The organism is Microbacterium sp. zg.Y909, assembly GCF_024626565.1.
Genome location: NZ_JANJFJ010000014.1, coordinates 1 through 41,309, shown reverse-complemented (window position 1 = coordinate 41,309; position 41,309 = coordinate 1). Strand labels below are relative to the sequence as shown.

At 68.5% G+C, this 41,309-nt stretch carries 35 protein-coding genes and 1 tRNA gene; 18 read left to right on the top strand and 18 right to left on the bottom strand.

What is annotated here, in order from left to right; all coding sequences use genetic code 11:
• Both NQ160_RS02690 and NQ160_RS02685 read left to right on the top strand, forming a co-directional pair.
• The coding region (locus NQ160_RS02690; RefSeq protein WP_257513698.1) for a LuxR family transcriptional regulator at positions 1–1,970 on the top strand (1,970 nt) is incomplete at its 5' end.
• 345 nt (positions 1,971–2,315) lie between these two features.
• Positions 2,316–3,107: a DUF7255 family protein gene (locus NQ160_RS02685; RefSeq protein WP_257513697.1), complete on the top strand. Its 792-nt coding sequence runs from the start codon at positions 2,316–2,318 to the stop codon at positions 3,105–3,107.
• Between the two features lie 156 nt (positions 3,108–3,263).
• Here NQ160_RS02685 and NQ160_RS02680 read toward each other — a convergent pair whose 3' ends face one another.
• The gene (locus NQ160_RS02680) at positions 3,264–4,775 is read right to left on the bottom strand and encodes a hypothetical protein (RefSeq protein ID WP_257513696.1); all 1,512 of its coding nucleotides are present in this window, start codon (positions 4,773–4,775) and stop codon (positions 3,264–3,266) included.
• Positions 4,776–4,871: 96 nt separating this feature from the next.
• Here NQ160_RS02680 and NQ160_RS02675 point away from each other — a divergent pair, with 96 nt between their 5' ends.
• The 4 genes from NQ160_RS02675 (at position 4,872) to NQ160_RS02660 (ending at position 7,948) form a co-directional block, all read left to right on the top strand.
• Complete coding sequence (locus NQ160_RS02675) at positions 4,872–5,543, top strand: NAD(P)H-binding protein (protein ID WP_257513695.1); 672 nt, start codon at positions 4,872–4,874, stop codon at positions 5,541–5,543.
• Positions 5,544–5,716: 173 nt separating this feature from the next.
• Entirely contained in the window at positions 5,717–6,631 is a 915-nt protein-coding gene (locus NQ160_RS02670) for an ABC transporter ATP-binding protein (RefSeq protein WP_257513694.1), read from the top strand.
• Entirely contained in the window at positions 6,628–7,500 is an 873-nt protein-coding gene (locus tag NQ160_RS02665) for an ABC transporter permease (protein WP_257513693.1), read from the top strand. The genes NQ160_RS02670 and NQ160_RS02665 overlap by 4 nt, the downstream gene beginning before the upstream one ends.
• A 49-nt stretch (positions 7,501–7,549) precedes the next feature.
• Positions 7,550–7,948, top strand: coding sequence for a GNAT family N-acetyltransferase (locus tag NQ160_RS02660; protein ID WP_257513692.1), 399 nt, complete (start codon positions 7,550–7,552; stop codon positions 7,946–7,948).
• A gap of 52 nt (positions 7,949–8,000) precedes the next feature.
• On the opposite strand, the gene NQ160_RS02655 is transcribed toward NQ160_RS02660, so the two are convergent.
• Entirely contained in the window at positions 8,001–10,817 is a 2,817-nt protein-coding gene (locus NQ160_RS02655) for a DUF6351 family protein (protein WP_257513691.1), read from the bottom strand.
• A gap of 97 nt (positions 10,818–10,914) precedes the next feature.
• The gene (locus tag NQ160_RS02650; RefSeq protein WP_257513690.1) at positions 10,915–11,799 is read right to left on the bottom strand and encodes a PaaX family transcriptional regulator; all 885 of its coding nucleotides are present in this window, start codon (positions 11,797–11,799) and stop codon (positions 10,915–10,917) included.
• Positions 11,800–11,857: 58 nt separating this feature from the next.
• Between NQ160_RS02650 and NQ160_RS02645 the strand changes: the two genes are divergently transcribed.
• Positions 11,858–12,289 carry a CPBP family intramembrane glutamic endopeptidase gene (locus tag NQ160_RS02645; protein ID WP_257513689.1) on the top strand — a complete coding sequence of 144 codons (432 nt, stop codon included), beginning with the start codon at positions 11,858–11,860 and terminating at the stop codon, positions 12,287–12,289.
• 73 nt (positions 12,290–12,362) lie between these two features.
• Here NQ160_RS02645 and NQ160_RS24945 read toward each other — a convergent pair whose 3' ends face one another.
• Positions 12,363–12,572: a hypothetical protein gene (locus NQ160_RS24945; protein ID WP_374113621.1), complete on the bottom strand. Its 210-nt coding sequence runs from the start codon at positions 12,570–12,572 to the stop codon at positions 12,363–12,365.
• A 156-nt stretch (positions 12,573–12,728) separates the two neighbouring features.
• Positions 12,729–12,932 carry a hypothetical protein gene (locus NQ160_RS02635; protein WP_257513687.1) on the bottom strand — a complete coding sequence of 68 codons (204 nt, stop codon included), beginning with the start codon at positions 12,930–12,932 and terminating at the stop codon, positions 12,729–12,731.
• A gap of 162 nt (positions 12,933–13,094) precedes the next feature.
• Between NQ160_RS02635 and NQ160_RS02630 the strand changes: the two genes are divergently transcribed.
• On the top strand, positions 13,095–13,367 hold the full coding sequence (locus tag NQ160_RS02630; RefSeq protein WP_257495614.1) for a DUF4242 domain-containing protein: 273 nt from the start codon (positions 13,095–13,097) through the stop codon (positions 13,365–13,367).
• A gap of 9 nt (positions 13,368–13,376) precedes the next feature.
• On the opposite strand, the gene NQ160_RS02625 is transcribed toward NQ160_RS02630, so the two are convergent.
• Positions 13,377–16,271 carry a helix-turn-helix transcriptional regulator gene (locus tag NQ160_RS02625; protein WP_257513686.1) on the bottom strand — a complete coding sequence of 965 codons (2,895 nt, stop codon included), beginning with the start codon at positions 16,269–16,271 and terminating at the stop codon, positions 13,377–13,379.
• A 154-nt stretch (positions 16,272–16,425) separates the two neighbouring features.
• Between NQ160_RS02625 and NQ160_RS02620 the strand changes: the two genes are divergently transcribed.
• Entirely contained in the window at positions 16,426–17,190 is a 765-nt protein-coding gene (locus NQ160_RS02620; protein ID WP_257513685.1) for a hypothetical protein, read from the top strand.
• Between the two features lie 34 nt (positions 17,191–17,224).
• Positions 17,225–17,416: a hypothetical protein gene (locus tag NQ160_RS02615; RefSeq protein ID WP_257513684.1), complete on the top strand. Its 192-nt coding sequence runs from the start codon at positions 17,225–17,227 to the stop codon at positions 17,414–17,416.
• 44 nt (positions 17,417–17,460) lie between these two features.
• On the opposite strand, the gene NQ160_RS02610 is transcribed toward NQ160_RS02615, so the two are convergent.
• Positions 17,461–17,928 (bottom strand): VOC family protein, encoded by a 468-nt coding sequence (locus NQ160_RS02610; RefSeq protein WP_257513683.1) that lies wholly within the window; start codon positions 17,926–17,928, stop codon positions 17,461–17,463.
• A 100-nt stretch (positions 17,929–18,028) separates the two neighbouring features.
• Between NQ160_RS02610 and NQ160_RS02605 the strand changes: the two genes are divergently transcribed.
• Positions 18,029–19,033: a helix-turn-helix transcriptional regulator gene (locus NQ160_RS02605; RefSeq protein ID WP_257513682.1), complete on the top strand. Its 1,005-nt coding sequence runs from the start codon at positions 18,029–18,031 to the stop codon at positions 19,031–19,033.
• 54 nt (positions 19,034–19,087) lie between these two features.
• Entirely contained in the window at positions 19,088–19,846 is a 759-nt protein-coding gene (locus NQ160_RS02600; protein ID WP_257513681.1) for a DUF3626 domain-containing protein, read from the top strand.
• On the opposite strand, the gene NQ160_RS02595 is transcribed toward NQ160_RS02600, so the two are convergent.
• A complete protein-coding gene (locus tag NQ160_RS02595) occupies positions 19,785–20,774 on the bottom strand; it encodes an MFS transporter (RefSeq protein WP_257513680.1) in 990 nt (329 codons plus the stop codon). The genes NQ160_RS02600 and NQ160_RS02595 overlap by 62 nt on opposite strands.
• A 667-nt stretch (positions 20,775–21,441) precedes the next feature.
• Here NQ160_RS02595 and NQ160_RS02590 point away from each other — a divergent pair.
• Entirely contained in the window at positions 21,442–22,125 is a 684-nt protein-coding gene (locus NQ160_RS02590) for a GIY-YIG nuclease family protein (RefSeq protein ID WP_257513679.1), read from the top strand.
• Between the two features lie 450 nt (positions 22,126–22,575).
• Here NQ160_RS02590 and NQ160_RS02585 read toward each other — a convergent pair.
• Positions 22,576–22,647 (bottom strand) — tRNA-Arg (locus NQ160_RS02585).
• Between the two features lie 177 nt (positions 22,648–22,824).
• On the opposite strand from NQ160_RS02585, the gene NQ160_RS02580 reads away from it, so the two are divergent.
• Positions 22,825–23,106: an iron-sulfur cluster biosynthesis family protein gene (locus tag NQ160_RS02580; protein WP_257513678.1), complete on the top strand. Its 282-nt coding sequence runs from the start codon at positions 22,825–22,827 to the stop codon at positions 23,104–23,106.
• A 72-nt stretch (positions 23,107–23,178) separates the two neighbouring features.
• Here the strand turns inward: NQ160_RS02580 and NQ160_RS02575 are convergent, their stop codons facing one another.
• The gene (locus NQ160_RS02575) at positions 23,179–23,358 is read right to left on the bottom strand and encodes an IS3 family transposase (protein ID WP_257513677.1); all 180 of its coding nucleotides are present in this window, start codon (positions 23,356–23,358) and stop codon (positions 23,179–23,181) included.
• Entirely contained in the window at positions 23,358–23,657 is a 300-nt protein-coding gene (locus NQ160_RS02570) for a DDE-type integrase/transposase/recombinase (protein WP_257513676.1), read from the bottom strand. The genes NQ160_RS02575 and NQ160_RS02570 overlap by 1 nt, the downstream gene beginning before the upstream one ends.
• A gap of 1,602 nt (positions 23,658–25,259) precedes the next feature.
• Between NQ160_RS02570 and NQ160_RS02565 the strand changes: the two genes are divergently transcribed.
• The 3 genes from NQ160_RS02565 (at position 25,260) to NQ160_RS02555 (ending at position 30,626) form a co-directional block, all read left to right on the top strand.
• Positions 25,260–26,516 (top strand): DUF3883 domain-containing protein, encoded by a 1,257-nt coding sequence (locus NQ160_RS02565; RefSeq protein WP_257513675.1) that lies wholly within the window; start codon positions 25,260–25,262, stop codon positions 26,514–26,516.
• Positions 26,517–27,591: 1,075 nt separating this feature from the next.
• A complete protein-coding gene (locus tag NQ160_RS02560; RefSeq protein ID WP_257513674.1) occupies positions 27,592–29,208 on the top strand; it encodes an N-6 DNA methylase in 1,617 nt (538 codons plus the stop codon).
• Positions 29,205–30,626 (top strand): hypothetical protein, encoded by a 1,422-nt coding sequence (locus NQ160_RS02555; protein ID WP_257513673.1) that lies wholly within the window; start codon positions 29,205–29,207, stop codon positions 30,624–30,626. Before NQ160_RS02560 ends, NQ160_RS02555 begins: the two co-directional genes overlap by 4 nt.
• A 26-nt stretch (positions 30,627–30,652) precedes the next feature.
• On the opposite strand, the gene NQ160_RS02550 is transcribed toward NQ160_RS02555, so the two are convergent.
• The 6 genes from NQ160_RS02550 to NQ160_RS02525 form a co-directional block, all read right to left on the bottom strand.
• Positions 30,653–34,147, bottom strand: coding sequence for an error-prone DNA polymerase (locus NQ160_RS02550; protein ID WP_257513672.1), 3,495 nt, complete (start codon positions 34,145–34,147; stop codon positions 30,653–30,655).
• Between the two features lie 30 nt (positions 34,148–34,177).
• A complete protein-coding gene (locus NQ160_RS02545; protein WP_257513671.1) occupies positions 34,178–35,713 on the bottom strand; it encodes a DNA polymerase Y family protein in 1,536 nt (511 codons plus the stop codon).
• Positions 35,710–36,414, bottom strand: a complete 705-nt coding sequence (locus NQ160_RS02540; protein ID WP_374113620.1) for a hypothetical protein — start codon at positions 36,412–36,414, stop codon at positions 35,710–35,712. The genes NQ160_RS02545 and NQ160_RS02540 overlap by 4 nt, the downstream gene beginning before the upstream one ends.
• 218 nt (positions 36,415–36,632) lie before the next feature.
• Positions 36,633–37,130 carry an HNH endonuclease gene (locus tag NQ160_RS02535; protein WP_257513670.1) on the bottom strand — a complete coding sequence of 166 codons (498 nt, stop codon included), beginning with the start codon at positions 37,128–37,130 and terminating at the stop codon, positions 36,633–36,635.
• Between the two features lie 313 nt (positions 37,131–37,443).
• On the bottom strand, positions 37,444–38,235 hold the full coding sequence (locus NQ160_RS02530; protein ID WP_257513668.1) for a M23 family metallopeptidase: 792 nt from the start codon (positions 38,233–38,235) through the stop codon (positions 37,444–37,446).
• Positions 38,236–38,597: 362 nt separating this feature from the next.
• Complete coding sequence (locus NQ160_RS02525) at positions 38,598–39,299, bottom strand: metal-dependent transcriptional regulator (RefSeq protein WP_257513667.1); 702 nt, start codon at positions 39,297–39,299, stop codon at positions 38,598–38,600.
• Positions 39,300–39,407: 108 nt separating this feature from the next.
• Here NQ160_RS02525 and serC point away from each other — a divergent pair, with 108 nt between their 5' ends.
• Positions 39,408–40,520, top strand: coding sequence for a phosphoserine transaminase (serC, locus tag NQ160_RS02520; protein WP_257513666.1), 1,113 nt, complete (start codon positions 39,408–39,410; stop codon positions 40,518–40,520).
• Between the two features lie 169 nt (positions 40,521–40,689).
• Here serC and NQ160_RS02515 read toward each other — a convergent pair whose 3' ends face one another.
• Positions 40,690–41,307, bottom strand: a complete 618-nt coding sequence (locus NQ160_RS02515; RefSeq protein WP_257513665.1) for a DUF3027 domain-containing protein — start codon at positions 41,305–41,307, stop codon at positions 40,690–40,692.
• Between the last annotated feature and the right edge of the window lie 2 nt (positions 41,308–41,309).

Here is a 41,309-nt window from a genome sequence, read left to right as displayed (position 1 = left end):
GCCGATCCCGCAGCCTGCCCGCCGACACCCAGCTGCTGCTGCTCGCCGCGGCAGCGGACCCCACCGGAGACGCGGCGCTGCTGTGCCGCGTGTCGGCGCAGCTCGGCGTCGCTGAAGACGCCCTCGCACCTGCCGAGGCCGCCGGGCTGCTGGTCGTCGACAATCGGGTCACCTTCCGGCATCCGCTCGTACGCTCGGCCGTCTATCGTGATGCGCCGCCGCCCGACGTGCGTCGCGCGCACGACGCCCTGGCGGCCGCCACCGACCCCGACACCGACCCCGACCGCCGCGCCTGGCACCGCGCCCAGGCAGTGCAGGGCACCGATGAGGATGCCGCCGCCGAGCTGGAGCGGTCGGCGGGTCGCGCACGTGCCCGCGGCGGGCTGGCCGCATCGGCGGCGTTCATGCAGCAGGCGGCGACGCTTACTCCGGAGCCGGGCGCGCGGGCGCGCCGCGCGCTGGAAGCTGCGCACACCAAGCACGAGGCCGGCGCGTCCGAAGCGGCATCTGAACTGCTGGCGATGGCCGCCGCGGGGCCGCTCGACGCGCTGCAGCAGGCCCGCGTCGAGCTGCTGCGCGCTCGGATCGCGTACCACGTCGCACGCGACGGTGAGGGGCCGGTGATGCTGTTGAAGGCGGCCGAGAGCCTTGCCCCCCTGCATCCGGCGCTCTCACGCGAAACCTACCTCGACGCACTCGACGCCGCGATCAGCACCGGCGACCCCGGGATGGGCTCCGCGGTGCGGGACGTGGCTGAGGCCGCCCGCAGGGCACCCGCCCCGCCTGGGTCACCACGACCGGCGGATCTGCTGCTCGACGGGCTGGTGACCACGTTCACCCGGGGGCACGCGGCGGGCGTGCCGGAGTTGCGGCAGGCGCTGGCCGCATTCTGCGACGGCGTAAGCGGTGACCCGGCGACCGACGCAGACATCCGCCGCTGGGGATGGCTCGCGGCGCGGACGGCGATGACGGTCTTCGACGAGGACCTCTTCTTCACGCTCGGCGCGCACCATATGCGGTCGGCCCGTGAAGCCGGCGCGCTGGCCACGCTCCCCGCGGCTCTCCTCGTCCAGTCCGTCATGCTCGTGCTCTCCGGTGAGTTCACCCGGGCGGCCGAGCAGACCGAGGCCGCAGCGGCCACCAAGGCCGGACTCCACCTCCACACGCGCCTCATCCTGGCTGCGTGGCGCGGCCATGCCGAAGAGGCCGCGGAGATCACCTCAATGATCGGCCAGGCGGGCCCCGCCCGCGGGCGCAGCGCCGAGATGACCATTGCCGGGTACGCCTTGGCGGTGTTGCACAACGGTTCGGGCGACTACGCGGCGGCACAGAGCGCCGCGGCACGCGGCATCGAATCCGAAGGCCTGAAGTACAACAACCTCATCTACTCCGAACTCATCGAGGCGGCCAGCCGTTCCGGCCAGCTCGAGAGCGCGACCGAAGCACTCGCAGAGCTCACCGCACGAGCGAACGCCGCCGGCACCCCCTGGGCCCTCGGACTGGCCGCCCGTTCGCAAGCGTTGACCACCCCTGGGCCGGCCGCCGAGGACCACTACCGCGACGCGATCGACCACCTCGCGCGCAGCCGTATGGCGGCCCACCTGGCCCGCACGCACCTCGTCTACGGCGAGTGGCTGCGTCGCGAGGGCCGGCGCCAGGACGCCCGCGAACAGCTGCGCACCGCCCACGACATGCTGACGACCATGGGGGCCGAGGCGTTCGCCCAACGCGCGGCCCGCGAGCTGCGCGCCACCGGCGAGCACCCGCAGAAGCGCACCGCGCAGCCGACCGACGCCCTCACCGCCCAGGAGTTGCACATCGCACGGCTGGTGGCGGCAGGCGCGACGTCGCGCGAGGTCGGCACGCAGCTGTTCCTCAGCCCGCGCACGATCGAGGCGCACCTGCGCAACATCTTCCGCAAGCTCGGCATCACGTCCCGCCGGCAGCTGCGCGACATGCCACTGTCCTGACCCCGTTCACGCCCCCCTCTGACCCTGCCGAAACAGGGGTGGGGTGTCTAGCGAGCTGGCGCCGACGGCCGTCATCTTTGCCCAATTCGGTCGCGTCCATCGCGGTCAAAGGGTGATCAAGCTGGACATTATGGACACCGGAAAACACCCCGGTCAAGGTGAACATTAGAAACACTTCGGACAGCTTCCGACACTGCGCAAACACGTGCGAGAGTCATTCACATGGCTCCACTTAAGCGACAGAACGCTCTCGCACTCGCTCTTCAGAAGCTCGGTCATCAACTTGGGGGTAATGCGCAGGTTCCGCGATTTCCGGGATTACCCGAGCCCACAGCATCGTGGGTAATGGCGGCCTACAAGCACATTGGCGGGGTACTTGATATGCCAACACTTAGGCCGCGGGGGTGGGACATTCCGACGACCAACGGGCTCATCGTCGAGCTCGACGAGGAACAGCATTTCAATCGCTACCGAGCGGCAACCCTCAACATGGGGTGGGCCGCCGATCTGCCCTGGCGAAACGACTACCTGGCGCACTGTTCCGAGTTCGAACGCGTTGCCCTCAAGAGTCACTCCGGAGGAGGGTTCTGGACGACCGACGGGGCGGTCGCCCAGTTTGGCCCAGCAGACCCGACCCGCACTCTCGAACAAGCGGGTTCACCGCGCTGGAAACAGCGTGCCGTGTACGACGCGATGCGCGACGCAGCAGCTGCAGCAGGGTCGGTGACCCTCGCGCGCCTTTCTGTGCACGATCGCGTGGGGGCTGCCCGGCTCGGTGACGCGCTTCTCGGACGTGCCCCGCTCGATCTCACGGCGCTCCATGCACTGATCATCAGCCGCACGTCAGGCGCGGATCGGGCCGACCGCCGTAGTGACGTCGGGCGCAGTGAAGCACAGGATGGCAGCGTCTTGCCGCCTACACCCACCAGCGGGATCGGGCCGGGGAAACAAGGTGCGGAGACGTATGAGCCCTCAGAATTGGCGCGGATGCTGGGATATCACGATGAATCCAGGCCCGGCCTAGTCGTACGCACCTACCTGCGCAAGCGATACCCGAATCACCCAAAGAACGCCCGCTGGGTGCTGGACAAAGGCCAGGCAAACGACGTTCTTATGAATGTCCCGCGGAAGCAGTAGCGAGAACACCGACTATCCCCAATCCGACGAAGGATACTGAGCCCGCGCGGGCGCGAGCTACGCGCCACCGGAAGCGTGGTGCAGGCGAGATCGTCGGCTCGCCCTGCGAACCATCGCGATCGAGCGAAAGGCCGGAGGGCTCCGCGCAGCCCAAGCTCAGATCCAGCCGGGCTTGACCACGTCGAGGATGTTAGCGTCAGCGATCCCCCGCCGCTCGGCCGCATTACGCGCCTGCCCGCCGGTGAGTTGCCGATGCCGCGCCGCCGCGGCGTGCTCCAAGCGCATCGTGTTGTCTTCGGGGGCCGCGAAGAACCGGGCATCCGCGAGGTATGTCTTGGTTGTAGACGAACCCACGCCGAGCCGTATCGAGATCTCGTTGCGAGTCAGCCCAGCGTCCTGCAAGCCCAATGCCTCATTCGCAGCGTCGAGCCGGCGCTTCATCGATGCGCGGTGGAAGTCGCTGAGCCCGCCGCGGGCAGGACCTCGAGAGATACCGTTCTCGCTGAGCACTTTGGCAGCGCGACCCTGGCCAAGTTTCATCTCGCGCTCGATCTGAGCGTTCGACTCGCCGCGCGTTGCGCGTTCAAGAATCTCCCGCTTGCGCTCGTCGCTGATCCGAAAGGGCTGGCGGATCTCAACGTCCGCTGCGATCCCGAGTTCCTTGACGATGCGGTCGACGCGTCCGCGAGGAATCTGCATTCGTTCCGCGATCTCTTGGCGGGTAAGCCGCTCGGTGACGAGCACCTTGATCGTTTCGCGTTCCAGAGCCTTCGCAGCTTCCCTCTCAGCCTCTCTGGCGGCTGCTTCCTCAAGACGCACGGTTTGCATGGCTACATCGAATGCCTTCGGCATGTCGGAGCTCGCTTGCGTCGGCAACGTGAGCTCTGGGAATGCCGACGCGTATCGGATCAGCTTCGGTGCTACCTCCTCGGACAAGTGATACCAGTCGGCGCGAATCTCATCCTGAAGACTCGCATCGAGTGCATCCCAGAGACGGCGGAACCCCAGACTCTGCTCATCCATCGAGGGCATGTAACGGGCCAGTCCGGGCAGCGGCGGCAACGCGACGAATGCCTCCGGGGTGGCCAGCCTGATCTCAGGACGATAGAAGGCGCGGTACACCGCTGCAGTCCTCACGCGGAGTCCGCGATAGTTCAACTGCCGGAAGATCCAATGTGAGTATGCGGCGTAGCCCCGGGAGAGGTTGCCTAGCTTGATGCCTTGATACTCCACAGCAACTGCAGTCGGGTCATGCGGATTGTCGGGCGTGGGGACGAGGTCGACGATGATCGCTCGCGCCTCGCCCGCTGCGATATCCCACTTCGCTGCCGCGACATAGTCCGTGCCGCGCACAGCGTCCCAGGTCGGCGCCAGTCCATTTCGTGCGCCCGCCTCATAAATCGGCGCGCCGCTTGCTTCTTCCTGGGAGACCAGAAGGAGGATGCCACTCGGCTCGGCATACTCGCGGGAGTTGCGCTTATACGCCTCACGACAGGCTTCGCGCCAGTCGTCCCGGTCGGCACCCTCCATGTATCGCCACTCGCGGGAGTCTGCATCTCCGTTCGGCCAGAACCGATTGGGGTCGAACACGTTCATCAACTCACCGTATTGCCAGACGGTGGCACGCTTGGCGAAGTCCATCGGCGTTGCAGGGCGGAAGAAGGACATGCAGCTGTCCTGACCTATTCACACCCCCGCTTGACCCGGTGCCGGGAACAGGGGGTGGAGTGTTCCCACGTCGTCTTCGGCGGAAGGGAGCGGTGCATGAGGGTTTTCATCATCGGGGTCAGCGGCGCGATCGGCGGTCTGCTGGCGCAGGAGCTCATCGACCGCGGCGACCACGTCTCGGGCCTCGTGCGCCGCGAGCAGCAGCGCGCCGCGCTCGCGGCCCGCGGCGTCGACGCGAGCGTCGGGGAGCTGGGCTCTCTGAGCGCGGACGACCTGGCGTCCCTGCTGACGGGAATGGATGCCGTCGTCTACACCGCCGGCTCGAACGCCGGTGCCCGCCCCGATACTGTCGCGATCGACGGCGAAGGAGTGGTGACGGCCCTCGAGGCCGTGTCCCTCGCCGGAGTGCGGCGCTTCGCGCTGGTGTCGGTGCTGCCCGAGGCCGGTCGCGGGCAGCACCTCAGCGCCGACGAGGAGTTCTACTACGCCGTGAAGAAGCTCGTCGACGTCACCGTCAGCATGAGCGACCTCGACTGGCTGATCCTGAGACCGTCGATGCTCGTGGATGATCCCGCGAACGGCACCGTGGCGCTCGGGCCCGCCCAGCCGCACGACGAGATCCCGCGCGAAGACGTCGCAGCCACCCTCGCTGAGCTGCTGCACGAGACCCGGATCTCCCGGCAGATCCTCGAACTCAACCAGGGCGCGACGCCGATCGCGCAGGCGGTTCGGGTGGCTGTGCCGCGTGTCGTCGGGGGCGGGTTCTGACCGGGTGAGTACCCGTCCGCGCGCCGTCTGCAGCGGCTTCTGACGGGTGAGTTCCCGCCCCCGCTTGACCCTGTGCCGACAACACGGTGTCCACTGGGTTCGTCCCGCGGGAGCCGCCTCGACTCCCCCCCTCTCACAGCGTCATCGGACGCAGAAACACCTGGAGCACCTCCGTGATCGAAGCAAACTCCCTGACCAAGCGCTACGGCGCGAAGACCGCCGTCGACGGCATCGACTTCACCGTGCGTTCCGGGGTGGTGACCGGGTTCCTGGGTCCCAATGGGGCCGGAAAGTCCACCACGATGCGCATGATCATGGGCCTGGACCGCCCGTCGTCCGGTTCGGTGACGGTGAACGGCATGCCCTATGCCCGGCATCGCGCCCCGCTTCGTCAGGTGGGCGCACTGCTGGATGCCGACGCCGTGCATCCCGGTCGCAGCGCCCGCAACCATCTGCTCGCGGTGGCAGCCACGCATCGCATCGGGTCGAACCGCGTGGACGAGGTGATCGCGCTCACGGGGCTCGACTCCGTCGCGCGCAAGCGCGTGGGCGGGTTCTCGCTGGGCATGGGTCAGCGGCTCGGGCTCGCCGTCGCGCTGCTGGGAGACCCGGCGACCCTCATCCTCGACGAGCCGGTGAATGGGCTCGACCCCGAGGGCGTCGTGTGGGTGCGCCGGCTCGCGCGAAGCCTCGCGGCCGAGGGGCGCACCGTCTTCCTCTCCTCGCACCTGATGAGCGAGATGGCGCAGACGGCCGATCACCTCATCATCCTCGGCCGTGGACGCATCGTCGCCGACGCTCCCGTGAGCGAGATCCTCGCGGGCACCGAGGGCGAGTCGGTGCAGGTGCGCACGCCGCGGGTCGTCGGGCTCTCCCGCCTGCTCGAAACGGAGGGTGCGACCGTGACGCCCCTGGAACACGACCTGGTGTCGGTGATCGGGCTCACCGCGCCGCGCATCGCCGAGATCGCCGCAGCCGCCGGCATCGTCGTGTACGGACTCACCCCCGTGGCCCGGTCTCTCGAAGATGCCTACCTGGAGCTGACCCGAGACGACGTCGAATACCGCAGCACGGAGGCGACCCGATGAGCACCACCGCCACGCACCCCGCCCTCTCCCCCGTCGGTCACGATCTGCGCTTCACCGGTGTGGTGCGCGCGGAGTGGATCAAGCTCCGCAGCATCCGCTCCACCTGGTGGGCCTACGCGATCCTGGTGGTGCTCACGGTCGGATTCGGGGCGCAGATGTCCGCGTCGCTCAGCTTCCAGGGCGTCGAAGCCGTTCCCACCCAAGACGCGGTGCAGGACATGGCGGTGTACGCCGTGATGGTCAGCACCGACGTCGGCGCACTCATCGTGAGCGTGCTCGGCGTGCTCATCATCGCCGGCGAGTACGGCACCGGCATGATCCGGTCGACCCTCACCTCCGTGCCGAAGCGCATGCCGGCGCTGCTCGCCAAGGCGCTCGTCTTCGCCGCCGTGACCTTCGTCGTGAGCGCCGTTACGTTCGCGATCACGGCTCCGGTCTCGGCGGCGCTGTTCGCAGCCGACGGCCTCTATGTCGCCCTCGACGACCCGCAGTACTGGCTCGCGCTGCTCGGGGGTGTGGGCTACCTCGTGCTGGTGGGTCTCATCGCGTTCGGCATCGGAGCGCTCCTGCGCAATACCGCCGGAGGCATCGCGGTGGCCCTCGGCCTGGTGCTGGCGGCACCGCTCGTGCTGGCCCTCGTGATCGGCTTCGCGTCGCCGGGCTGGGTGGAGAACCTCGCGATGCTGCTGCCCTCGACCGCCGGCAGCCTCCTCTTCAGCTACCCGACCGAGCAGAGCTGGGTGGACCTTCTCGCACCGGAATCCGCCGGCTGGCTCACCGAACCGTGGCAGGGCGGGCTCGTGCTCGTTGCCTGGGCCGTGGTGCTGTTCACCGCCGCAGCGGTGCTGCTCAAGCGCCGGGATGCCTGATCTTCGCCGACCACGATCTCGGAACCTCACCACAGATAAGGAGAAGGACATGACCCAGGAGACAACGACCGGCACGGGCGAAACTGCGACGACGGTGCGCCTCGCAATCGGGGATCGGATCAGCAGCTACATCGCGAGGTCCGCCGACGGGCGCGTCGCCGGGCGCGCGGACTTCATCGACGCGCCGGAGGGACGCGCCGAGCGGATCTTCTTCCACACCGAGGTCGATCCGGCGTACGGCGGCCGTGGCATCGGCGTGCTGCTGCTGCGCGAGGCGCTCGCGGACAGCATCCGCCGGGGCGTCACCGTGGTGCCGGTGTGCCCGCTGTTCGCCCGCCACCTCACGCGGCATGGCGGGGAGTACGTCGCCGAGGGCGGGGCGTACCGCACGCCCCGGCTGGCGGACATCGATCTCGTGAAGCGCACGGTCACAGGTCCTGCACGCTGAGCTTGTGCACATCGCGCTCGACCCAGGGTGGGCACCCGCGGCGGCGTGACACTCACACCCTCCGGCGCCGGCGGAGGACGTACATGAGCCCGCCCGCGCAGAGCAGCGCGGCGCTGAGGAGCGCGATGCCCCACGGCGCCTCGGCGCCGGTGATCCCGAGCGCACCCGCGCGCAGCACGGCGATGGGCGTGCGGATGTCGGACTCCCCTGCCGCGCTGAGGACGAGGGCGTGTGCACCGACCGGGAACGACGCCGGGATCGCCACCCGGAACTCGACCCGCCCGTCCGGGCCCGCCGCAGGCACGTTCCGCACCACCAGCGGATCGCTCTGCACCTCGGCGCCGATCTGCTGTCCCGGGGTGAGCCCGCTGACGCGCACGAGCAGGGTGCCACCCTGCGCGACCCGGCCGTCGCCCACATCCACGATCGCCCAAGCACCGGCATCCGGATCCGTCGGGTCCGGGGCAGGGACGGTCGGAGCCGGCGTCGGTGCGGGCGTCGGGTCGACGGGCGCGTTCGCCACGGCCGCGCTGGGTGCCGAGACCCGGGTCACCGCGATCCGATCGGCCATGCTCGCGCCGACGCGCACGGTGATCGCCGATCCGCGCTGCTCCTCGGTGACGACGAAGGTGGCGCCCTGCGCGCCGGCGATGGGCGAACCGTCCGCCAGCCACTGGTAGGTCAGCGTGGCGGAGTTGTCGGCCGCCACGTCGACCGTCAGTTCACGGCCGATCCATGCGTCGCCGCGCAGCTGCGGCTCGCCCAGCTCCGCACGCTGCGTGGTCCCGAAGTCCAGCCAGGTGCCGCTCAGTTCGGCATACCCCTGGCTGGGCTTGCTCCAGTCGCACACGCCGTCTGCGAAGACGTTCTGCAGCTCCTGCCATTGCTCGTCCGTGAGGACGGGGTAGTCGCCGCGGACAGGAGCGGTGAGCTCGCACTTGAGCACGTCACGCGTGAGCGGCTCCCCTGCCTCGAAGCGCGGGTCGGAGTGGTACGGGTAGAGCTGGTTGCAGGCCTTCGCCGGGTCGGCGTAGTCCAGCGGTTCGGCGATGAACGTACCCGAGGCGTCGAAGCACCCGTCGGTCAGTCCTGCCGGACGTGCCTCGATGGTGCGTTCCCGCGATCCCTGGCCGCCCCGCGCGATGATGTTGTCGAGCCACTGCTCGAGCTGCGTCAGCGCTTGCGCGCGCATCGGCCCGGAGCTGGCCGGACTCGAGCCGCTCGTCCAGCTCACGTGGGTGGCCGCGTCGCCGTGCGCCGCCAGCATGCGCTCCCGGATGATGGCGGACCGGTACCGGTCGTGGAAGTCGCCGGTGAGATCGGCGTAGGGGCGGATCTCGATCACGGGGGTGAAGGCGAGCCCACCCGTCATGGTGTTGACCCGCCCGGTCTCGAACGCGCGCGTGATCGCCTCGATGCTGGCCTCGGAACGGGATGCGGTGCGGGCGCCGTCGATGTCGAAGCCCCCCGCGTTCGCGTTCAGACTCAGGAACTGGTCGACCGAGATGACGCCGTCCTGAAGCGCCGACAGGCCGTACTGCAGACCCACACCGTCAGGGATGGGGCGGAGTGCCCGCCCCTGCTCGTCGACGCCGTAGACGTTCTTGACCATGTCCGAGATCGTGCACCGCAGACCGTCCGGATTCGCCGTGGACCAGCGCTCTTCCGCGGGGATGAGGGCGTTGCAGGCGGCCGGATCGGTGTCGACACCGGTGAACCAGCTGAATCCGACGCAGGTCTGCATCACGGCCTGACCGGTCACCGCCAGCTTCTGCTCGTCGGTCCAGCCGGCACCCTCGGCCGAAGCCCAGTAGCCCAGCAGGTTGCTGCAGTCGTGCCCGGTCACGGTGGTGGTGCGCTCGTCCGGGTACCCGATCTCCCCCAAGACACCGTCGATGATGCCGGGGTAGTTGTTCGACAGCAGCAATTGCTGCATCGTGCCGGCCGAGCCGCCCCATCCGATCGTGTACGTGACGGGGCCGAACTGTTCGATGACGTGCTCCTTGACCATCATCGCCGTCTCCGCGCTGGTGACGTCGTTGCAGTTCTGCGCGTAGACGTTGAACGTGGCGGATGCCACGGCATACCCCCGAGCCAGCAGCTCATCCGTGAGCACCCCGCCCGTGCCGGTGCCCTGCCAGTAGCCGACCCCGCAGGCCCCGCCGAACGTGTAGGCGAGTCTCCCGTTCCACCCGGACGGCGCGGCGCCCGGCGCCGGCGCAGGCTCGCCGGGCTGGTGCAGCACGGCCGTCTCGTACACGGCCCGGTTGATCGTCCCTCGTTCCAGTCGGACGACATACGGGACGGTGCGTCCGTCGATCGTCGCGGTGGCGAGGTCGCCCGGGACGGTCCCGTCGGCGGGATAGGGCAGGAAGCGACCGTCCGTCGTGCGGTACTGGTGGCTCACCGTGGGCTCGGCGACATGGCAGTTCTCATCGACCTCGCCGAGGTTCCACGGGGGCGTCGACGCGGTGCAGTACATCGGATGCTGGGGGCCCGAGAACACCGGGCCGGTGATCGGGTGGTTCTCCAGCTCGACCGACGCGCGGTCACCGCCGGATTCGACCACGACATCGCTCACCCCCAGCGGGAGCTGCTCGACCAGGCCGATCAGCCCGTCGTCGTGGGGTGCGAAGACGCCGGTCACGTCGACGCCCGCAGCGGTTACGCGCACGTCGCCCTGTGCGCCGCTGATGCGCAGGAGCGCATCGCCGCCGGTGACGCTATCGGGCCGGCTCGAGACGACCGAGACGTCCAGCGCGGCATCGCCGACCGCGGCGGTCGCCGGCAACGGAAGTGCCAGCGAGATGATCAGGCCGGCCACCGCAGCAGCGCAGGCCCCCAGGCGTACGAACGGTCGGTGACTCATGTGCGTCCTCCGCTATCGACGTCGTCGTCGTCGGGGCCCCGTCGCCCCGTGGCCCTGATAGTAGAAAGCTGAGTGACGCGCGTCAATGATCCGTGAACTATTGGACGGCGCCCTCCTCACCGAGGCGTTGCGGCGTGACGAAGGCCGCAAGCGCGTCGTCGACGGCACGCACGTGGTCCCGCATCCGCTCCTCCGCACTCTCGCCGAGGGCGTCGTACGTGCGGACGAACACGCCCCGTGCGGTGGCGCGGGGCCAGTCAGCCGGCAGAAGCCGGGCGGGATGACCGGGATCGATGTGACGGAATGCCTGCCAGTCGAGCATCAGGTCGGTGCGCGTCGCGAGGGCCGCTCCCCCGGCTTCGGTGCGCGGCCCGGCGGCGAGGCGGTCTAGGAAGCGCGCGTACTCCTGCCGGACGGCCGCGATGCCCCACGCCCGCAGCGGCCCGTCCGTCGACGTCATGGCCAGCGGTGCACGCAGCGACGTGACGTCCGACACGCCCGCGGCGCGCAACTGAGCGGTCGTGTCCTCGACGGAACCGGTCGGGGAGATCCAGACCCCGTCGTAGAGAGGCGCGTAGCCGGACCACCGCAGGACGGCGCGAGCCCGGTGGCGCAGCGCGCGCTCGGCCTCGGGGATCGAGAACATCAGCACGCTCCAGCATCCATCCCACTCCGGCTCGATCCTGCCGAACCGGCGCAGCCAGCCGGCCTCCTCCCGTACGAGCTCCGCCCCGCGAGAAGCGAGCGCATGGCTCGTGCGGCGGCCTGCGCGGGAGACCTCGAGAATGCCGTCCTGCGTCATCCGCACCAGAGCGGCGCGCGCAGCGGGCTGCTTGACCCCGAGGTCCGCCATCGCCGCCAGGATCGCGCCGGTGGGCAACGGCTTCTCCACGCCCCACCAGTAGTCCCCGAACAGCGTCAGCACCTGCAGGACGGGAGACCGACGTCGCACGGATCGGGCGGGCGGGAGCACTTCTGACACGGCCCCATCCTCACATCTGGCGTTTCTTCGCGGAGTACGCGCCCCGCACGCGGGGCCGATGCCGGTCGCGCTCTTCCGCGTCGCTGGCGGATGGGCGCGTGGCGCCCGGGCGGGACTCGCGCTCGGCATCGTCGTCTCGAGCGTGGTGTTTGCCATCGTCCACCTCTCGAGCGATGTGTGGCTCAACGCCTGGTACCTCGTCTTCGCCGTGGGGCTGTCGCTGATCACCTGGCGCACCGGAGGACTCGAGATCGCGATCGTGCTGCACGCGATGTTCAACACGGTGAACTTCGTGTTCGACATCGCGCTGCGCGTGGACATCGGCACCGCCTACGACCGGTCGGCGGGCGTGGCCTCGGTGGAGACGCTGGCGCCGATGGCCATCATCGTCATCACCGTCGCGGTGGTGTGGGTGCGGACGCGGGGTGCGGGGGCGGCGCGGACGCCGGCGGATGCCGAGGCTCGCGTCGAGGCGCTGCGGGCGGTCTAGGGACGGGGTGCCCGCCGGTCCCCACCGGTGCCGACTCCCGGCTCCAGGTCGGCCAGGCTCCGTCGCGAGCCGTCTACAGTCTCGTCGTGTGCGTGTCGATCCAGTCGACCACTTCGGCGAACTCCAGCCGACCGTCACCCACTGCCCGAACGAATTCGTCACCATCGCGAACATTCTCGGCAGCCAGATGATGCCCGTTAAGGGCAAGGAACGCCTTCGCGACCAGCCAGGGGAGCCTCTTGTTCCCGTCCGAGAGAGGGTGATCGCGATTGATGGCGATCATCAACGCGGCAGCCTTGTCGTGGAGCGCTGGATAGACCTCTTCAACCAAAGACAGGCAGCGGCGCGGCAAGCGCTGAGAGCAGAAGATTTCTGTCGCGAAGGTGGAAACCCACCAACTCGATGAGGTCTTCAACGTCGGCGGGCTCGAGGTAATCCGTCACTGCGAAAGTGCGTCCAGCAGGGCAGCGTCCTCGTCGAGGATCCGCTGGAAGATGGCGCGAGTTCGCGCGCTCTTGTCAGCTCTGGCCGCGCGCTCCTCGATCGCAAGCTTGACGACTTCTGTCTTGGTGCGCCGCTCCTGAGCGGCGAGCGCGTCGAGGAGTTCCTCGTGCGCCGCGTCGAGACGTAGATTCATCGCCATGCGAAAGCCTCTCCCTGAGTACGTGCTTCGACGGTAACACGGAAGGTACCACGCGGTACCACCCGGTACCATCCGGGCACAGTGCCGCTTGTCTCCCGCCGCAGCGTGAGTAGGCTGACCCCACCGAGCACTCCCTGACCCCACATCCAAGGTGGTGATGGCATGCCGTACTTCGTCATCGAGCGAACCTTCGACGAACCGGTGGCCCTACCCGTGGATGCCGCGGACGAGATCAACCTCATCAACGATGAAGAAGATGTGCGGTGGGTGTTCTCCTATCTCTCGCTCGACCGAACCAAGACCTACTGTCTCTACGAGGCGCCCTCGGCAGAGGCGATCCGCGCCGCCGCCGAGCGGGCCGGCCTCCCTGCGGACAGCGTGATCGAAGTCGCCGGCCGCGTCATGCCCAATGGCCACCTCATCGAAGCGGAGTAGTGCGCACCGTCACATCAGGCCCTCATCTCGGGCGTAGCGGACGGCATGGGATCGGTTGGAACTCGAGGTCTTGGTGAAGATGCTGCGCATGTGGTTGGCCACGGTGTGCTCGCTGATGAACAGCCGGGCGGCGATGTCGCGATTGGTCAGGCCCTGATCGATCAGACGGAGGATCTCGATCTCGCGGGGGGTCAGCCCGTCGGCGCGACCGCGCAGTCTCGCATCCCGCTCGACCGCGCGCATCACGCGGGCCCAGCCTGCGGCTGTGGCATCCGCCCACACGCGCTCGGCGAGGACGAGCGCCTCTCGCGACCGGGCATCGCGCGAGACCAGCCAGTGCGCCAAGGCGGTGCGGGTGTGGGCGGCATCCAGCGCCGCGCCGAGCCGATCGTCCAGCGCCAGCGCAGCGTCGAAAGAGGTCTGCGGGTCGCCGGAATCCAGCAGACCATCGAGCTGTCCGAGGTAACGGTCCGCCGAGCCGAAGCACGAGACGAAGTAGCCCGACATGAGGTTCAGACCGGCGTACTCCAGGATCAGAGGGCGCAGCCGCACGGCCGCGTCGCGGTCCTCGAGGAACATCGCAGCCTCGGCGAGCAGTGCCAGCACGGCGGGCCACTCCGCGGACTCATGCGCCATGGCGGTGTCCTGATCCAGCAGCCACGCCAGCATCCTCGCCGCCGGCCGCCTCATCTCGAACTCGGTGTACAGGCCGAGCAGCCCCGGCGCCCAGTGCTCGTGGGGTGATTCGGTTCCGGTGATGATCCCGCGCACCGGCGCGAGCTGTCCGAGTTCTCGCTTGATCATGTACAGCTGCTGTGCGGCGACGCTGGACCGCGCATCCGACAGGAACGTGGCTTCGGCTCGCGCTGCCCGCCGGTATGCGGTTCTTGCCGCCCCCAGCCGGCCGGCGATGAAGTGCCGGCCGTAGTCGACGCAGTCGCGCCAGTACTGCCAGTAGCTTCCCGCGTGTGCCGCCGCCGCGATCAGGGCCGTCTCTGCCTGTTCGAGTCCGCCTTTGTCGCCGAGGACGTACGCTGCGGCGGCCCGATAATTGGGGGCGGCATACAACCACTCGCCGATGTCCGCCGTGCTGGTCGCACGCGCGGTGCCGACTGTCCAGATCTCGCCGGCATGGTCGTACGCCTCTCTGAGGATCTGGGGCCGGAGGCTGTGAAGATATGCCGTCCGCAGCACCCGCAACAGCAGCTGCGCATCACCGAGTGCGCGAGCCTGCCGAGTGGCCTCTGCCGCCCGCACCCGTGCCTCGTCCAGGCGCCCCGAGAACGACGTCGCCCGCGCGAGCGCCGCGAGCGCCTCCACCCGTTCCGCGCGAGAACCGGGCTCGGCGGGAAAGTCCAGCGCGCCCATCAGCAGCTCTACCGCCCGCCCGCCGTGGATGCCCGGCCGCCAGGTCGCTTCTTCGTACTGGATCGCGCCGCGCAGCTGATCGAGCGGGGTACCCAGCGCGCAGACCCGCTCGGCGAGAGCGCGCGCTCGGGCGAAATCTGCCGCGAGTAGCCAGTTGCGCGCTGCCGCCAGGCGCAGCTCGTCGCGCCCGCTCGGCGACTGGGTCAGGTCCGCCGCCTGCTCGAACAGTCGCGCCGCCTCTTCGTACGCGATTCTGGATGCCGCGAGCTCCGCCGCCGCGGCCGTGTACGACACGGCCTCGTCCCGAAAGCCCAGGTCGAGGGCATGCACGTAGTGGTAGGCGAGCCGCTGCGTCAGCCGGGCGGGGGTGGGCGCACGCTGCTCGAGCATCGCGGCCGCGCGTGCGTGCAGTGCCGGCCGGTCTCGCGCGGGAATGCCGTCGAGCACCGCCTGCCGCGCGATCGCGTGCGGAAAGCGCAGGTCGTCGCCTGCGCCATGGGGCGCTTCGAGCAGTCCCGCCGCCAGGGCCCGCTCGAGCGCATCCAGCACGGTCTCGGCCGATTCCCCGGAGATCGCGGCCAACTCGACCACAACAACGTCCATGCCCAGCACCGCTGCCGCCTCGAGAAGATGGCGCTGCGCGGGATCGATCGTGTCCAGCCTTGTGTACAGCAGATCGTTGACCGACTCGGGCAAGGTGATGCCGGCGACATCGGGGCCGGCGATGTCGCCGGCATAGCGCCACGCCTCGCGCAGCAGAAAGGGGTTGCCTCCCGTCAGGAATCGCAGTCGCATCGCCACCTCGAGCAGGTCTGTGGCGGATGCCGTCGACCGGGTGCGCACATAGGTGAGCACCTCGTCCAGCGTCAGCGTCTGCAGCGAGATGCGCCGCACTCCTTCGAAGGACGAGAGGTTCGCCAGGACCCGGTCCACGACCGCTGAGCGGTCCGGATGCGTGGACCGCACCCCGCCGAGCAGCAGCACCGAGCTGTCCTCGAGCCCGGCGAGCATCCTCGGCAGTAGCCGCAGCGCGGCCTCATCGGCCCAGTGCAGATCGTCCAGGACGATCACGATGGGCCGGCTCTCGGCGGCCTCACTCAGCAGACCGACGATCGCCGTCGCCAGCCGGTGCTGATCGCCCGGGTCCCGTGCCTCCGGCCCAGGGTCTGCGCGGTCCGCCGTGATGGCCTGGCGTATCAAGCGGCTGGCGGCATCCGTCGCCGTCGCCCCCCGGACAAGGTCCAGCAGCCTGCGCAATGGGGCGTCGAGCGGCTCGAACGGCGCACCGAACTCGGCGACGCACGAGCCTGCGAAGACGGCGGCACCGTGCGCGCTGAGCCGGGTCGCGGCTTCGGCGATGAGCCTGGTCTTGCCGACTCCCGGCTCTCCCGTGACGAAGACGCAGTGCACCGACCCGCTCACCACGTCGGGCCACACCGAGACCACGGCATCCAGTTCCTCTTCCCGCGCGACGAACGGCGGCTGATCGGAGCTGCGCCATGCGCGGGGCAAGAGCGGTGGTTTCCAGGCCCGCATGCGGCCAACATATGCCCGCCACCGGCTCACGTCGATCCCCGCATCAGCGGTTCGAACGCCACGGCGAAATGGGCATTTCATGTCATGTGGCGGTCAGCCCCTCACGCCTAGCGTCGCCCGTATCAGGTCACGCTCATTCGAGAGGAAGTAGATCGTGTCCATCAACAGCACAACTCCGACTGCACCGCAGCGGAAGAACACACTCGTCATCAGTGCGGGTATCGCCACCGGAATGATCGCCGTCGTCGGCCTCAGCGGGTGCACGAGCCCCGGCCAGGCGCAGGATGCCGCCGGCATCGGGCTCGCCCTCACCGGCGAATCGACACTGCACGAGTTCGACTTTCCGGTGAGAAATGCGTTCGACGGTCCCCGAGAGATCAGGGACGTGCCCCTGCCGGATCCCCTGGCGGCGACGCCGAGCGCGGCGGTGTACGACCAGCGTCTGGAACCGTACCGGCTGACGAAGGAGGAGGCCATGGCGTTGTCGCCCATGCCCACCGCCACCGCTCACGACATCTCCCCCATGGATCCCTTCGACAGGGCGGTAGCCGCCGGCGCGCTGGCAAGTCATCTCGCGGCGGTCCTGCGGGAGGTCGACGCTGTCGAAGTGAACGACTCCGTGGACCCGTTCGGCTACACCGTCACCGTCGATGTCGCCGCCGACGTGCTCGCCGGGGTGCCGCTGCTGGTGACCTGGTCACTCAGCGGTGAGGATGTCAGCGCCCATTGGGATGCCAGTCGACTGGGAGCCCGGCTGCAGCCCACCACCGATGACGGCGCCAGCGTCGACATCTGGATCCCCAACCTCCGCGGCGATGGTGACTACACCCTCGATGTCGATGTCGTCCGCGCGGACGACGGTGTTGCTGTCACCGGCGCCAGCTTGCTCGTGGAAGCCGCCGACGCGTCGGCCGAATGAGCCGACGCGGCGACCCGGCATCGACCTCGTCCGATTGCCGCAGCCGCGCACGGTGGCGGATGCCGTGCGCGAGCGGTCGGCGGCGCCGGTGATCTACGCCGAGCTCCCCGACACGCAGCACAGCTTCGACCTGTTCGCGTCGGTGCGGGCACGGGCTGAGGCGAATGCCATCGAGGCGTTTCTCGGGCGGGTGCGGTCGCAGCGCGCTGCGGCCTCCGGACGCTGACGGCGGGGAGACACGCACACCGCACGCGCGCGCCTCCCGCAGCGTCAGCGACCGGTGTCTGAGGCGGCGACGTCGAGGATCCAGGTCACGCCGAAGCGGTCGGTGAGCATGCCGAAGCCGGGGCTCCAGGCCGACGCGGCGAGCGGCTCGATGATCGAGGCGCCGGCGGAGAGCGCGTCCCAGTAGCCCTGCACCTCGTCGAGCGCGTCGCCGCGCACCGAGACGAAGAACGGCTGGTCGGTGAGGGTCACGCCGTTCTCGCGCCGCGTCGTGCCGGCGTTCGCCGCCGGACCGCCGCCCTCCCCCGGGATGTCGTACGCCATGACCCGGAATCCGTTCTCGCTCTCGAGCTGCCCGAACACGACGTTCGCGGCACCGGGGGCCTCGGGCGGCATCCCGAAGTCGCCGTAGGTGGCGATGGAGAGGTCGCCGCCGAACACGGAGCGGTAGAACTCCAGGGCTGCGCGGGCGTCGCCGCGGAAGTTCAGGTGGGTGGTCGTGGTGATGCTCATGTCTGCTCCTGTAGGGATGTCGCCGGGTCCGTCCCGGCTGCGCCCACTCTCGCAGCAGTAGAGGACTGTTTCGGCCCTCCACTCCCCCTAGAGTCAAGGCGTGACGACGACAACCTCCCGGCTGCTGAAACTGCTGTCGCTGCTGCAGAGCAGACGCGACTGGCCCGGCGCCGTGCTCGCCGACCGGCTGCAGATCAGCCACCGCACCGTGCGGCGCGACATCGACCGGCTGCGCGAGATGGGCTATCGCATCGACGCGACCATGGGTCCCGACGGCGGATACCGACTGGATGCCGGCAGCGAGCTGCCGCCGCTGCTGTTCGACGACGACCAGGTCGTGGCGCTGGCCGTCGCCCTGCAGGCGGCGACCGTCGCCGGCGCCGGCATCGAAGAGGCCGCGCTGCGGGCGCTCACGACCGTGCGGCAGGTCATGCCGTCGCGAGTGCGCCAGCGACTGGATGCCATCGCCTTCACCACCTTGCCTCGCCCGGGCGACGGCCCCGCGGCATCCGTTTCGCCACAGGTGCTCATCGCGCTGTCGAGCGCCGTCCGCGCGCACGAGGTGCTGCGGTTCGACTACGCGAGCCCGGGCGGTTCCGGTGGTAAGGCGCCGGATGCCGAGCCGCCGCGTCCACGCCGGGTGGAGGCGCACCACCTTGTCGCGTCACAGGGCCGCTGGTACCTCGTCGCATGGGACCTGGACGTGGAGGACTGGCGCATCTTCCGCGCCGATCGCATCACGCCGCGCGCCCCGACGCGGCTGGCGTTCGCGCCGCGCGAGGTGCCGGGCGGCGATGCGGCGACATTCGTGGCGGCGCGGTTCAAAGGCTCGACGCAGGGTGACGCGTGGCCGTGCACGGGAACAGTCATCCTTCACCTGCCCGTCGACGCTGTACTGCCGTTCGCCGGCGACGGCGTCGTCGAAGCGCTGGGGCCGGACCGCTGCCGGTACACGGCGGGGTCGTGGTCCTGGATCGCTCTCGCAGCGTCGCTCGGCCGGTTCGATGCCGACATCGAGGTGGTCGAGCCGCCCGAGTTGGCGGAGGCGTTCGCGCGGCTGGCGGAACGGTATGCGGCGGCAGGCGGAACACCGCCGGTCACCTGACGCCTGTCCCCATCTGCCTGCGGCGCGCACACGGGCTCTTGCTAACCTCGCCCCGTGCCCACGCGAGTCCTCCTCCATTTCCATCCGGACTGGCCGTATCGCAGCACAACAGTTCTCGACGCCATGGTGTCGAGCGGTCGGTACCTCTCTCAGTTCGAGACCGGCACGTCCAACGGAGGTCTCACGGCTCATCCCGGCGGCGATCGCTGGCGGTGGGAAAGCCGCCTCTTCAACAGCCGTTACGACACGACACCCGCTGACGCTCGCCCGGTTTACGGCGCGGTCGACCTCGGAGACATGCACGGAGCCGCTCCGCGATTCGGCTCAGCGTTCCTCCGCCTCGGGCCCGAGGCGTCGGAACGAGCGACATTCTGTTACCCCGATTCGGTGTTCGAACCGGACAGGGTTGTGGACGCGGATGAGCTGCCAGCCCTCGTCGAGCGGATGCTGTCCGAAGATCTCGAGCCATTGGATCGCTATGTCGAGGCGCACGTCCACGGGGGCGTCACCTTCGCAAGGGATGTCGAAGCGATCGTTCTCGACCCCTGTTACCGAGGAACGGCGGTTCATGCGGCAGCAGCGCGCCTTTCCGAGGTCGACTTCCATCCCGGCTTCAGCGTCAAGACCGATGCGCTCGACCCCGGGTACCGAGGGCCGCGGTATGCAGCCCTCGCGGCATCCCTCGCAGATGAGTTGACTCCCGACGTCATCGGGGTCGCCGCCCGTTCACGACTTCACCCCGCGCAATCGCTCAAGAAGGTGTGGCACCTGCTCGCGCGGTATGGGCGGCGCGCGGACGACCGAGACAGCTAGCCGTCCGAAGACGATCAGGTAGGCACCCAGCGCTGCACCTACCGCGGCTCGGCATCCACCTCGCGAATGCCGACCGCGCTGCGATCGCCGGACGTGAGTTCGCCCCGCAGCGCGACCGCCGCGAGCAGGCAGCATCCCACGAACACCACCGCCCCCCGGCAACGGGAAGCGTCAGGTCGATCGCCCCGAGCATGCCGCCCAGCGCGGACCCGGCGGCCAGCCCCAGCAGGCCGAGCACGCGCGCGGCGCCGCCGACGCGTCCGAGCAGGGCGTCGGGCACGAGCCGCTGCCGCAGCGAGAGTGCGCAGATGCTCCAGACAACCGCGTGCAGGATGTACAGCGCCAAGAGCACGCCGGCGAGGATCGGATATGTCATGACGGCAAGACCGCCGAGGCTCAGCGCACCCAACAGCAGGCTGGCCACGATCGTCCACCGGTATCCCAGCCACGAGCGCAGCCGTGGCGCGAGGAACGAGCCGAGCAGCCCGCCGAGGGCAGAGAAGGCGAGCAGCAGTCCGTAGCCGATGCCGCTCAGCCCCAGCCGCTCCCCGGCGAACAGGACCAGGATCGAGAAGGGCAGCATGTAGCCGACGCTCGCGAGTGCTCCGATGAGCGCGAGGACGCCGACCACCCGGTGGCGCGCGAGCCAGGCGATCCCCTCTCGCGCCTCGGCATAGACCGAGCGCCGGGCGGGCGGCGCGTCAGCGTGCGGCCGCGGCGAGCGCCGGACGGGCAGCGCGAGGGCGACGAGCCCCGCGGCCGCCCAGAGCCCGCCCATCGCGAAGACGGGCGCGGCCGCCGCCAGCGCGAACAGGAAGCCACCGAGCGGACGACCGGCGAACTCATCGCAGATCAGCTGCGCGGCCGCAACGCGTCCGTTCGCGGAGTCGAGGCGTTTCCGCCGACGACGAGGTGGATGCGGCGCCACCGCCAGTCCGGGAAGGCATGGAGATCCGCGAGATTACTGACCCACGCACTCGAGACAGCCGGAGGCTGCGCGCCTCGCAGCGCCGGGTCGAGGAACGACCGGATCACGTCCGAGTCGTGGCTGTTGCAGGCATCGAGGTAGTCCGCGTACCGCTCGCGCAGTTCCCACGACGGGAGTACCTCGCCGCCGCCTGACTATCGTCGCTACCTTCCAAGGTGCGCCCGTCAGCTCTTGCCCCTACCCGCTAATGGCTCGCCTGTACATCGCGAATAACCCCAAGGGGTCGCCACACTCCGTGCGTGCGCGGCCGACGGCCTCACTTGTTGCGCCGTGTTCTCGCTCCACCGCGCTATGCACAGACTTCTTACGTCTCGTCGCCCACGTGTAGTAAACAGAGCGAGTGAGTCAATGGCAGCCTTCAGACCAGCGGAATCCCGTACCCAATGCTGACGGGTCCGCCGAAACCCGCAGCGCGGAGGGGTCGTCCGTTAGCGACGGTCACCGCCCAGCGTCGCCACAGCTGCCGCAAGAGATAGAGAGTGCTTCGAGTACAGAGGACGCTCCGCTCGCGCCGCTAGAGGAGATCAGACAGCTTCTTTATGAGGACCAGTCGCGGTTGGGGGATGTATATCGCCTTCATGTCGACGCGCAGCTTAGCCCCCAGGAAGTGGCCGACCGGCTGAACATCGAAACGTCGAATTTTGTCTACAGTTACCGGGCCTACATCGAAGCAATTCTTAACGGAAAAATCTCCACCGGGGTCCAGCTTCGCCGCCAGACTGCAAGTGCGCTGAGGTCACTCATCAAACGGAATAGGTCCGCACTGAGTGCTGAGGCTCTAAGGATACTGAATACGCATTTGGCACTCGCCGAACAAGCAACGACGTCGGACGCAGAATCAGACGAAGCGACAACCGAAGCTGAGCAAGACGAAGAAACGCGCGTGGTAACTGGCGCGCTTGATGGGAAGCCTGGCATCTACGCGTTCTCGTATGGCTGGTACCTCGAAAATCCTGTTGACGCCAAGGCCAACACTTTGATCAAGATTGGGAAGTCCGACAACGTCGGTGAGCGCATTCGCCAACACCGAGTCGGAGCCCGGGCTCATATCCCTGAGCCGCTTGTCGTCGTAAGGGTTTATGGGGTCGGAGGGCGCGATCTGGATCAGACCGAAAAAGACTTCCACCGCCTGCTGAGTACCGCGGGGCACGACAATCCGCGACGAGTTGTCGCTCAGCGCAGCGAGGTGGGTAAGGAGTGGTTCCTAACGAACGAAGCCTTCCTCGACGCGATAGCAAGCGCCCTCGGACTGCGCACTGAGTACATCGGGCGCTCCGAATTCATCGAGTAGGAAACAGGTAAGAAGACCCCCGTCTGCCGAGTCAACCGATCGGGCAAGGCAGCAGCGCTAGAGCGTCCCGACGAGGGTGTCACCCAACAACTCTTCATAGGGCCTGCTCGGCGCTGAGGTGCTTGCATCATCGCAAAGGCGTCAGCTAAGCCGCGGCCGCAGCGCTCCCACCACGTCGTGCGCTCGTACTCCGCTCCCCTGACCCAGAGGGCCGCCAAGATCCCGCACGGAGGGGGATCTCACACGACTTCGTGATCAACACGCGAGCGTCGGGCAAAACACCCCCATCGGGTGACGCAACCAGACGGCACGGGAAGGCGTCGGTGAGGAGCATGCATCTGGGATCGCCCCGACTCGACGCCCTAATGCCATTAACGGGCCGATTCGATGCTTGGGGACCGGAACGAAGTTTCAGGCAAGAAGATCCCCGATCAGATCATCAAAACAGGGTGCCCCTGGAGGGACTCGAACCCCCAACCGTTTGCTTAGGACGCAACTGCTCTTCCATTGAGCTACAGAGGCTGGCTGATCGATTCTAGCCGCGACCAGCCCCGCGCTCCGGCCCGCGCGACCGCGACCGCGCCCGTCGGAACCTCCTTATCCGGTGGGAGTCCGGCGCGAAGGTGCGTCGTGGGTTGCGTCCACGGCCCGTTCTCGGAATCGTGGCCGTCTTCGCCGCAATCCACGGAAGGGAGCACCATGCTCACACTCACCGAGAACGCCACCAGCGCCGTCAAGACGCTCACGTCGCAGATCCCGACGGAGGAGGGCGGGCTGCGCATCCGCGGTGCGGACCAGGCCGAGGCCGGCTTCGAGCTCTCGCTCGTGTCGTCGCCCGAGCCCGAGGATGCCGTCATCGAGACCGACGGCGCCCGCGTCTTCGTCGAGCAGGCGGCTGCGCTGCCACTGGACGACCGGGTTCTCGACGCCCGGATCGGCGACGACGGCTCACTCAGCTTCGCCCTCGGCGTGCGCGCCTGACGCGCAGCACGAGACACGACGGGCCCCGGGTTGTGAACTGGTCCCCGTTTGGTGGACTGGCCGGGTAGGAGCCTACGCCGCGAGGGCCTGGGTCCGGTATTGCACCGGGGTCAGGCCCTTGAGCGTTTCTGAGGTGCGGTGGTTGTTGTACCAGTGCACATAGTCGGTGATCCCGGATTTGAGAGCGTCGATGCTGATGAAAGTCGTGTGGTGGAAGGCTTCCTCTTTGAGGTGCCCGAAGAAGTTCTCCATCACCGCGTTGTCGTAGCAGTTCCCTTTCGGGACATCGACTGGACCGCGCCGGCGTCGGCGAGCAGGCGCCGCCACGACAGATGCTGGTATTGGAACCCTTGGTCCGAGTGCACGACCGGGGTCTGTTCCGGTTCCAAGGTCGCGAGCGCGTCGCGCAGCGAGCTGTTCGTCAGCGACAGGTTCGGTGAGCGGCCCATCGAGCGCGCGATGATCTGCCGGTCGAACAGGACCATGATCGGCGAGAGATAGAGCTTGTCCATCCCGACACGGAACTCCGTCAACGAGCGCTCCTCTGCCACGCATCTGCCAACGCTGATGCAGGCGCTTCACCGGCCACCGCGACACGCCCATCAACGTCGCGACGGACCAGCAACCCAAGCCCTGCTCGAACGACGTTACCGCGAGCTCGCGCTGCGCCTCAGACAACGAACTATGACTATCCAAACCACTGCTCCCCGGGAGTCAGAACTGCTTTCTCAGTCCAACTCTCGGGGAGCAGTTCATCCCGGATCGGGGCCCTCTGTCCCCCACCACGCACGCGGCGCGAGCGCGACCGAAACGCGCGCGCGGCGCCACCGTGTTTAGACCCAGCCATTCGCCCAACTCGTCGCTCTCGAGGAGCGCCTCCGCGTTCCCACACCGGAGAAGTGCGCCGGGACGCGTTTTACCGGCTCGGGCGCATCGATGTGAGCAGGCATTCACATACTGTCCTTCCTGCTAGCGCCGTGCCCGCCGGTCGCTGTCTGTTGGATGACGATCAGATTGGCCGGCCGGACGAGTCCCGCGAACTTGAGCAAGCCCCACTGTGGGAGCCGAAGTCGGGCTGATTCGTGCATCTCAACCAGCAGACGGCGATGAGGGGTGCGCCCCTCCTCGGAGGCCGTCGCGATACAGACGCCCCGACCGGACCCGGGGTGGTGTCGGAGCGCAACACCCCACCGGTCACTCCGGAGGACTTACGGGTTCAGCCGCCGGCTCGTCCAGCGTCCCGAGATAGGGGAAGTGATCGCGGGCGTTGCGGAACGCGTTCGGACTCTTCCGCTCACCGCCACAACACAGTCACGCCCTCCTCCCGCGAGGGGGAATCCAGCCGGCGAATCACTATTGGACGAGAGGAGGCGAACCTATGGCACACCGCATGGGAAGGCCATTGCGCCGATGACCACCCCGCTCGCTGCCTAACCCTCCGTGGGTGTTTCGGTCGCACTCACTCGCCTGATGGATGCGCGTACGCGGGGGCGCATCTGAAAGCGCACGTGCGGCATCCCTGCCTCGCTTGCTCTCGACCTCCTGTGGAGCAGGCCAGGCTCCCGCGTCGCGCCCACCGCAGGCCGGCGTAGTCGGTGAACCGCACACGGTCCGTGGCTTCGCTGTATTCGGCAGTGGGACCCGGAGAATCGAATGCCTCGGTTCGGGAATGGCCGTTGGCCCAGACCGGCAGGGTCTCGCAAGACTCGACGATTCGACCGGCATGCTCCGCGGACAACTCCACGTCAAAGACAAGACCGACTCGTGTTCTGGATGCTGAAGTCGCCGCGGCGGGTTGGCGTCCGTGGGGCGGAGATCGAGTGCGCCGTGGATGTGCTGGGCCCGCCGTACGCGACCATTCGCGGCGTCGGAGTGATAGGCGTCCCTGACTGACTTCGCCGGTGGAAACGGTCGCGCAGGCGATGACACTAACGCTCGGAGCGTCATTGGGGGTCTTCCGTCCCCCTGAACGGTAATGTGCGAGTGGTGCTCGCCGGTGAACAATCACGCCCGGGCCGCTCGGTTTCTGATCGCCGGATGTCGGCGTGGGGATCCGGCGCCGGAGTGAAAAGGCGGCACAACACCTCACGTGGACTCGCAGGATCCGGCGCGATTTGTCGCGACCGGTTTCTAGGCTGATCGGAGCCTTGTAAATGGCAATCCCAATTACCGCCGTTGTACGCCCCAGCAAGGAAGCTCTGGCGGAGGCGATAGCCAATCACCTCAACCTGGAGGTGCCGACGGTATCGGCCGGCGGGTCGGTATCGAGCCTCTTCCTTGACGAAATCCACGGCTCGCTTTTCGGCGGTCCCTCAGGGGGCGCTGACACGTATCGGATGACCGATCGCCTACTGTCGCGGCTCGGACTCGTCTACGACCCCTGGTGGGATACAAGCGAGTCTCGCGCGACAGGAGGCGGCACCGTCACGACCCGTGCGTACTCCCGGATCCTGTCCGCGGTCACGGGTGTCCCGAGATGCTTCATCGTGAATTGGCCAGCGATACCAGACGATGAGCAAGCGATTACGCTTCCGTTCTTTAAGCAGGCCGACCTCAATCCCTTTGCCGAGGCCGGACCGGGATCGATGGTGCTCTTTGGTGAGGTGTCGCCGGGTGACCTCGTTTCCGCGTACGCCTGGGCGGAGGTCACTGACATGTCACCAGGTTGGCGCACCGCCCCGTGGTCCGCGACGGTAGGCCCGCGTGTCAGCCTGGACGCAACCATCGGGGTCACGGTCGAGGACCTCCGACCAGGGCCGTTGCGACTCACGGAAATCACCTGGGCCGGATTTCAGACCGTTGTCCGTGCGGGGACCTTTCATGGCGGGAGCGTGCCGCTGCCCCCCAGCGACGGGGGTGCGCGGAAGATCGCAGAGCGTATCGAGCGCGATTACCCCGCCGAGTCAATCCCCATCGGGGTTGCGAAGGTTCCCGCCCCGGAGCCCGCCCTGGCCAACGTGGCCCCCCTCGATCTGCCGGTCTACGAAGAGACTGAGGTGGGAGGCAACGCAGCCGTAACGACGAACGACTCCTTGCCGCAGCAGGGTGAAGTCGATCAGACTGCCCGCCGCCTAGCTGAGATCCGAGGGATCAAGTACGCCATCCGATCTTTGACCGCCGACGGCTGGGTCTTGGAGAGGGACTGCCAACAGGATGGCGTTGGCTACGACCTGCTCTTCAAGCGAGAAGACCGACTGCTCAAGGTGGAGGTCAAGGGAATCCAAGGGCCGGCTCTGATCTTTAACCTGACTCCGAAGGAGTGGTGGAGAGCGACAACGGACCCGGACTGGATTCTTGTCGCTGTCACCGGTGTCCTATCGCCGCTCGAGCCAAAGGTGAATGTGGTGACCAGGCAACAGATCGCCTCCTCTCGGCGAATGGCGCTCGGTTACCGGACCTGGATCGACTAGCCGGGTCCCGGCCCACACGCCAGTCGTCTCTCGGCGTATCAACGGTTCTGGATCCAGCCGCTCTCAAGCGTCTTCCGTTAGCGAGTTCGACCGTCACCCAATAGCCCGACCTGCCGTCGGTGGAGCTGTCGGCGACCAACTGTTCGTAGAACTCCAGGCTAGATTGCGGCTCCAATCGATACGGCATCATCTCGTCGCCCTCGTCTCGGCCCATCAGCACTTCTGTCGAGCGGCACGACGTTGGCGTGACTTCCTCATAGAGCAAGACCTCCATGACCGTCACAGCAGAGCGGCCTCTGTTGCGAATCGCAACGTTGATCCACTGGGTCTGGTCGCTTTGTGGATCGCGAGCGATTCGAGCGTCACCCGCGCGCCTTAATGCCGCCAAGTCCAGACATTCCAGACGAGCGCCGCTACCCCCGCGATAGCCGCGACGATGGAGATGATGAACGCCGGAAGTGCGAGCGGGTCTGAGAGTGGAACGGTGGCGAGGAATCCCTGCCGACAGTACCGCCAGCGCGATTAAGACGGTCGCTGAGGTGGTCCAAGGCTGAACACAGCGGGCGCACGCCCGCGAGAGCACCGGCAGTGTCCGCGCCCCCTGCGAGAATGTAAGAATGATGGACTGCAGATACAGGCTCGAAGAGCCATGGTGCGGGGCCTGTTGCAGACCGCATGTCGCGCTGCGCCTACGCCCAGAAACGCAGGACTGCCGCGTCCGCGAAGCACCGCAGGGCCTCATCGACGACCTTCGCAAGCCGCCAACGATTCAAACGATCGTCGTGTCCGCCGGATCCACGCTCCCGAGCCAGCCGCTCGCACTAGCAGACCCGGACGTCGGCGTTTTCGCTGACCAATCCATCCCAGGGATCGACTTGGGAGTTGTGAGACGTGCTGGGCCCTCTCGGACACGCTCCTACGGCCGGAAGTCGCTCGTTCGGTGGCCGCTTCGCCGGGATCCTCGACGGATCTCAGCGTTGCGTCTCGCGTTGAGGACGTCGCTGGCATGACATCGCCACAAACCTTGCTTCACACCCCGCGGGTAATGGGCGGATCGGACGGGGACAGCAGTCGAATGGACACTGTTGTCAGCGCGCGAGAAGACGATGAAATCGCCTCCGCGTTCTCCGGAGGGGCATCAACATCGAGCCGCCGCATCGCAGAAGCTATCCGCGTCCTGTCGGTCCGAACCGGCGGAAACGAGCGGACTGGGTGGCTGGCGGCCGTGTCTCGACTCGTTGCCGACATGAGGCCCGACATCGCAGACGCGCTGGTCGCGTACCTTGGAACCCCGCCCAGAGATACGTCCAACCCACTCGTCGGTTTGACGATCGGGGAGATCGGCATCGTCTACGAGGCTCTGCTCGCCATTGGCGACCACAGCAGCCGGCGATCACGAGGGCAGTACTTCACGCCCGATGACGTCGCCCGGTTCATGGCACACCAAGCGCGCCGTTTTCCAGCCGGACATTGGATCGACCCCTGTTGCGGCGTCGGCAACCTCGCGTGGCATCTCGCGAGCTCGATGGACGACTCCGCGACCTTCGTGATGGAAAGCCTGACCCTCGTGGACCTCGACGGCACGGCCCTAAAGACTGCTGTCGCGCTCATATCGGCGAGTTTCGCGCCACATGCTTCGACGGAGACACTGGCACGGCTCGCCCAGCGATCCAGGACCCAGGATTACCTCACCGAAAGCCAGCCGCCACACGACTTCGCGATCTTGAATCCCCCCTACGCGGGCACAAGCCGGGACGAACGGTTCAGAACTGCGGATGCGCGTGACCTCTACGCCTACTTCCTCGAGCGCGCCATCACTTCCTCGACGGGCTTCATCTCGATCACGCCAGCCGCTCACCTCACCGGAATCAAGTATTCCGAGCTGCGCGCCCTGCTAAGCGAGAAGAGTGGCGGGGAGGTGCTTGTTTTCGACAATGTGCCAGACACCGTGTTCCGCGGCTACAAATACGGGTCTACCAACACGTCGAAGACCAACTTCGTGAGGGCCGCGATTACAGTCTCTGCGCCTGGTGACCGTGACTGGCGCATCACCCCTATTCTTCGATGGGCTTCTGCCTCACGTTCTCGGCTATGGCAGAGCGCAAGAAAAGACTTGCTGCCTCTTCGTATCGGCCCTGCTGGCGAGTGGGCGAAGCTTATGCGCGGGACCGAAGGCGTCTGGGAACATCTCGCTACTGCGGAGAGGACCCTTGCCGATATAGTCTCGCGAACTCCGACGCCGTTCAGACTCAGCGTCGCCGCGACTCCTCGCTACTACGTCTCCGCATCTCGCCGCGACCTCGACCGCACATCTAAGCACAGTCTCTACTTTCGAAACCAACAGGACGAAGAACTCGCGTATCTTCTACTCAACAGCTCACTGCCCTATTGGTGGTGGCGGACATTGGAAGGCGGCATCACCCTTTCGCTGCGCAACCTTCGTTCACTTCCGATCCCCCCTGACTTGGTCCCGAACGAGGAGCTGGTTTCTCGACTTGACGCCTCGGATACAGTTGACATGGTCACAAAGCTGAACGCAGGACGGCTTAATGAGAATGTCCGGCGCCCACGCGACCTCGTCACCGAGATAGACCATCATGTCTTGCCCAATCTGAAATTCGATTTCTCGCGCACCTTCGCCTCGGACATGTTCACAGGCGAGTTCGACCTCGACGAATTTGGAAGCCATTGATCGAAGACAACCGCTCAGACACCTTCATCCCCGCCCAGACGGTTGCTGAGGCAGCGTCGCGAATCGGCGCGATCACGGGCGCGAGGGTAGAAGCCACGAGGGGGGAGAAGCGAGCGCTCCTGGCGCTCCGAGACGCATTGGGCATCGATGTTGCCGCGGTTCGAACGAACGCCGTTCTCGGAGAATCTCTCGCAGAGGCGTTGGGAGTGCAGTGGGACAGACCCGCATACGTATCGCGTAACACTCTGACAATCGACGGAGTAAACGCCATCCTCCGCGCCGCAACTGCATCGTTCCGCAGCGGTGCGTTGAGCAGGAGCACCGACACAACCACCTTCGGGCTCACAGGAGATCGCTGGGCAGCGTTCCGGCCGGCGCGCACGAAGATCGAGGCCGTAAACCGGATCTCGGCACTAACGAATAGTGGGCCGGAGTGGCTGGGACCGGGCAGCAAAGAACACAAACGAGTCCTCGTCAATCTAGCGGCGAGCGTTCTGCCAGGAGTTGATACGCGCCGGCTCACCAAGACGGGTCTGGGAGCGAAGCTCGCAGCAGCGTTCAACGTTCCGTGGGGGGACGGCGCTATTTCGACCGGCGAGACAATTCGCCTCGAGGGCCTCAACGCGCTGCTCGCAGGCGCCGAAGAGCACTTCGGCGTTCTCGGCACTGATCTGGCTCACTCCTTTCAAACGCCCGAGTCAGAGGGTTCTCTCTTGGCAGCAGCTCTGAAGGACGGCCTGCCGGCGGGCATTTGGGACGGGCGTAGTTGTGTTGAATGGATGACGAAAGAGCGACTTCGGGGCGCTAACGACTCAGAGTGGCAGGGTTTCTTCTTCGAGGGATACGCAAGGCAGGTCCTCGCCAAACTTCCCCCTGCCACGTCCGCTCCGCGAGTGAAGTATGGACAGACGGTTTTCGACTTTTCACTGAACTACGTCTGGGACCTGAAGGCGCACACCGAGACGTACTCGAAGACCACCGGGCAGCCATCCTCGGGCAGAGTGATCCTCAACGATGAGGAAGCAGTTCGTGCCTGTGTCGACGAACAGGGTCTGGGGTTTCTTGTTCTGAGTGGGAGAGCGATCCCCGACACAGATGGTGAATTCCGTGCATGGCAGAATGCGAGAAAGGGAAAGCCCTCAGCGCCGAGCAATAGTGGAAAATCTCGTGTCAGGAAGGCACAGTTTGTTCCACTCAGGATCGAGTCTTACTGGATCGGTAACTCGCAGGAGCTTGACGCAGCGCTCCTCTCTGGGGTGGTCCGCCCTTGGAAGCAACCTCGTCAGGCACCCCGCCTGTCGGGGGAGTCTGGTGCAGAGCGTCGCACAAAGATGGAGATGACGTTGGCGCGAGCACGGACGGAACTCCGGGTGAGCGCGTTCGACTACGAGCCCGCAACGCGCGTCGCTCAGGTGTAGCACGCACCCGAGCCTGAATATGCCGTTCACCGGAAGTCCCGCGACCGGTGCGTCACCCCCACCCGCAGATCTTCGAAGGCATCCGCCACCAGGTTCGTCACGCCCTCCGGCGAGCGCTCCAGCAGCCCGCGCGCGATGAGCGCGGGTGAATCGCGTAGCACCCGGCGATAGCGATTCCACACCCCCACCGAGCAGACCACGTTCACCAGGCCGTGCTCGTCCTCGAGGTTGAGGAACGTCACCCCGGATGCCGTCGCCGGCCGCTGACGGTGCGTCACCAGGCCCGCCACCTCCACCCGGCGGCCGGTCTCGTGCGTGCGCAGCTCGCCCGAGGTGAGCACCCCGCGGGCATCGAGCTTCGCCCGGTAGTGGGCCAGCGGGTGGTCGTCGGTCGAAATGCCGGTGGCCCACAGATCCGCGGCGAGCACCTCGTAGCTGGTGGGGTCGGAGAACAGCGGCGGCTGCACCGACACCAGGGTGCCGGGGAGGAACTCGGCCCGGTCCTGCGCCGCCGACCCGGCGAGCCAGATCGCCTCGCGGCGACTGAGCCCGAAGCATCCGAACACGCCGGCGGTGGCGAGCGCCTCGAGCTGCGCGGCGGTCGCGCCGGTGCGCCGCACCAGGTCGCGCAGGTCGCGATACTCCCCCGACGCCTCGCGCTCGGCCACGATGCGCTGGGCGAGCGGCTGGCCAATGCCTTTGACGGCCGCGAGGCCGAGGCGGACGGCGAAGGCGCCGTCGCGGCGGTGGGCGGCGGACTCGTCGGGGGCGGTGGGGTTGAACTCGGGGACGGGGGGTTGCTTGCGGTCGGTGCAGGCATCCCGCCCCGTCGGCCCCCTCCCGAAGACAGGCGGACTACCGAAGGCAGGACGGTTGCGCCCGGAAACGTCCTGTTCCGGTGATTCCACCTGTGTCGGCGACGACGGCGACCCCGCCGCGATCCCCGCCTCCCCCACCGGCTCCAACACGGCCTCCACCCCCGACAGGTGGAGGTCGGGGCGGAGGACCTCGACGCCGTGGCGGCGGGCATCGGCGGTGAGGGTCGCCGGCGAGTAGAAGCCCATCGGCTGCGCGCGCAGCAGTCCGGCGAGGAACGCCGCCGGGTAGTGCAGCTTCAGCCACGAGCTGGCGTACACCAGCAGCGCGAACGACAGGGAATGGCTCTCGGCGAACCCGAAGTTCGCGAACGCCTGGATCTTGGCGTAAATGTCGTCGGCGAGGTCCCCGGTGATGCCGTTCTCGGCCATGCCGGCGTACAGCTTCTTCTTCAGCGAATCGATCCGCTCGATGCCGCGCTTGGAGCCCATCGCGCGGCGGAGGACATCGGCATCCGCCCCGCTCAGCCCGCCCACGGCCATGCCCATCTGCATGAGCTGCTCCTGGAACACAGGAATACCGAGGGTCCGCTCCAGCACCGGCTTCAGCTTGGGGTGCGGGTAGGTCACGGGCTCGTGCCCGAGCTTGCGCCGCACATACGGGTGCACCGCCCCGCCCTGGATGGGACCGGGCCGGATCAGCGCGATCTCGATCACGAGGTCGTAGAACCTGCGCGGCTGCAGGCGGGGCAAGAGGCCCATCTGCGCGCGCGATTCCACCTGGAACACCCCGATCGAATCGGCCCGGCACAGCATGTCGTAGACGCCCTGCTCCTCTTTGGGCAGGGTAGACAGCTCCCACCGCTCCCCCGTGGCATCCGCGATGAGGTCGAAGCTGTACTGCAGGGCGGCGAGGATGCCGAGCCCCAGCAGGTCGAACTTCACCAGCCCCATCCACGCCGCGTCGTCCTTGTCCCACTGGATGACCGTGCGGTTCTCCATGCGCGCGTGCTCGATCGGCACCACTTCGCCCACGGGCCGGTCGGTCAGCACCATGCCGCCCGAGTGGATGCCGAGATGGCGCGGGGCCTTCAGCAGCTCGGTCGCATACTGCAGCACCCGGTCGGGGATGTCGTGCATCTCGGCGGCGGCATCGGCTTCGGGCAGCGGCCCCCAGTGCTCCACCTGCTTCGACCAGGCATCCTGCTGCCCCGGCGAGTGCCCGAGCGCCTTCGCCATGTCGCGCACGGCGTTCTTCGGCCGGTACTGGATGACGTTGGCCACCTGCGCCGCCCGCTCGCGCCCGTAGGTCGCGTAGACCCACTGGATGATCTCCTCGCGGCGATCGCTGTCGAAGTCGACGTCGATGTCGGGCTCTTCATCGCGCAACGCCGAGAGGAACCGCTCGAACGGCAGGTCGTAGGCGATGGAATCCACCGCCGTGATGTCCAGCAGGTAGCAGACCGCGCTGTTGGCGGCAGAGCCCCTCCCCTGGCACAGGATGCCGCGGCGGCGCGCCTCTTGCACGATGCCGTGGACAATGAGGAAGTACCCGGGAAAGTCCTTCTGCTCGATGACCCCGAGCTCCTTCTCGATGCGCGCCCGGTCGGCGTCGGTCGCGTCGGGGTATTTGCGGGGCACGGCTTCCCACACCAGGTGCCGCAGCCACGTCATGGTGGTGTGCCCCTCGGGGACGGGGAGCTTCGGCAGCGCGGGCTTGGCGCGCCGCAGCGGAAAGGCCAGCTCGTCGGCCAGCGCGACGGTGCGGGCGATGGCGCCGGGGTACCGGGCGAAGCGCTGCGCCATCTCGCGGCCCGAGCGCAGGTGCGCGCCGGCACCTGCGGGGAGCCATCCGTCGAGCTCGTCGAGGCTGCGGTTGGCGCGCACGGCCGCGACGGCGGCGGCGAGGTCCGCCCGCTCGGGGGCGGCGTAGTGCACGTTGTTGCTGGCCAGCACCGGGAGTCCGCGATCGGCGGCGAGGGATGCCAGCACGTCGTTGTCGCGGGAATCCGTCGGGGCGCCGTGGTCGATCAGCTCGACGTTGACGGCATCGGGGCCGAAGACGTCGACCAGCAGGTCGAGTTCGCGGGCGGCGCCGGCGGGTCCCTCGGCGGCGAGCGCGGCGCGGACGGCGCCCTTGCGGCATCCGGTCAGCACCGCCCAGTGGCCGTCGGCGCGGGCGGCGAGGTCGTGCAGGTCGTAGACGGGGCGGCCTTTCTCGCCGCCTGCCAGCTGCGCGTGGGTGAGGGCGGCGGCGAGGCGGTGGTAGCCCTCCTCGCCGCGGGCGAGCACGAGCAGGTGCCGCCCGTGCGGATCGGGCTCGCCGTTCTGCGGGCCTGGCAGCCCCAGCGACAGCTCGGCACCGAACACCGTCTTGACGCTGCGGGCTTCGGCGGCCTCGGCGAACCGCACGATGCCGTAGAAGCCGTCGTGGTCGGTGACCGCCAGGGCGTGCAGGCCCAGGCGCTCGGCCTCTTCGACGAGTTCCTCTGGGGAGGAGGCGCCGTCGAGGAACGAGAACGAGCTGTGGGCGTGCAGCTCGGCGTACGGCACGACGTCGTCGGGGCGGGCGATGGGCGGCGGCGTGTACGGCCCGCGCTTGCGGGACCAGGCGGGGCTGTCGCCGCCGTCGGCCCCGGCGGGCTTGCGGCCGCTGAGCAGCCGCTCCATCTCGGACCACGACACCGAGGGGTTGTTGAAGCCCATCAGCGGGGGTCCGTCGTCTTCGGGCGGGGGTCAGTCATAGCGGCCCTCCGCCGACCAGTCGCCGGCCTCGCACACCAGCAGCCACGCCGACTGCTCGGCATCCACCACCTGGAACCGGTGGGCGCGCCGCGCGCGGGCGGCATCCCACCCCCGCTCGCGCACCGGCCACGGACCCGCCCACGCGTCGATGCGGCGGCGGCGCCCGCTCTCGACCAGCACCGCCGGCGGCGCCGTCAGCGCGTCACGGTCGCCGACGGCCACCGCGTCGCCGTCGGCGTCGACCACCGTCACCGGCCGCGGCGGGTCGAACACCGTCGACGGCAGCGGGTCGGGCAGGCTCCCGGGCCACGGCCGCTCGCGAGGCCGCGGCACCACGGGGCGGTCGCCCCACGGCACGAGCACCTGCCGCTCGCTCAGCCACCGCCCCCCGCCGACGACCGGGGTCACCACCCCGCGATGCCCGAGCATCGCCTGCACCCGCGACAGGGCATGGTGCACGCGCTCGTCGGGGCCGCCGCCGAAGAGGGAGCGCACGTGGTGGGCGGCGGCATCCACCGTCTCGGGAGCGATGCGCACCCGCGTGACGGCGCTGCGCAGCCCCGCCTCGCCCAACTGCCAGCGCACCCGGTCGACCACCTCAGCGGCGGTGAACGCGCCGGGATGCAGCCACACCCGCTCGCTGTTCTCGGCCCGGTCGCCGGTGATCTGCACCCGCAGCTCGGTGCACACGAGGTCGAGGGCGCCGAGCGCGCCGATGAACTCCTCGGCGGCGACGCGCATGGCGAAGGCGACCTGGTCGGCGATCTCGAGCGGCGGCTCGAACGCCACCTCGCGGTCGAGATCCGGCGGCGGAGTGCGCGGCAGCACGGGACGGGAGTCGCGCCCCGCGGCGAGGGAGTGCAGGCGGATGCCGCGCTCCCCCAGCCGCTCGCCGACGCGCTCGGCGGGGAGGGCCGCGAACTGCCCGAGGCTCTGCACACCCAGGCGCCCCAGCAGATCGACGACGTCGGGCTCGTCGAGCACGGTGATGGGCAAGGGCGCGAGGAAGGCGGCGGACTCCCCCGCTGGCACGATGCGCACCGGCGCCTCGGCGAGGGTGCGGCGGGCGGCCTGCTCCGCGGTGAAGGGGCCGTCGGCGATGGCGATGCGGACATCGGTGTCGCCCATCGCGTCGCGCAGGGTGTGGGCGGCGCGCTCCTCGCCGCCGTAATAGCGAGCCGGCCCCCGGGCGCGCAGCGCACACAGCCCCGCCCGCATCAGCTGCACCCCGGGGGCGAGCTCCTCGATGCGGGCGATGAGCGGGGCGAACACCCGCTGGTCGCGGGTGGGGTCGGCGTCGGCGATCGTCAGCTGCGGGCACCTCGCCTGCGCGTCACGGCGCCGCTGCCCCCGCCGCACCCCCTCGGCGCGGGCGGCGGCGGAACAGGCGACCACCGCCCCCTTGTCGAGCACGGCGACGGGCGCGGCGGCATCCACCCCCGCCTCACGGGCGAGGGCGACGACGGGCCAGTCCGGCAGCCACAGCACGAGGGTGCGGGGCACGGGGGCATCGGGTGCGGTGCTCATCCCGCCGCCCGGATCGGAAGCGGCATCGGTGCCGAGCGCGGCACCGGAGTGGATGCCGCGGCAACCTGCCCCGACGACGCCGGCAGCTGCACGCGCGCGCGGCGCGGCACCGGGGTGCGGCGGCTGCTGACGGTGACGGTCAGCTCCCGGGCGGCGAGGTAGCCGTAGCCGTCGCCGACCCCCGACCACACCGGGTCGCTGACGTCGATCATCGCCTCGGTCTGCGGCCAGGTGCCCTGCACCAGCAGCACCGCGCCGCGCTCGCGCAGGCGGGCGGCCAGCCGCGAGATGTCGGCATCCCGCGCACGCGAGGGCGGGCGTACCGCCACCACCGGCAGCACCTCGGCGACGGCGGATGTGACCGCCAGCCACCGGGTGCCGGGCTCGGGGATCAGCACCAGCTTGTCGAGGGCGACCCCCACGCGCTCGGCCGCCTCGGCGCCGAACTCCGGCATGCCGACCACCCCGCACCAGGAGCCGGCCTGCGAGGGCGGGGCCAGCAGCGCCGAGAGCAGCGTGAGCGACGAGCCGAGCGAATACGCCGACCCCGGCCGCAGGCCGCGCCCCGGGAGCAGTCCCGCGAGCGCCGGGTCGGCCGGCAGCACGGGGGCATCCATCCGCCGCCCCTGCACACGCTCGAGCTGGGCGCGCAGACGCTGCACGTCTTCTGCCGCAGCCTGGTTCCGCACGATCGACCTCACCAACACAGACTAGAACGGATGTTCTAGATCATCAACGTCACGATCGAAGATACGCTCGGGTTCCGACATCGCCTCGCTGGCCGCCCCGCGCACGAGAAACCACTTTTCGGAGGAGAAACACCGCAGTGCGTGGTGTCTCGGTGGGGCGGATGCCGCAACGCCCCGGATGCCGCAACACCCCGGCCCCGCAACCGCCGGAACCCGCGACCCCGCACCCGCTACGCGGCCAGCGCCAGGTACGGCTCCCACCGCGGGTCGGCACGCTCGGTGCCGCGCACGGTCCACTGTGCGCCGCGCGGGGCGCGGGGCACGAGGCGCAACTCCCACCCGATCTCCTGCGGAGTGCGGTCGCCCTTGGTGTTGTTGCAGCGCACGCACGCGGCCACGAGGTTCTCCCACGAGTCGGCACCCCCGCGCGAGCGCGGCAGCACGTGGTCGATGGTCGTCGCGGTCTTGCCGCAGTATCCGCAGCGGTGCGCGTCGCGGCGCAGCACGCCGCGGCGGGTCACCGGCACCGCGCGGGCCCCCGGTACCCGCACGTAGCGGGTCAACAGGATGACGGCGGGGCGGTCATACGCCCCGCTCGCGGCCCAGACCGGGTCACCCTCGACGCGTTCGACGATGGTGGCCTTGTCGTTCATCACGAGCACCAGTGCCCGCTTGAAGGAGACCACGGCGAGCGGCTCGTAGCCGGCGTTCAGCACCAGTGTGCGCACAATCGATGTCCTCTCGAATGGCCGGGACGGATTCTCGGATATTCGACTCACGTGACGATCGATCGGCGGCGGGCACGAAAAAGGGCATGAAAAAAGGCGCTGTCTTCACAGACAGCGCCTGGGGCGCGGCGGCAGAGCCGCAGCATCCGCTCTCATGATGCCGAAGGGCGAACAGCCCGAGCACATCCGTGGTTCGGATGCGTCGCGTGCCGCCCATCGGCTTCCCTCCGCCTTCTCTCAGCGTCGGGATCAGGCTAACCCACCCACACCCCACCGGCGCCGGAGCGCGGATTCGAACGGTGTGCGCGTGTCGTCAGCCGGCGTTGGACTGCAGCCACGCCAGGGGGTCGATGTACGAGCCGTTGACCTGCACCTCGAAGTGCAGGTGCGGGGCCGTCGCGTACCCGGTCTGGCCGACCTGTCCGATCAGCTGTCCGGCCTCCACGGTCTGGCCGGCCGAGACGACGCGGGTGCCGTAGGACATGTGGGCGTAGGTGGTGCTGACCTTCTGGCCGCCGACGACCGAGTCGATCATCACGACGGCGCCGTAGCTGCCGCCGCCGTCGGTCGAGGTGCGGACGACACCGGATGCCGCGGCGAAGATCGGCGTGCCGGTCCCCGTCATCATGTCGAATCCCTTGTGCCCGGCGTATCCGCCGAAGAGGTTGTAGCTCTGGTAGTTGAACGAGGCGACCGGCCAACGCACTTCACCCGATCCCGCTGCCGTCATCGACAGGTCGACGGACGCGACCGATCCGGTGCGGCGGGCGGTGGTGGCGGCAGCCGCGGTCGCGGCGGCGCGGGCGGCGGCGGCCTCGGCAGCGGCCTCTTCGGCCTTCTTCTTCTCGATCTCCTCGGGCGTCGTCGCCGAGTAGCTGTAGCGATCGAGGGCCTCGGGCGTCGCCTCGGAGGCGACGACGAGGGACTGCGCGTTGTCGGCGGCCGCCTGGTGCAGCGTCACCGCTTCGGCCTGGTCGACCGGACGCGTGGTCGCGGCGTAGGCGGGCAGCGCGACAGTGGCGATGAGTCCGACGACCATGGCGACGATCGCAAAGCTGCGAGCGGGCTTCGCCTTCTCGCGACGGGCGAGCGGCGAGGCGGGCACCGTCGCCGCAGAACGGCGGCGAACCAGCCGCGAAGCTGTCAGCGTGGAACCGAGGCGCGTCCGGCGCGTCGCCCCCGTGGGAGCGATCTCAGCGTCATCACGAGACAGATCAAGGTTTTCGGTCAAATCACCCTCCGGCGCCTCGGCGCCGGGTGGACGCTGGCTCGTCGGCAATCGGTGTCGGGGCACAGATTTGCGGGGTTTCCCTCGGGGACGACGAGCCGCAGAGGCGATCCCCGTGGTATCCGTTGGCGTGCTTCTCGCCGTTGGACCCTTCCGACGCTACCTCAAGATAACGAACATGTCACGCTCTGGTGCACAGGTGCACGAACCTACCTGCTGGGGAGGCGTCGCCGCGCCGCTCAACTGCGGTCGTCGACGAGGAAGATGTGCGAGGCCACCTCGACCGGAAGCTCGAGCGCCTCGTCGTTGCCGTCCATCTGCACGAGCACGTATCCCTCGTTGAACCGGAAGTCCCCCACTCCCCCCGGAACGACCCCGGCCAGCCGCAGCTGCATCAGCAGCTCGGGGTCGACCTGCGCCGGTTCGGCCAGGCGCCGCACGGTGCCGCGAATGGGCGCGTCGACGGCGTTGAGGCGTCGAACGAGTCCCACCACGCCCTTGTCGAAGGTCGTGGCCGGCACGTCGCCCAGCTGGTCGAGACCGGGGATCGGGTTGCCGTACGGCGACTCGGTGGGGTGGCCGAGCAGCTCGATGAGGCGCCGCTCCACCTGCTCGCTCATCACGTGCTCCCAGCGGCAGGCCTCTTCGTGCACGTACGCCCAGTCGAGGCCAATGACGTCGCTGAGCAGCCTCTCCGCAAGGCGGTGCTTGCGCATGACGTCGACGGCCTTCTGCCGGCCGGCATCCGTCAGCTCCAGCCGCCGGTCCTCCGAGACGACGACGAGACCGTCGCGCTCCATGCGTCCGACTGTCTGCGACACGGTGGGTCCGGAGTGCCCGAGCCGCTCCGAAATACGTGCCCGCAGGGGGATGATGTCCTCCTCCTCCAGCTCCAGGATGGTGCGGAGGTACATCTCGGTCGTGTCGATCAGATCGGTCATCAAAGCCTCGATGTCAGGAGCGGTGGCAGCCCTTCCAGCCTATCGCCTGGCCGTCATACGGCTCCGGTGCGGCCGGGATGCCGTTGGCTACAGCCCTAGAATCGGCACATGGCCCACGTGACGCTGCCCCGAGAGATCCTGCCCGTCGACGGTCGCTTCGGATGCGGCCCCTCGAAGGTGCGCGCCGACCAGATCGCAGCGCTCGTCGGCCCAGGGCTGGCGCTTCTCGGAACCTCCCACCGGCAGGCACCGGTGAAGAGCCTCGTCGGCAGCGTCCGCGCCAACCTCGGCGAGGTGTTCCGTCTCCCCGACGGCTACGAGGTCATCATGGGCAACGGCGGCTCGACCGCCTTCTGGGATGCCGCCGCCTTCGGCCTCATCGAGAACCGCAGCCAGAACCTCGTCTTCGGCGAGTTCGGCGGCAAGTTCGCCGCCGCGGCCACCACCCCGTGGCTGCAGGCGCCCGACGTGCGCAAGGCCGAGCCCGGCACCCGGGCCGTCGCCGAGCCGCTCGAGGGCGTCGACGTCTACGCCTGGCCACACAACGAGACCTCCACCGGCGTCATGGCGCCCGTGCAGCGCGTGCGCGGCGATGCCGGCGCGCTCACCGTGATCGATGCCACCAGCGCCGCCGGCGGCATCGACTGCTCGGTCAGCCAGGCCGACGTCTACTACTTCGCTCCGCAGAAGAACCTCGGATCCGACGGCGGCCTGTGGTTCGCGTTCGTCTCCCCCGCCGCGATCGAGCGCATCGAGCGCATCGCGGCATCCGGCCGGTACATCCCCGAGTTCCTGAGCCTGAAGAACGCCCTGGACAACTCGCGCCTGAACCAGACGCTCAACACCCCCGCGCTGACGACGCTGTACCTGCTCGACAACCAGCTGGACTGGATCATCGGCAACGGCGGCCTGCAGTGGGCCGACGCCCGCACGCGCGAGTCGTCGACGGTGCTCTACGAATGGGCCGAGGCGACGTCGTACACGACGCCCTTCGTCGCCGACCCGGCCGACCGCTCGCAGGTCGTCGTCACGATCGACTTCGACGACTCGGTGGATGCCGCAGAGGTCGCCAAGGTCCTGCGCGCCAACGGCATCGTCGACACCGAGCCCTACCGCAAGCTCGGGCGCAACCAGCTGCGCGTGGCGACGTTCGTCTCGATCGAGCCCGCCGACGTGCGCCAGCTCACCCGCTGCATCGAGATGGTCGTCGACAACCTCTGAACCGAGGGAACGCCGTCGAGCACGCGCCGGATCTCGGGCCCGCGCGCGTCGCGGGGGCGGCCCCCCCCCCGGCGCCTGCCGGGCTTCGGTCGTCGCGAACGTCCCCAACGGCCCCGCCGACGGGGTCCTTTGCGACGACCGAGTCCCCGGCGCGGCCGGAGCCAGGGCTTCAGCTGACGTCGTCGTCCTCGTCGTCGTCCGAGTCGTCGTCGTCCGAGTCCTCGTCGTCGTCGTCCTCGTCGTCGTCGTCTTCGTCGTCTTCGTCGACAACCACGCTCTCGTCGAGCTCGTCGATGTCCACCCCGTCGAGGTCGCCGCCGTGCAGAATCGCCGAGCCGTCCTCGTCGAAGTCCGCGGCATCCAGGTCGTCGAGGTCGTCGACGTCGTCGTCCTCATCGGCGTCGCGTTCGTCGGCATCCGCGTCGGGCAGCTCGCCCGCTTCGAGGGCCGCCGCCGCCGCAGCCGCCTGCGCGGCCTGGTAGTCGGCCAGACGCACCGCCCACGGCACCCACTCGGGGGCCAGCAGCGCACCGTCGCCGGGAAGCAGCTCCACCTCGAGCACGGTCGGATCGGAGCCTTCGACCACGGCGATGCTCACGGTCCAGAACCAGCCGGGGTATCCCGGCATGCGGTTGTTGAAGCGCAGCGAGACGACTCCGCCGTCTTCGACCGTGTAGCCGGCGGCGTCGCCGATCGTGGCATCCGGCGTCACTTCGCGCAGGGCCGCGCGGGCGAGGTCGTGCGCGTGGAGCAGCCGCTCGTCGGCAGGCTCAGGCTTCGAAGTCATCG

Bases quoted from the DNA above. Each gene is read 5' to 3' on its own strand.
- NQ160_RS02660 (WP_257513692.1), top strand. From the start codon at position 7,550: ATGACCCAGGAGACAACGACCGGCACGGGCGAAACTGCGACGACGGTG.
- NQ160_RS02685 (WP_257513697.1), top strand. From the start codon at position 2,316: ATGGCGGCCTACAAGCACATTGGCGGGGTACTTGATATGCCAACACTT.
- NQ160_RS02515 (WP_257513665.1), bottom strand. From the start codon at position 41,307: ATGACTTCGAAGCCTGAGCCTGCCGACGAGCGGCTGCTCCACGCGCAC.
- NQ160_RS02565 (WP_257513675.1), top strand. From the start codon at position 25,260: ATGGCAATCCCAATTACCGCCGTTGTACGCCCCAGCAAGGAAGCTCTG.
- NQ160_RS02550 (WP_257513672.1), bottom strand. From the start codon at position 34,147: ATGGGCTTCAACAACCCCTCGGTGTCGTGGTCCGAGATGGAGCGGCTG.
- NQ160_RS02580 (WP_257513678.1), top strand. From the start codon at position 22,825: ATGCTCACACTCACCGAGAACGCCACCAGCGCCGTCAAGACGCTCACG.
- NQ160_RS24945 (WP_374113621.1), bottom strand. From the start codon at position 12,572: ATGATCGCCATCAATCGCGATCACCCTCTCTCGGACGGGAACAAGAGG.
- NQ160_RS02575 (WP_257513677.1), bottom strand. From the start codon at position 23,358: ATGGAGAACTTCTTCGGGCACCTCAAAGAGGAAGCCTTCCACCACACG.
- NQ160_RS02675 (WP_257513695.1), top strand. From the start codon at position 4,872: ATGAGGGTTTTCATCATCGGGGTCAGCGGCGCGATCGGCGGTCTGCTG.
- NQ160_RS02630 (WP_257495614.1), top strand. From the start codon at position 13,095: ATGCCGTACTTCGTCATCGAGCGAACCTTCGACGAACCGGTGGCCCTA.
- NQ160_RS02635 (WP_257513687.1), bottom strand. From the start codon at position 12,932: ATGGCGATGAATCTACGTCTCGACGCGGCGCACGAGGAACTCCTCGAC.
- NQ160_RS02525 (WP_257513667.1), bottom strand. From the start codon at position 39,299: ATGACCGATCTGATCGACACGACCGAGATGTACCTCCGCACCATCCTG.
- NQ160_RS02645 (WP_257513689.1), top strand. From the start codon at position 11,858: ATGCCGGTCGCGCTCTTCCGCGTCGCTGGCGGATGGGCGCGTGGCGCC.
- NQ160_RS02610 (WP_257513683.1), bottom strand. From the start codon at position 17,928: ATGAGCATCACCACGACCACCCACCTGAACTTCCGCGGCGACGCCCGC.
- serC (WP_257513666.1), top strand. From the start codon at position 39,408: ATGGCCCACGTGACGCTGCCCCGAGAGATCCTGCCCGTCGACGGTCGC.
- NQ160_RS02665 (WP_257513693.1), top strand. From the start codon at position 6,628: ATGAGCACCACCGCCACGCACCCCGCCCTCTCCCCCGTCGGTCACGAT.
- NQ160_RS02680 (WP_257513696.1), bottom strand. From the start codon at position 4,775: ATGTCCTTCTTCCGCCCTGCAACGCCGATGGACTTCGCCAAGCGTGCC.
- NQ160_RS02625 (WP_257513686.1), bottom strand. From the start codon at position 16,271: ATGCGGGCCTGGAAACCACCGCTCTTGCCCCGCGCATGGCGCAGCTCC.
- NQ160_RS02545 (WP_257513671.1), bottom strand. From the start codon at position 35,713: ATGAGCACCGCACCCGATGCCCCCGTGCCCCGCACCCTCGTGCTGTGG.
- NQ160_RS02560 (WP_257513674.1), top strand. From the start codon at position 27,592: ATGGACACTGTTGTCAGCGCGCGAGAAGACGATGAAATCGCCTCCGCG.
- NQ160_RS02655 (WP_257513691.1), bottom strand. From the start codon at position 10,817: ATGAGTCACCGACCGTTCGTACGCCTGGGGGCCTGCGCTGCTGCGGTG.